The 54289-nt window shown below is 66.4% G+C and carries 57 protein-coding genes (2 of these 57 cut by a window edge); 37 read left to right on the top strand and 20 right to left on the bottom strand.

Going from position 1 to position 54289, the window contains the following annotated elements:
• The 3 genes from rplU to GQY20_RS06025 form a co-directional block, all read left to right on the top strand.
• Positions 1-222, top strand: the 3' portion of a protein-coding gene (gene rplU, locus GQY20_RS06035; RefSeq protein ID WP_157216066.1) for a 50S ribosomal protein L21. Its footprint begins 78 nt before the window's first position; only the last 222 of its 300 coding nucleotides appear in the window; its start codon lies beyond the left edge, outside the window; the stop codon is at positions 220-222.
• Between the two features lie 23 nt (positions 223-245).
• On the top strand, positions 246-515 hold the full coding sequence (gene rpmA, locus GQY20_RS06030; protein ID WP_157216065.1) for a 50S ribosomal protein L27: 270 nt from the start codon (positions 246-248) through the stop codon (positions 513-515).
• Between the two features lie 195 nt (positions 516-710).
• Complete coding sequence (locus GQY20_RS06025; RefSeq protein ID WP_157216064.1) at positions 711-1253, top strand: GNAT family N-acetyltransferase; 543 nt, start codon at positions 711-713, stop codon at positions 1251-1253.
• Positions 1254-1281: 28 nt separating this feature from the next.
• Here the strand turns inward: GQY20_RS06025 and queG are convergent, their stop codons facing one another.
• A complete protein-coding gene (gene queG / locus GQY20_RS06020; RefSeq protein ID WP_157216063.1) occupies positions 1282-2403 on the bottom strand; it encodes a tRNA epoxyqueuosine(34) reductase QueG in 1122 nt (373 codons plus the stop codon).
• Positions 2404-2452: 49 nt separating this feature from the next.
• On the opposite strand from queG, the gene GQY20_RS06015 reads away from it, so the two are divergent.
• Genes GQY20_RS06015 through GQY20_RS06000 form a run of 4 tightly spaced genes read left to right on the top strand, consistent with a single transcriptional unit; the run spans position 2453 to position 5227 of the window.
• A complete protein-coding gene (locus GQY20_RS06015; protein WP_157216195.1) occupies positions 2453-3391 on the top strand; it encodes an ABC transporter ATP-binding protein in 939 nt (312 codons plus the stop codon).
• Positions 3388-4617 carry an ABC transporter permease gene (locus GQY20_RS06010; protein ID WP_157216062.1) on the top strand — a complete coding sequence of 410 codons (1230 nt, stop codon included), beginning with the start codon at positions 3388-3390 and terminating at the stop codon, positions 4615-4617. Before GQY20_RS06015 ends, GQY20_RS06010 begins: the two co-directional genes overlap by 4 nt.
• A complete protein-coding gene (locus tag GQY20_RS06005) occupies positions 4614-4937 on the top strand; it encodes a heavy metal-binding domain-containing protein (protein WP_157216061.1) in 324 nt (107 codons plus the stop codon). The genes GQY20_RS06010 and GQY20_RS06005 overlap by 4 nt, the downstream gene beginning before the upstream one ends.
• Positions 4934-5227: a hypothetical protein gene (locus GQY20_RS06000; RefSeq protein ID WP_157216060.1), complete on the top strand. Its 294-nt coding sequence runs from the start codon at positions 4934-4936 to the stop codon at positions 5225-5227. The genes GQY20_RS06005 and GQY20_RS06000 overlap by 4 nt, the downstream gene beginning before the upstream one ends.
• A 56-nt stretch (positions 5228-5283) precedes the next feature.
• Here GQY20_RS06000 and GQY20_RS05995 read toward each other — a convergent pair whose 3' ends face one another.
• Genes GQY20_RS05995 through GQY20_RS05985 form a run of 3 tightly spaced genes read right to left on the bottom strand, consistent with a single transcriptional unit; the run spans position 5284 to position 7873 of the window.
• On the bottom strand, positions 5284-6084 hold the full coding sequence (locus GQY20_RS05995) for a LytR/AlgR family response regulator transcription factor (protein ID WP_157216059.1): 801 nt from the start codon (positions 6082-6084) through the stop codon (positions 5284-5286).
• Complete coding sequence (locus GQY20_RS05990) at positions 6081-7175, bottom strand: sensor histidine kinase (protein ID WP_157216058.1); 1095 nt, start codon at positions 7173-7175, stop codon at positions 6081-6083. Before GQY20_RS05990 ends, GQY20_RS05995 begins: the two co-directional genes overlap by 4 nt.
• A 47-nt stretch (positions 7176-7222) precedes the next feature.
• Entirely contained in the window at positions 7223-7873 is a 651-nt protein-coding gene (locus GQY20_RS05985) for a hypothetical protein (RefSeq protein WP_157216057.1), read from the bottom strand.
• 194 nt (positions 7874-8067) lie between these two features.
• Here GQY20_RS05985 and GQY20_RS05980 point away from each other — a divergent pair, with 194 nt between their 5' ends.
• The 8 genes from GQY20_RS05980 (at position 8068) to GQY20_RS05945 (ending at position 14244) form a co-directional block, all read left to right on the top strand.
• A complete protein-coding gene (locus GQY20_RS05980; protein ID WP_332836077.1) occupies positions 8068-8760 on the top strand; it encodes a Crp/Fnr family transcriptional regulator in 693 nt (230 codons plus the stop codon).
• Between the two features lie 149 nt (positions 8761-8909).
• Positions 8910-9035, top strand: a complete 126-nt coding sequence (ykgO, locus tag GQY20_RS05975; protein WP_004210176.1) for a type B 50S ribosomal protein L36 — start codon at positions 8910-8912, stop codon at positions 9033-9035.
• Positions 9035-9646, top strand: coding sequence for an HAD family hydrolase (locus GQY20_RS05970; RefSeq protein WP_157216193.1), 612 nt, complete (start codon positions 9035-9037; stop codon positions 9644-9646). The genes ykgO and GQY20_RS05970 overlap by 1 nt, the downstream gene beginning before the upstream one ends.
• 243 nt (positions 9647-9889) lie before the next feature.
• Positions 9890-11755: a PAS domain-containing sensor histidine kinase gene (locus GQY20_RS05965; RefSeq protein ID WP_157216056.1), complete on the top strand. Its 1866-nt coding sequence runs from the start codon at positions 9890-9892 to the stop codon at positions 11753-11755.
• On the top strand, positions 11745-12359 hold the full coding sequence (locus GQY20_RS05960) for a response regulator transcription factor (RefSeq protein WP_157216055.1): 615 nt from the start codon (positions 11745-11747) through the stop codon (positions 12357-12359). Before GQY20_RS05965 ends, GQY20_RS05960 begins: the two co-directional genes overlap by 11 nt.
• Before the next feature lie 95 nt (positions 12360-12454).
• Entirely contained in the window at positions 12455-12862 is a 408-nt protein-coding gene (locus GQY20_RS05955) for a response regulator (protein ID WP_157216054.1), read from the top strand.
• Positions 12863-13045: 183 nt separating this feature from the next.
• Positions 13046-13192 (top strand): hypothetical protein, encoded by a 147-nt coding sequence (locus GQY20_RS05950; RefSeq protein WP_157216053.1) that lies wholly within the window; start codon positions 13046-13048, stop codon positions 13190-13192.
• A gap of 26 nt (positions 13193-13218) precedes the next feature.
• A complete protein-coding gene (locus tag GQY20_RS05945) occupies positions 13219-14244 on the top strand; it encodes a zinc-dependent alcohol dehydrogenase (protein ID WP_157216192.1) in 1026 nt (341 codons plus the stop codon).
• A gap of 586 nt (positions 14245-14830) precedes the next feature.
• Here GQY20_RS05945 and GQY20_RS05940 read toward each other — a convergent pair.
• Both GQY20_RS05940 and GQY20_RS05935 read right to left on the bottom strand, forming a co-directional pair.
• Positions 14831-15229 carry a globin domain-containing protein gene (locus GQY20_RS05940; RefSeq protein WP_157216052.1) on the bottom strand — a complete coding sequence of 133 codons (399 nt, stop codon included), beginning with the start codon at positions 15227-15229 and terminating at the stop codon, positions 14831-14833.
• A gap of 119 nt (positions 15230-15348) precedes the next feature.
• On the bottom strand, positions 15349-16107 hold the full coding sequence (locus GQY20_RS05935) for an HAD family hydrolase (RefSeq protein ID WP_157216051.1): 759 nt from the start codon (positions 16105-16107) through the stop codon (positions 15349-15351).
• A 291-nt stretch (positions 16108-16398) separates the two neighbouring features.
• On the opposite strand from GQY20_RS05935, the gene GQY20_RS05930 reads away from it, so the two are divergent.
• The 4 genes from GQY20_RS05930 (at position 16399) to GQY20_RS05915 (ending at position 20296) form a co-directional block, all read left to right on the top strand.
• The gene (locus GQY20_RS05930) at positions 16399-17073 is read left to right on the top strand and encodes a response regulator transcription factor (RefSeq protein ID WP_157216050.1); all 675 of its coding nucleotides are present in this window, start codon (positions 16399-16401) and stop codon (positions 17071-17073) included.
• A 61-nt stretch (positions 17074-17134) separates the two neighbouring features.
• Complete coding sequence (gene ubiA, locus GQY20_RS05925) at positions 17135-18076, top strand: 4-hydroxybenzoate octaprenyltransferase (protein ID WP_157216049.1); 942 nt, start codon at positions 17135-17137, stop codon at positions 18074-18076.
• A gap of 101 nt (positions 18077-18177) precedes the next feature.
• Entirely contained in the window at positions 18178-19524 is a 1347-nt protein-coding gene (locus GQY20_RS05920; RefSeq protein ID WP_157216048.1) for a TldD/PmbA family protein, read from the top strand.
• Positions 19517-20296, top strand: a complete 780-nt coding sequence (locus tag GQY20_RS05915; RefSeq protein ID WP_157216047.1) for a 3'(2'),5'-bisphosphate nucleotidase CysQ — start codon at positions 19517-19519, stop codon at positions 20294-20296. Before GQY20_RS05920 ends, GQY20_RS05915 begins: the two co-directional genes overlap by 8 nt.
• Before the next feature lie 48 nt (positions 20297-20344).
• Here GQY20_RS05915 and GQY20_RS05910 read toward each other — a convergent pair whose 3' ends face one another.
• The gene (locus tag GQY20_RS05910; RefSeq protein ID WP_157216046.1) at positions 20345-21223 is read right to left on the bottom strand and encodes an AraC family transcriptional regulator; all 879 of its coding nucleotides are present in this window, start codon (positions 21221-21223) and stop codon (positions 20345-20347) included.
• 296 nt (positions 21224-21519) lie between these two features.
• Between GQY20_RS05910 and GQY20_RS05905 the strand changes: the two genes are divergently transcribed.
• From GQY20_RS05905 to GQY20_RS05895, 3 genes are all read left to right on the top strand, one after another.
• A complete protein-coding gene (locus tag GQY20_RS05905) occupies positions 21520-22554 on the top strand; it encodes a quinone-dependent dihydroorotate dehydrogenase (RefSeq protein WP_157216045.1) in 1035 nt (344 codons plus the stop codon).
• A gap of 74 nt (positions 22555-22628) precedes the next feature.
• Positions 22629-24302 (top strand): gamma-glutamyltransferase, encoded by a 1674-nt coding sequence (gene ggt, locus GQY20_RS05900; protein ID WP_157216044.1) that lies wholly within the window; start codon positions 22629-22631, stop codon positions 24300-24302.
• Positions 24303-24337: 35 nt separating this feature from the next.
• Complete coding sequence (locus GQY20_RS05895; RefSeq protein WP_157216043.1) at positions 24338-26113, top strand: AMP-dependent synthetase/ligase; 1776 nt, start codon at positions 24338-24340, stop codon at positions 26111-26113.
• Between the two features lie 18 nt (positions 26114-26131).
• On the opposite strand, the gene GQY20_RS05890 is transcribed toward GQY20_RS05895, so the two are convergent.
• Positions 26132-26539: a hypothetical protein gene (locus tag GQY20_RS05890; protein WP_408641048.1), complete on the bottom strand. Its 408-nt coding sequence runs from the start codon at positions 26537-26539 to the stop codon at positions 26132-26134.
• 86 nt (positions 26540-26625) lie between these two features.
• Positions 26626-27354, bottom strand: coding sequence for a hydroxyacylglutathione hydrolase (gloB, locus tag GQY20_RS05885; protein ID WP_157216190.1), 729 nt, complete (start codon positions 27352-27354; stop codon positions 26626-26628).
• A gap of 168 nt (positions 27355-27522) precedes the next feature.
• Between gloB and GQY20_RS05880 the strand changes: the two genes are divergently transcribed.
• Complete coding sequence (locus GQY20_RS05880) at positions 27523-27873, top strand: hypothetical protein (RefSeq protein ID WP_157216042.1); 351 nt, start codon at positions 27523-27525, stop codon at positions 27871-27873.
• A gap of 16 nt (positions 27874-27889) precedes the next feature.
• Here the strand turns inward: GQY20_RS05880 and GQY20_RS05875 are convergent, their stop codons facing one another.
• The 6 genes from GQY20_RS05875 to GQY20_RS05850 all read right to left on the bottom strand — a co-directional run bounded on the left by GQY20_RS05875 (position 27890) and on the right by GQY20_RS05850 (position 33288).
• Positions 27890-28960, bottom strand: a complete 1071-nt coding sequence (locus tag GQY20_RS05875) for an NAD(P)H-dependent flavin oxidoreductase (RefSeq protein ID WP_157216041.1) — start codon at positions 28958-28960, stop codon at positions 27890-27892.
• A complete protein-coding gene (locus tag GQY20_RS05870) occupies positions 28960-29376 on the bottom strand; it encodes a VOC family protein (RefSeq protein ID WP_157216189.1) in 417 nt (138 codons plus the stop codon). Before GQY20_RS05870 ends, GQY20_RS05875 begins: the two co-directional genes overlap by 1 nt.
• Positions 29377-29415: 39 nt before the next feature.
• The gene (locus tag GQY20_RS05865) at positions 29416-30249 is read right to left on the bottom strand and encodes a tetratricopeptide repeat protein (protein WP_198350841.1); all 834 of its coding nucleotides are present in this window, start codon (positions 30247-30249) and stop codon (positions 29416-29418) included.
• A complete protein-coding gene (locus tag GQY20_RS05860) occupies positions 30246-30995 on the bottom strand; it encodes an alpha/beta fold hydrolase (protein ID WP_157216040.1) in 750 nt (249 codons plus the stop codon). The genes GQY20_RS05865 and GQY20_RS05860 overlap by 4 nt, the downstream gene beginning before the upstream one ends.
• Before the next feature lie 173 nt (positions 30996-31168).
• The gene (locus GQY20_RS05855; RefSeq protein WP_157216039.1) at positions 31169-32200 is read right to left on the bottom strand and encodes a M48 family metallopeptidase; all 1032 of its coding nucleotides are present in this window, start codon (positions 32198-32200) and stop codon (positions 31169-31171) included.
• A complete protein-coding gene (locus GQY20_RS05850) occupies positions 32200-33288 on the bottom strand; it encodes a YjgN family protein (RefSeq protein WP_157216038.1) in 1089 nt (362 codons plus the stop codon). The genes GQY20_RS05855 and GQY20_RS05850 overlap by 1 nt, the downstream gene beginning before the upstream one ends.
• A gap of 77 nt (positions 33289-33365) precedes the next feature.
• On the opposite strand from GQY20_RS05850, the gene GQY20_RS05845 reads away from it, so the two are divergent.
• Both GQY20_RS05845 and GQY20_RS05840 read left to right on the top strand, forming a co-directional pair.
• On the top strand, positions 33366-34655 hold the full coding sequence (locus tag GQY20_RS05845; protein WP_157216037.1) for a dicarboxylate/amino acid:cation symporter: 1290 nt from the start codon (positions 33366-33368) through the stop codon (positions 34653-34655).
• Positions 34656-34769: 114 nt separating this feature from the next.
• The gene (locus tag GQY20_RS05840) at positions 34770-36077 is read left to right on the top strand and encodes a dicarboxylate/amino acid:cation symporter (RefSeq protein WP_157216036.1); all 1308 of its coding nucleotides are present in this window, start codon (positions 34770-34772) and stop codon (positions 36075-36077) included.
• A gap of 45 nt (positions 36078-36122) precedes the next feature.
• On the opposite strand, the gene GQY20_RS05835 is transcribed toward GQY20_RS05840, so the two are convergent.
• Positions 36123-36587, bottom strand: a complete 465-nt coding sequence (locus GQY20_RS05835; protein ID WP_157216035.1) for a nuclear transport factor 2 family protein — start codon at positions 36585-36587, stop codon at positions 36123-36125.
• 253 nt (positions 36588-36840) lie between these two features.
• Here GQY20_RS05835 and thrS point away from each other — a divergent pair, with 253 nt between their 5' ends.
• The 3 genes from thrS to GQY20_RS05820 all read left to right on the top strand — a co-directional run bounded on the left by thrS (position 36841) and on the right by GQY20_RS05820 (position 40605).
• Positions 36841-38844 (top strand): threonine--tRNA ligase, encoded by a 2004-nt coding sequence (thrS, locus tag GQY20_RS05830; RefSeq protein WP_157216034.1) that lies wholly within the window; start codon positions 36841-36843, stop codon positions 38842-38844.
• Positions 38845-39020: 176 nt separating this feature from the next.
• A complete protein-coding gene (gene infC / locus GQY20_RS05825; protein WP_157216033.1) occupies positions 39021-39560 on the top strand; it encodes a translation initiation factor IF-3 in 540 nt (179 codons plus the stop codon).
• Positions 39561-39648: 88 nt separating this feature from the next.
• Entirely contained in the window at positions 39649-40605 is a 957-nt protein-coding gene (locus tag GQY20_RS05820) for an L-threonylcarbamoyladenylate synthase (RefSeq protein ID WP_157216032.1), read from the top strand.
• A 56-nt stretch (positions 40606-40661) separates the two neighbouring features.
• On the opposite strand, the gene GQY20_RS05815 is transcribed toward GQY20_RS05820, so the two are convergent.
• Positions 40662-41450: a metallophosphoesterase family protein gene (locus tag GQY20_RS05815; RefSeq protein WP_232475898.1), complete on the bottom strand. Its 789-nt coding sequence runs from the start codon at positions 41448-41450 to the stop codon at positions 40662-40664.
• A gap of 601 nt (positions 41451-42051) precedes the next feature.
• Between GQY20_RS05815 and GQY20_RS05810 the strand changes: the two genes are divergently transcribed.
• The 3 genes from GQY20_RS05810 (at position 42052) to GQY20_RS05800 (ending at position 45188) form a co-directional block, all read left to right on the top strand.
• On the top strand, positions 42052-43326 hold the full coding sequence (locus GQY20_RS05810) for a sugar transferase (protein ID WP_157216030.1): 1275 nt from the start codon (positions 42052-42054) through the stop codon (positions 43324-43326).
• Positions 43327-43715: 389 nt separating this feature from the next.
• Complete coding sequence (locus GQY20_RS05805; protein ID WP_157216029.1) at positions 43716-44012, top strand: hypothetical protein; 297 nt, start codon at positions 43716-43718, stop codon at positions 44010-44012.
• Positions 44013-44129: 117 nt separating this feature from the next.
• Positions 44130-45188, top strand: coding sequence for a M48 family metallopeptidase (locus tag GQY20_RS05800; RefSeq protein WP_157216028.1), 1059 nt, complete (start codon positions 44130-44132; stop codon positions 45186-45188).
• 101 nt (positions 45189-45289) lie between these two features.
• Here GQY20_RS05800 and GQY20_RS05795 read toward each other — a convergent pair whose 3' ends face one another.
• The 3 genes from GQY20_RS05795 to GQY20_RS05785 all read right to left on the bottom strand — a co-directional run bounded on the left by GQY20_RS05795 (position 45290) and on the right by GQY20_RS05785 (position 49045).
• Complete coding sequence (locus tag GQY20_RS05795; RefSeq protein WP_198350854.1) at positions 45290-46357, bottom strand: mannose-1-phosphate guanylyltransferase/mannose-6-phosphate isomerase; 1068 nt, start codon at positions 46355-46357, stop codon at positions 45290-45292.
• A 92-nt stretch (positions 46358-46449) separates the two neighbouring features.
• Positions 46450-47490 carry a UDP-glucose 4-epimerase GalE gene (galE, locus tag GQY20_RS05790; RefSeq protein WP_157216026.1) on the bottom strand — a complete coding sequence of 347 codons (1041 nt, stop codon included), beginning with the start codon at positions 47488-47490 and terminating at the stop codon, positions 46450-46452.
• A gap of 244 nt (positions 47491-47734) precedes the next feature.
• Complete coding sequence (locus GQY20_RS05785; protein ID WP_157216025.1) at positions 47735-49045, bottom strand: UDP-glucose dehydrogenase family protein; 1311 nt, start codon at positions 49043-49045, stop codon at positions 47735-47737.
• A 171-nt stretch (positions 49046-49216) separates the two neighbouring features.
• On the opposite strand from GQY20_RS05785, the gene GQY20_RS05780 reads away from it, so the two are divergent.
• The 6 genes from GQY20_RS05780 to GQY20_RS05755 all read left to right on the top strand — a co-directional run.
• Complete coding sequence (locus tag GQY20_RS05780; RefSeq protein ID WP_157216024.1) at positions 49217-50164, top strand: endonuclease/exonuclease/phosphatase family protein; 948 nt, start codon at positions 49217-49219, stop codon at positions 50162-50164.
• A gap of 136 nt (positions 50165-50300) precedes the next feature.
• Positions 50301-50867 (top strand): dTDP-4-dehydrorhamnose 3,5-epimerase, encoded by a 567-nt coding sequence (gene rfbC / locus GQY20_RS05775; protein WP_157216023.1) that lies wholly within the window; start codon positions 50301-50303, stop codon positions 50865-50867.
• 17 nt (positions 50868-50884) lie between these two features.
• Positions 50885-51961: a dTDP-glucose 4,6-dehydratase gene (gene rfbB, locus GQY20_RS05770; RefSeq protein WP_198350840.1), complete on the top strand. Its 1077-nt coding sequence runs from the start codon at positions 50885-50887 to the stop codon at positions 51959-51961.
• A gap of 5 nt (positions 51962-51966) precedes the next feature.
• Positions 51967-52839 (top strand): dTDP-4-dehydrorhamnose reductase, encoded by an 873-nt coding sequence (gene rfbD, locus GQY20_RS05765; protein WP_157216022.1) that lies wholly within the window; start codon positions 51967-51969, stop codon positions 52837-52839.
• 35 nt (positions 52840-52874) lie between these two features.
• A complete protein-coding gene (gene rfbA / locus GQY20_RS05760; RefSeq protein WP_157216021.1) occupies positions 52875-53747 on the top strand; it encodes a glucose-1-phosphate thymidylyltransferase RfbA in 873 nt (290 codons plus the stop codon).
• An 84-nt stretch (positions 53748-53831) separates the two neighbouring features.
• Positions 53832-54289, top strand: the 5' portion of a protein-coding gene (locus tag GQY20_RS05755) for a nucleotide sugar dehydrogenase (RefSeq protein ID WP_157216020.1). Its footprint extends 814 nt past the window's final position; only the first 458 of its 1272 coding nucleotides appear in the window; its start codon is at positions 53832-53834; its stop codon lies off the right edge, out of view.

Raw genomic sequence — 54289 nt, 5'->3', positions numbered from 1 at the left:
GGCGAAGCGGGTGAGACCGTGTCGCTGGGCGACGTGCTGCTCGCAGGCGAAGGCGCCGAGCTGAAGCCGGTCGATGGCCTCGTCGTTTCTGCTGAAATCATCGCGCAGGCGAAGGCCGAGAAGGTCATCGTCTTCAAGAAGCGCCGTCGGCACAATTATCGTCGCCGCAACGGCCATCGCCAGCAGCACACGATCCTGAAGATCGTGTCGATCGGCGCCTGAGCGCAACGCAAGGAGTATAGGCAATGGCACATAAGAAAGCAGGCGGCTCCTCGCGCAACGGTCGCGATTCGGCCGGCCGCCGCCTCGGCGTGAAGAAGTTCGGCGGTCAGGAAGTGATCGGCGGCAACATCATCATCCGCCAGCGCGGCACCAAGGTCTATCCGGGCCGCAACGTCGGCATGGGCAAGGATCACACGCTGTTCGCGCTCACCGAGGGCCGCGTGACCTTCCACGAAGGCAAGCTCGGCCGCAAATATGTGAGCGTCGACGTGCTGGCCGAAGCGGCCGAATAACGGACGGACCGATATGCGGGTCGTCCGGTGGGCGACCCGAAGATCTGCTGCGGCGGATCGAGAGGGAGACGGGGTCGCACCGCCTCCCTTTTTGCTGTCTCCCTTACCATCTTCGCCGTGCGCGAAATTTTTGTCGCACCCATGTAACCCTTTCGGTGCAGGGGCGTTGCACGCGGCGAGAGGGAGGGTTTTTCCATGTTCGCTCGTACCGATCGGCTGCTCCTGCGGCCGGGCTGGTTGGAAGATGCGCCCGCGCTGGCGGCTGCGATCGGCGATGAAGCCGTCGCGAGCAAGCTTGCGCGCGTCCCCCTGCCCTACGGCCTGGCCGAGGCGGAAGCCTATCTGTCGCGGCAGCAAGATCCGTTGCTGCCCGATTTCCTGATCTTCACCCGCACCCGCGGCGCGCCACGCCTGGTGGGCGGCATCGGCCTCTTCCGGGATATCGCCGGCGAGGCCGAGCTCGGTTACTGGATCGCGCGCGATTATTGGGGCCTGGGCTTCGCCACCGAGGCGGGCCGGGCGGTGATCGATCTCGCACGGGACAGCCTGCGCCTGCCGCGCGTCGTCTCAGGCCATTTCATCGACAATCCCGCCTCCGGACGGGTGCTGCGCAAGCTCGGCTTCCGTCCCGTCGGCCGCTATGCCTCGCGTCATAATCTGGCGCGGGACACCATCCTGCCCTGCGCGCTCTATGCGCTCGACACGATGGAGACGGAGGCCAGCCCGCTCGCGGCATAGGGCCTGCGCTGAAAGGCTGGGAAGCCGGTCAGGCCAGCTGCCATTCGTCGCGAACGGTCTCGTCCGGTTCGGCGGCGAAGCGGGCCGGCCTCTCCCGCGCAAAGCGATCGCCATCCAGCCGCGCCAGGGCCCAGATCGCCGCGCCCCGCACCAGCGGCGCGGCGTCGTCAAGGAGGCTCACCAAAGGTTCCACCAGTTCGGCGCGGCCGCTATTGCCCGCCGCAATCGCGGCGTTGCGCACCATCCGGTCGCGACCGATGCGCTTGATCGGCGATCCGGAGAAGATCTGGCGGAAGGCAGCATCGTCGAGCCGCAGCAGATCGTCCAGCCACGGCACGGCAAGCTCGGCGCGCGGCAGGAAGGCGCGGTTTGCGGCGGCGCTGGCAGCGAACTTGTTCCAAGGGCACACCGCCAGGCAATCGTCGCAGCCATAGATGCGGTTGCCGATCGCACCGCGGAATTCGCGCGGGATCGGCCCCTTCAGCTCGATCGTGAGATAGGAGATGCAGCGCCGCGCATCGAGCCGATAGGGCCCTGGAAAGGCTGCGGTCGGGCAAGCCCGCTGACAGGCGTCGCACGATCCGCAGCGGTCCCCGCCGGGCGAATCGGGCTCCAGCGCCAGCGTCGTGTAGATCGCGCCGAGCAACAGCCAACTGCCATGCGCGCGGCTCACCACATTGGTGTGCTTGCCTTGCCAGCCGAGCCCCGCCGCTGCGGCGAGCGGCTTTTCCATCACCGGCGCAGTATCGACGAACACCTTTACGCCGACATCCTCCGCCTGATCGACCAGCCAGCGCGCCAGCGTCTTCAGATTGCGCTTCACGACGTCATGATAGTCGGCACCTTGCGCGTATACGGAGACACGGCCGACGTCACTCGCCCCGGCAAGCCTCATCGGATCCTCCGCGGGCGCATAGCTCATCCCCAGCATGATCACCGATCGCACGTCCGGCCAGAGCGCCTTCGGCGATACGCGCCGGTCCGCCTTTTCCTCCATCCACAACATGTCGCCATGCGCGCCATCGGCGAGCCAGGCGCGCAGCCGGTCGCCCGCAAGGGGAACCGAGTCGGCGCCGGCTATGCCGCAAGCGACGAAACCAAGCGCCGCGGCCTGCGTCTTCAAATCTGTCGTCAACGAGTTGTTGGCCATTATCCGGCTATGGATAGCACAGGATGAACGCCATGGGGTTCGCGCAGTGATGCACGCTTTTGCGATCGAGGCACGGGGGCTGGTGAAGGATTTCGCCGGCAAGCGCGCGGTCGACGGCATCGATCTCGCCGTTCCGGGCGGTGCCATCTACGGCGTGCTTGGCCCCAATGGCGCGGGCAAGACGACCACACTGCGCATGCTGCTCGGCATCATCGATCCCGATGCAGGCACACGCACGCTGCTCGACGAGACGGAGCCGCTGAAGGCGGCACGGCTGGTCGGCTATCTGCCCGAGGAACGCGGCCTCTATCCGGCCATGGCCGCGCGCGAGGCGATCGCGTTCATGGGCGCGCTGCGCGGCCTGCCGCTCGCTGAGGGGCGCCGCCGCGCGGGGGAGCTGCTGGAGGCGCATGGTCTCGGCGATGCCGCAGGCCGCGCCATCCGGACCCTTTCCAAGGGCATGGCGCAGACCGTGCAGCTGCTCGGCACGTTGGTTCACAAACCGCGCCTGATCGTGCTCGACGAGCCCTTTTCCGGCCTCGACGCGCTCAACCAGGGGCGGCTGGAGACACTGATCCGCGCACAGGCGGCGGAAGGCGTGACCGTGCTCTTTTCCACCCACGTCATCGCCCATGCCGAGCGACTGTGCGAGCGGATCGCGATCATCGCCGACGGGCGGGTGCGTTTCGAGGGCGGCGTGCAGGAGGCGCGGGACCGGCTGCGCCCGCAGGTCCGGCTCGGCACCCGCGCCGAAAGCGGGCCCTGGCGCAGCGCGCTGCCGCCGCAGGCGGCGTGCGGCAGCGACGGGCTCTGGCATTTCGAGCTGCCCGATAGCGGCATCGAGCCGCTGCTCAAGGCGCTGATCGACGGCGGCGCCGGCATCGAGACGCTGTCGATCGAACGGCCCGGCCTGCACGACGCCTTCGTCGCGATCGCCGGCGAGGCCGTGGCTGCGAGAATGGACGAGCCGGGGGCGCTGGCCGCATGAATGAACTCATTCGCGCCGCGCTGGTCATCGCCCGGCGGGACTATACCGCCACCGTCTTTTCCAAGACCTTCCTGCTGTTCCTGATCGGGCCGCTATTCCCGATCATCTTCGGCTTCGTCTTCGGATCGATCGGCGCCAATGTCGACAAGACGGCGCGCCCCGTCGTCGCGGTGATCGCGACCGACGGCGAGCGCACCGCGTTGACCGCGGCGCGCAATCGCCTGGCCGATCGGCTCGGCGACGGATCGCTTCCCCTCTTCCGTTTCGTCGCTCCGCAGCGTGACGCCGCTGCGCAGGTACGACACCTGCTCCAGAATGAGGATGACGCGACCGTCGCCGTATTGTCCGGCGGCCTCGACGAACCGGTGCTGGCGGGCCCGCGTGGGGCGATCAACGATCTGGGCGGCGACGTTTCGCTCATACTCGACGATGCGCGCCAGCACCGCCTGCTCGGCAAGGCGGCGCCCGCGCCGGTCGAACTGGCTACGAGGCCGGTGGACCGATCCGCCGGCGACGCCGCGCAGGGCCGCATCCTCACCGCCCGTGTCGGCCAGCTCGTGCTGCTGATGCTCACCATGATCCTGGCGGGCATGCTGCTGTCAAACCTGATCGAGGAAAAATCGAACAAGGTGATCGAGGTGCTGGCTGCCGCTGTGCCAATCGATGCGATCTTCCTCGGCAAGCTGATCGCCATGCTCGGCATGTCGCTGACCGGCATCGCGGTGTGGGGCGGCGTTGCGGCGCTCGGCGCGCTGGCGATCCTGCCCCCCGGTGCGAGCCTGCCCCTGCCCGCGATCGGCTGGCCTATGTTCGTGCTGCTGGGCGTCGTCTATTTCACGGCCAGCTATCTGTTGCTCGGCGCGCTCTTCCTTGGAATCGGCGCGCAGGCGTCCACGGTGCGCGAGGTGCAGACGCTGTCCATGCCCGTCACCATGGGCCAGCTCGTCGTCTTTGCCTTCGCCTCGTCGGCAGTCGGCAATCCGAACAGCCCGATGGCGCTCGCCGCGACGGTCTTCCCCTGGAGCTCGCCTCTCGTGATGCTGGCGCGCGCCGCGCAGTCCGCCATGCTCTGGCCGCATTTGCTGGCGATCCTCTGGCAGGCGCTCTGGGTGGCCGTCATCATCCGGGTGGCCTCGAGGCGATTCCGTGTGAGCGTACTGAAATCGCGGGGCGCGCGGCGGAGCTGGTTCCGCCGCCGCGAATCCGCCCGAGAGGAACGGACATGATCGTCACCACGACCGAGAATATCGTCGGTTACAGGGTGCGCGAAGTGAAGGGGCAATGTTTCGGCGTGGTCGTGCGCAGCCGAGGCCTCGCCGGCAACATCCTCGCCTCGCTGCGCACCATCATCGGCGGCGAGATCAAGGAATATAGCTCTCTGCTGGAGGAAGCCCGCCGCCACGCGATCGACCGGCTCACCGCCAATGCGCGGCTGATGGGCGGCAATGCGGTGGTCATGATGCGCTTCGATTCGTCCGAAATCGGCACGGTGATGACCGAGATCGTGGCTTATGGCACCGCCGTCTGGGTCGAGCCGCTCGAATGATGCTGCGCGTCGCCGCGATCAGCGTCGCCGCGGTGCTTCTCGCTTTCGTCGCGATTCTCTGCGCCATGGGATCGCCGCTGTACGGCCTGCTGATCATGCTCGCGGCGGTCACGCTGCTGCTCGTCTACGAGCGCCGCCGTTACAAGCCGCTCGCAGATCGCCCGCCGTCCGGCTGGCGCCCGACGGGCGAGCGCTTCGTCGATCCGGAAACCAATCAGCCGGTCGAGGTGTGGAACGACCCGGTGACGGGCGAGCGCAGCTATGTGGTGAAGGAACCGGACAAGGGCTGACCGCCGGCCTTCAGGCCGGCGATGCCATGAAACTAGCCGCTCGCTCGCGCCGCATCTCAGTGGACGAAGCGTGCCACCACGTCGCGATAGCTGCGGCTCACCTTCACCTGCGCGCCGGAATCGAGCACCAGGAAGCATTCGCCATTGGTATGCGGCTTCACCTGCTTGACCAGATCGAGGTTGACGATCGTCGAACGGTGGACGCGCTGGAAACGACGCGGATCGAGCCGCTTCTCGAGATCCTTCATCGTCTCGCGCAGGATCAGCGTGTTGTCGCCGGTGTAGATGCACATATAGTCGCCGGCCGCATCGATCCGCTCGATCGTATCGACGTCGACGCGAAAGATCTGACCGCGATCCTTGATGTTGATCAGCTTCTCGAAACGGTTGGCGGCCGGCGCGTCGTCGCCGTCGGGCAGCGAGCCCGCCGCTTCCGGTGCCACTTCGGCGAGCACTTCCTTGAGCCGATTGGCCTCGCCGACGCCGCGCTTCTCGGACAGGCGCTGGCGGACGCGGTCGATCGTGTCGGCCAGCCGGCCCTCGTCGACCGGCTTCATCAGATAGTCCATCGCCTGGGCCTCGAAGGCGCGAATGGCATGATCCTGATAGGCGGTCACGAACACGAACAACGGCGGCTCGACCTCCATCAGACCCTGGATGACCGAGAAGCCGTCGAAGCCGGGCATCTGGATATCGAGGAAGACGAGATCCGGCTTGTGTGTCTTGATGGAACGGATGGCCTCCCGGCCGTTGAGACAGGTATCGATGATTTCGACATCCTCATAAGGCTCGAGGCGGAGCTGCAGACCCTGAATGGCGAGCGGCTCGTCGTCGACGAGGATGGTTCTGATTGTCATGCGGCTTCCCTGGGCTGTTCGGTCTGAAACGGTATTTCGATCATGACGCCGAACCCGCCCCCGCGGTCCGACTGGATTTCGAACCTATGGTCCCCGCCATAGGCCTGGCTGAGCCGGTCCCGTATGTTGGCGAGGCCGACGCCAGTCGAATAATTGGGCCGTACCGGCCCATCGTTCAAGCCCGGGCCGGTATCGGACACGGTGATCTGCACCCGCCCTCCGGCCAACCGCGCCTCTACGGTGATTTCGGCGCCCTCCTCCTTGGGCGTGACGGCATATTTGATCGCATTCTCGACCAGCGGCTGCAGCAGCAGCGAGGGCAGCCGCGCCTGCGATACGGCCGGATCGACCGAAAAGCGCGGCCGCAGCCGATCCTCGAAACGCATCTTCTCGATCTCGAGATACAGCTTCAGCGTCTCCACCTCCTGTGCCAGCGTCACCTGCGCGGTGGGTTCGTTGACCAGAGTATAGCGCAAAAACGACGACAGACGAGAGAGCATCGCATTGGCGCGATCGGTCTGCTTCAGCAGCACCAGCGTCGAGATCGAATTGAGCGTGTTGAACAGGAAGTGCGGATTGAGCTGATAGCGCAGCATCGCGAGCTGCGCGGAGCTCGCCTGGTTCTCTAGCCGCGAAAGCGTGTCGGTCTGCTCCTCCAGCATGAGATAGAAATTTATGCCGTAATAAAGCGCGGACCAGGCAGCCAGCAGCGCGAAATCGAGCAGGATGGCACCGAAGAACTCGATCCCGGACGGCATCGAGCCGGGCCGGTAGAAAGTGGCATGCGCCCACACCTCGATCGTCGAGAAGCCCGCCGATGCCAGCACCAATATCACGATCGAGACGCCCCAGGTGACGACCGGCTTCTGCCGGATCAACCTGCGGAAGGCCGCGGCCATCAGCAGCGTCATCGAATAACCCGTCGCGGTGGTGAGCGCGGTCGGCACGACGTAGAGCAGGCCCATCGCGTTCGCGAGGCCGCCCAGCGTCCGCAGGACGAAATAGCCGCTCCACCCCGCGGACTGAAGGATCCAGAAGGCGCGGTTCTTGTCCGCAAAGAAAGGTTGCGCGCGAGGGCCGACGGTTGCCATGCCCGCAGGTCTAGAGGATTTCATCGCCGCGATGAAGCGCCCCCGGCCTATTCGGCATCCGCGGGGTGATAGGTGAGCGCGATGCCCCAGCGATCGAGCACCAGCGCGCCGTCCCGGATACGCACCGGCTCCGCCTTGAAATCGGCGCGGCCAAGATCGTTGGGCTCGAACCGGAACAGCATGAGATTACCCTTTGCCAAGTCCACTGGAAAGGCCTCGGACGCGACGCCGAACACCCGGATACCCAACTTCACCGACTGCGACCTGGTTCCCGGCTTGGCGAACAGGGCATAGCCATTCTCGTCGGTCGCCGTCGCCTGCACCGTCCCGTCAGCCGCGGTCAGTGCCACGTCGACGCGCCCGATCGGCTTGCCGTCGGGCCCCGCGACGCGGATCTTCAACGCCTTTTCGGGATCGGGCACGGCTGCGTCGAGCGAAAAGCGCGGTGGCGTCACCACAGGCTCGGTGGTCAGCAGCACCGTATCGCCCTGCCGCTTCCAACTCCCCGTCGCATTCTCGTCCAGCGCGCCATAACTCAGATACCATTGGAAACGGCCGTCCGGCTTCAGCATCAGCTCGGACGCGACCTCCGGCTGCGACGTGAAATAGCCGCCGGCTATGTCGGATGGCGTCTCGGCGAGCGCCGGTGCCGCCAGCAGCAATTGCAGCCCCGCAAGACAGGAAGAGAAGCGTCTCATGGCAGGACCATGCCCGCAGGTTCCGCAGCCCGCAATTGCGCGGCGCGAAATTATCCATTTGTCGCCTCCGCGATTCTCGGTGAAGCTGTGTCCGCGATCACAGGAGGCCGCGCCAGGGGGAGATAGAGAATAGGCCTCCGCGTCGTCGTGTAGCGTTGGATGGCGCGGAGACTTTCGTCAAATGGGGAACTGACATGGCGATGAACGCCGCCGAACTGGCAACGCTGCTTCCTGCGAACTCCGTATTCGCGGCCTGCGACATGAAGGAACTGGAAGACCTGCTGGCTCATGGCAGCGTCCATCCTATCCGGGCGCGCGAGACCATCCTGCGCCAGGGAGAGGATGGCGATGCGCTCGTGATCCTGCTGGAAGGCATCGTCCGCATCTCGATGGTGGCCGCGAACGGCCGCGAGATCATCCTCGATTATGCCGAGCCGGGCGCAGTGCTGGGCGAGATCGCGCTGCTCGACGGGCTGCCGCGCACCGCGTCGGCGACCGCGCTGTGGAACGGCCGCATGCTCCGCCTCAGCCGCCCGGCGTTCGAGCAGTTTCTGGAGCGCCACCCCAAGATGGCGCTGCGCATGATGCGCGAGATGGCGCGCCGCCTGCGCGAGACCGACGCGACGATCGAGAGCGACCGCGCCTTCGCGACCGGACCACGCCTCGCGCGCTACATCAAGCGGCTGACCGAAACCAAGGCGGAGGGCGAAAAGCTGACCCACGGGATCAGCCAGAGCGAGCTCGGCAGCTTCGTCGGCATCAGCCGTGAGCATATCAACCGGCAGCTCTCCGCCTGGGCGGGCGCCGGGGTGATCGCGCTGGAACAGGGCCGGATCCGGATCCTGGACAGCGACTATCTAAACCAGATCGCCGAGAGCGCCGACTGAACGACTATCGAGCGGCGACGGGCAAAAAGCGTCGATCGGAACGGATCGTGGCGGATTTCTCCCTTCCGGCTTGACTCGGGAGCACGCCCCGCATAGGGGCACCGCTTCCAACGAAACAGCATTAACAGACAAGGCAGGCGTCCGAAGCCATGAAGATCCGCAACTCGCTCAAGTCGCTCAAGGGGCGCCATCGCGACAACCGCGTGATCCGTCGGCGCGGCCGCACCTATGTGATCAACAAGACGAACCGCCGCTTCAAGGCGCGCCAGGGCTGATCCAGCCGTTGCGCGCCGTCGTCTTCGACGTCGGCAACGTCCTGTATGACTGGGATCCGCGCTATCTCTATGCGCCCCTGATCCCGGATCGATCCTCGCTCGACCGCTTCCTGGCGACCGTGGTCACCAAGGAATGGCATTTCCAGCACGATGCTGGGCGGCCGTTCGCGGAGACGAGCGCCGAGCTGTCCGCGCTTCATCCCGAGCATCGCGACCTGATCGCGCTGTGGGGCCCGCGATTTGCCGATACCATCGGCGGGCCGCTGCCCGGCATGGTCGAGATCGTCGAGGCGCTGGATGCAGCGGGCGTGCCGTTATACGCGATCACGAATTTCTCCGAGGAATTCTGGACGCCGTTCCGCGCGAACGAGGCGGCAATGTTCGACCGCTTCCGCGACATCGTCGTTTCGGGCACCGAGCGCATGGTGAAGCCGGACGCGGCGATCTTCGATCTTGCCATGCGCCGCTTCGGTCTCGGCGCCGGCGAAGCGCTGTTCATCGACGATCGGCAGGACAATGTCGAAGCGGCCGAGCGCGCGGGCCTCGTCGGCCATCATTTCCAGGACGCGCCGACCCTGCGCCGCACCCTGGAACGCGCCGGCCTGCTCTGAACGCCGCCTCGCGCCCAAACCAGGTCACGCCTGCCGCTCATCCCGACATCCGTAGAATCCCTTATGACCGCCGATGCTCCGGACGCGTAGAGACGGCGCATCTACGCAATTCTCCTTACGCGCGAGGAGTCCGGGATTTTACAGCATAAGGGAAATGGCTATCGTACCGCTCGAATGACGGCCGGCCCCGCTCAGCGCGGGACGAAGCCGGCAGGCTGGAGGGCGTCAGCCTTGGACAGGGATATGACGCGGCCCTTGGCGGCCGCGATCGGCATGGCAGTCGCGCTCGTGCTGCTCACCGCGGGTCTCCGCCTGGCGCTCGCGCCGCTGCTCGGCACGCACGCCGCCTTCTCCCCTTTCACCCTCGCCATCCTCGCGGCCGCGGTGTGGAACGGCACGCCAGCCGCGCTGGCCGCGACGCTGGTCGCGCTGCTGGCAGGATCCTGGTTCGCCGGCATTCGCGACGCCACACCCTCGGCGCTGCTCGAGGGCGGCATCTTCCTCGCCACCTGCGGCGCCATCATGCTGGTCGGCCATAGCGTCCGCCGATCGCGTCTCGCAATGGAAGCCAGCGATCGCGGTGCCGCACTGCGCGCCGCGTCGGCCGACCAGATCGCCGAGGAACTGAACCTGCTGATCGACGGCACTCAGGGCCACGCCATCTATCTGCTCGATCCCACCGGCCATGTGACCATCTGGAACAAGGGGGCCGAACGGCTGAAGGGTTGGCGCGAGGAAGAAGTGATCGGGCGCCACGCCGCATTATTCTATCCGGCGGACGCCGTTACGGCAGGCAAGCCGCAGGCGGATCTGGCCCGCGCCGCGGCCGAGGGCCGGCTGGAGGAAGAGGATTGGCGGCTGCGCAAGGACGGCTCCGAATTCCTTGCCAGCATCGCGATCACGGCGTTGCGCGATTCCGAGGGCGGGCTGCGCGGCTTTGCCAAGATCGTCTCCGACATCACCGACCGGCGCGCCGCCGAGGATGCGCTTCGGGCGAGCGAAAGTCATTTGCGCTCGATCCTGTCCACCGTGCCGGACGCGATGATCGTGATCGACGAAGAGGGAGTCATCCTGTCGTTCAGCGCCGCAGCGGAGCGGCTTTTCGGCTACCGGGCGGCGGAGATACGCGGCCGCAACGTCAGCGCCCTGATGCCCTCGCCCGATCGCGAGCGCCACGACGGTTATATTCGCCGCTATCTGGAGACCGGCGAGAAACGGATCATCGGCATCGGCCGGGTGGTGTTCGCGGCGCGCAAGGACGGCACGACCTTTCCCATGGAGCTTTCGATCGGCGAAGCCACCGGCGGCGGGCAGCGCGTCTTCACCGGCTTCATCCGCGACATCACCGAGCGCCAGCGGACCGAAAGGCGGCTGGAGACGCTGCAATCGGAGCTGATCCACGTCTCCCGCCTCAGCGCGATGGGCACCATGGCCTCCACCCTCGCCCATGAACTCAACCAGCCGATCACTGCCGTCACCAACTATGTCGAGGCCGTACGCGACCTCCTCGGCGCGCCCGATCCCGATGATCTGCCGATGATCCGCGAAGCGCTGGACGATACCGCGAAAGAAGCGCTGCGGGCGGGCCATATCGTGCGCCGGCTGCGCGATTTCGTCGCGCGGGGCGAGGTCGAAAAGACGATCGAGAAGCTGCCGGCGCTGGTCAACGAGGCGGCGGTGCTCGGCCTGCTCGGCGCTCGGGAAAAGGGCGTCGAGCCGGTCTTCGATCTCGATCCCTATGCATCGCCGGTGCTGGTCGATCGGGTGCAGATCCAGCAGGTGCTGATCAACCTGATCCGCAACGCGGTGGAAGCGATGGCGAACAGCGAGAAACGCAAGCTGCTCGTCGCGACGCAGCCGGATGCGCCAGGCTATGTGCGTGTAACCGTCGCCGACACGGGCGCCGGCGTCGCGCCCGAACTCGCCTCACAACTCTTCAGCGCCTTCGTGAGCAGCAAATCCGAAGGCATGGGCCTTGGCCTCTCGATCTGCCGCACGATCGTCGAGGCGCATGGCGGCCGCATCTGGACGGAGCCGCGGCCGGGCGGCGGCACGCAATTTCATTTTACCCTCGTTCGCGCGGAGGCGGAGAGCAGCCATGACGACTAAGCGACTGATCCACATCGTCGACGACGAAGAAGCGATCCGTCGCTCGGCAAGCTTCATGCTGAAGACGTCGGGCTTTGCGGTGGAGACCTGGCCTTCGGGCACCGCCTTTCTGAAGGAGGCGCGCAGCGCGGAGCCGGGCTGCGTGCTGCTCGATATCCGCATGCCGGAGATGGACGGGCTGGAGGTGCAGCAGGCCATGGCGGAACGCGGCGTCGCCCTGCCGGTCATCATCCTCACCGGCCATGGCGACGTCGGGATCGCGGTACGCGCGATGAAGGCGGGCGCCGTCGATTTCCTCGAGAAACCGTTCGAGAAGGCGCAACTGCTCGCTGCCATCGATGCCGCATTCGATCGACTGCAGGCAGCGGACAAGCAGGCGGCCCGGGCTGCCGATGCGACCGTGCTCCTCGGCGCGCTTACACCGCGCGAGCGCGACGTGCTGGACGGGCTCGCCCGCGGCCTGCCGAACAAGACGATCGCCTATGATCTCGGCATCTCGCCCCGCACCGTGGAAGTGCATCGCGCCAATCTGATGCAGAAGCTGGAGGTGCGCAGTCTTTCGGACGCGCTGCGCATCGCCTTCGCAGCCGGGCTGGGTGCCTGATGGTGCCGGATTCATCGGGATGTTTACGTAGCGACAGCCAGGGCCGTCACTGCCAGAAACCCTGCCTTGACCATCGCGGCTGAAATCAACCGACCATGAACAACGCACAAGGCACGCCCCTCGCCAGTGGCACGCGGCCGAAGCTATTGCTCGTCGAGGACGATCCCGCGGTGCGGCGCTCGCTGCAATTGCTCTTACAGGCGCGCGGCTTCGATGTGCGCTCCTATGCGGCCGGCGCGTCGTTGCTGGCCGACGCCAACGCCCTGGATGCCGCCTGCTTCATTACCGATTATCGAATCGACGATCTCGACGGCCTCGCTCTGCTGCGCAGCCTGCGCGATCGCGGCTGGACGGGCCCGGCGATCCTGATCACCGCCTTTCCCTCGCCCCAGCTTGCCGCGCAGGCGGAGGCCGTGGGCTTCCAGGCCGTGATCGACAAGCCTTTCCGCGAACATCTGATCTCGGACACGGTGCTGCAGGCGATCGCCGCCGCGACAGCCTGACACCAAGGCTTGCCGAGACTGGTCCATCGAGCCTTGATATGCGCCCGCGTGGCGGCTGAGCGAAATCAGTCCGGATGCCTCAGCATATTCGAGATTGCGTATGAGCATCCGTATTAGTGCGGATGGAGGGCATCGCCCCTCACGCCTAGACCGGCAATATTGTCGATGAAGGGAGATGCCGCCATGCCGATTTTTGTCGGACAACCGGGCCTGCCAGTCCGCGCCACCAACGGCCGTCTCGGCCAAGGCGGGATCGACCGTGCGGCGATCGGCCTGTGCGGCCTGGCCATCATCGCCATCGCCTCGTTCCTCTATCCGCTGATCGGCTGAGCGCCCGGCCGTTACGACAGGAGACGATCATGACGACGATGCGTGCTGCCGTGCTTCGTGCCTTCGGCGCTCCGCTTGCCATCGAGGAGCGCCCCATCCCCGTGCCCGGGCCAGGCGAAGTGCTCGTCCGCGTGGTGGCGAGCGGCGTGTGCCACACCGATCTGCACGCGGTGAACGGCGATTGGCCGGTGAAGCCCGCATTGCCGCTGGTGCCCGGCCATGAGGCGGTCGGCCATGTCGCGGCGCTGGGCAGCGGCGTGACGACGCTCAAGGAAGGCGACCCCGTGGGCGTGCCGTGGCTGCACGATGCCTGCGGCGGCTGCGAATATTGTGAGACCGGCTGGGAAACGCTGTGCGATCATCAGCATAATACGGGCTACGGGGTCGACGGCGGCTATGCCGATTATGTGCTGGCGCCCGCCGCCTATGTCGGCCGCCTGCCGGAACGGCCGGATTTCGTCGCCATGGCACCGATCCTCTGCGCCGGCGTGACCACCTATAAGGGCCTCAAGGAAACCGAGGCCCGACCGGGCGAATGGGTGGCGATTTCGGGCATCGGCGGGCTCGGCCACGTCGCGATTCAATATGCGAAGGCGATGGGCCTGCACGTCGCCGCGATCGACGTCGCCGAGGACAAGCTCGCACTTGCCCGGCAGCTCGGCGCGGACGTCGCGATCGACGCCCGCGAAGCCGACGCGGCCGAGCGCGTGCGACGCGAGACCGGCGGCGGCGCGCACGGCGTGCTCGTCACCGCCCCATCCCCGCCCGCTTTCCAGCAGGCTATCGGGATGGTCCGCAAGCGCGGCACCGTCGCGCTCGTCGGCCTGCCGGCAGGCAGCTTCCCGCTGCCGATCTTCGACATCGTGCTGAAGCGGATCACGGTGCGCGGATCGATCGTCGGCACGCGCCGCGATCTCGACGAGGCGCTCGCCTTCGCGGCCGAGGGCCACATCCGTACCCAGGTGACGACCGCACCGCTGGAGAATGTGAACGCCGTGCTGCAACTCCTGGCCGATGGTCGGGTGGAAGGCCGCGTCGTATTGTCGCTCTGAGCCAAGGCGATCGCCCGACGCGGCGGCAAGGATTGCGGGTCGGTTTGCCGGCTCGCTTTTTCATGCGTCGGTGAGATGCCCCTCCCGGCAGGCTACCGGATCGACACATCGGTTCGGTCACGTTTTTCCGGCGTCCTGCCAGCGAAGGCTGGCATGACTTTCGAAGGGCAGTCGGGTGGCGGTGCAGCGCGACCCTAGCCTCCGCCAGCGTGCCGCAGAAAGAACGAGCTCCAAATCGACGATGTGAGCCCCCAAAAAAAGGGGAGCCTGGCCTAAGGGGTAAGCCAGGCTCCCGAGGAGCGGAGGCCACCTGCCGGAGAGGAGCCAAGGCAGATAGCAAGCCTTTTGTGCATCTACCGGAAAAAAGTATCTATTGGGGAAATCCCGTATCCCGCTCAATAAGATTCATTGGTAGCCAAAAATAAATTCCCAAGCATATAATTATTATTTCGCTCGCTATCTATTAATATATCGAGAATGATATCAACGATGATTGGAATATATCTTCAATATTGAAGAGCACGCCGATTATTCTGCCCAGCTGGGCAACATTTTCTCTCGCTCGTAACGACAAGAAAAATGCGGATCAGGCGGGGACCGTCGCCGGCCGATTGACCATCGCACCTGCCATCGCCCGCAATCGGGCTATCATCTCGGCGCCGAGCTCGGCATCGATCGCCGCCTCGGCTGACAGGGCATGTTCCATCGCCTCGACCCACAGGCCGGCCGTTTCCGGCGAGATCGCAAGTCGGCGATGCAGGGAGAGGATGCAGGGCGTGCGCGCCTGCTCGAACCAGTCGGCGGGGCCGCCCATCCAGGCAGCAAGATAGGCGGCGAGCGATCGGCGGACGGGATCGAGGTCGCTCTCGTGCAGCGCACGCAGCGGCGCGAAACGGGCATCCTGTTCGATCCGGTCATAGAAGCGATCGGCGAGGCGAGCGAGCGTGGCACCGCCGCCGGCACGATCGAAAGGCGTGATTGGCATTCATGGTCTCCGCGGCGGCACGCCGGCGATGGCATGCCGCTCGGCAGCCATGGTCGCAGCGTCACGCGCAGACATCCTTGACGCCGGTCAATGCATTCGGCGCTAAACAGCGCCGGCCGTCAGGCCCATTGCAGGGTTGGCCAGCCCCGCAGATGCGCGATGGCGCGCAGCTTGCTGGTCGGGTTGACCGCGATCGGCTCGTCCACGCTTTCGAACAGCGGCAGATCCGATGCATCGTCGGAATAGAAGCGGATGTGTATGCGGCTGCGATCAAGCCCCTGCGCGGCGAGATAGGCCAGCACCCGATCGCGCTTCGCCTTGCCGTAACAATTTTCGCCTGACAGCTTCGGCCGCAGGCAATCGCCGGTCCAGTCGCTTTCGGTGCCGACCACATCGTCCACGCCCAGCCGGGCCGCGATGGCACGGAGATAGAAGCAGTTGGCGGCGCTCGCCACGATCACGCGCGCGCCGCGCGCCTGTTCCCGCCGGATCTGCGTCAGCGCATCGGCGCGCACCTCCTTCGCAACGACACGGTCGGCGAAATCGTCCGAGAGGCGCTGCACCGCGGCACGGTCCAGCGTTCCGCCGATCATGCAGTGATGCATGAACTGCTTGAGCCCTTGCCGTGACAGCAGCCCCAGCTTGTAGCCTCCCATTGCGCCGATCACGGCCGGCACCATCAGCAGGCGCCAGGGCGCGCGCTTGCGGGCAGCGGCTATGAGGAAGGGAGACCAGGTCCCTCGCCGGGTTATCGTCCGGTCGAGATCGAAGACGGCGACGGAGACTGGCGCGGGGGCAGCGCACAGGGCCGGCGTCTCTTCGAAGAAGCGCGTATCCGCTTCCTCGCAATGCAGGACATAACTGCCATCGTCGACCATATCGTCTCCCTCCCGCTGTCCTGACGTCAGGACAGCTGTCGGACCGCAGTCGTCGTTCAACATTTTTGTGACGCTTCCGGATGCATCGGCGAGGATTCTTTTCGGCAGGACGCCCTTTTCGACTGTGGTGCCGCATCGGCGGTGCCGTCTCTGTGCCGCCCGTCGCGAGAATGCGGGCGGTCGGGGGGTTATGGCGGCTTCATCGCTGATCTGCGCAACTTGGTTCGGCCGGGCACGCATCCGAAAGATGGCCGCAGGCTGCCCCGACGGCGTGTACCGGAGCAGAACGGCATGAATGTGCTGCTGCTGGAAGACGATGCCCGCCAGGCGGGCTTCATCGCTTCCGGGCTGCGCGAGCTCGGCCATATCGTGCACCGCACCGATCGCGGCGACGAGGCGCTCGCGCTGCTCACCGCCAAGCATTTCGACGTCGCCATCCTTGATCGCATGGTGCCCGGGATCGACGGGCTGACCGTGCTGCGCAACGCGCGCGCGGCCGGCTGCGAGACCCCGGTCATGCTGATCTCGGCGCTTGCCGCCGTGGCAGATCGGGTGGACGGGCTGGAAGCCGGCGCCGACGATTATCTCGGCAAACCCTTCGCTTTTTCCGAACTTGCGGCGCGGGTGAACGCCCTCTTCCGGCGCCCGGCGCGGGCCACCCTGCCCGAGCAGCTGGTCGTCGGCGAGATGGAGATGGACCTCAGGCGGCGCACCGTCGCGCGCGGCGGCCGCCCAATCGGCCTGCAGCCACGCGAGTTCCAGATATTGGAGTTGCTGATGCGCAATCCTCACCGCACGGTGGGCCGGGCGCTGTTGCTGCAGGAGATATGGGACCAGCGCAGCGAGCCGCAGACCAACATCGTCGAGACGCACATGTGCCGGCTGCGCTCCAAGCTCAACGACGGCTTCTCCACCGATGCGATCCGCACCGTCCGCGGATCGGGCTATGTGCTGGCGGGCGGGTGACACGCGGCGGAAGGCGGCGGAAGGGATGGCAGCGTAGCGATTCCGCCGCTAGGTGAGGCGCATGGCCGAACCCGTCATCGTTCCGGACAGCGAACAGCGCGGCATCGTGGCGTCGCTGCCGCCGGGCCTGCGCGATCTGGTGCAGCTCGCCCGCTTCGACCGGCCGATCGGCGCGTGGCTGCTCTACTGGCCCGGCGCCTGGGCAATCGCGCTGGCGGGCGCGGCGACGCGATCCTGGCCGCTCTTCCTGTGGTTCGCGCTCGGCGCCGTCGCGATGCGCGGCGCAGGCTGCGTCTATAACGACATCGTCGACCGCGACCTGGACCGCAAGGTGGAGCGCACCCGCAGCCGCCCGCTCGCCAGCGGGCGCGTCTCGCTGAAGGCTGCCTGGGGCTGGCTCGTCGCGCTCTGCCTCGTCGGGCTGATGGTGCTCGTCAACCTCGGCAGCCTGGTCGCGGCGATCGTCGCGTTGTTCAGCCTCGTGCTGGTCGCCGCCTATCCCTTCATGAAGCGGATCACCTGGTGGCCGCAGGCATGGCTCGGCCTGGTCTTCTCCTGGGCGGCGCCGGTCGGCTGGTGCGCAGCGCGGAGTGCCGATTTCGCGGTCCTGCCCTGGCTCGACGTCGCATGGCCCGGCCTCTGCCTCTATGCCGGATCGATCTTCTGGGTGATCGGCTATGACACCATCTATGCCCTGCAGGATATCGAGGACGACGCGCTGGCCGGCGTAAAATCCTCCGCACGCGCGCTCGGCCGGCATGCGCGCAGCGGGATCGCCGCCTGCTACGCCGCCGCGCTGGCGGGATGGTCGCTCGCCATCTGGTCAGTGCGCCCCGATCCGCTGGCGCTGGCGGCGCTGCTGCCGATCGCGGCCCATCTCGTTTGGCAGGTATTGGCGCTCCACGTCGCCGACGCATCGGATGCGCTCGCCAAGTTCCGGTCGAATCGCTTTGCCGGGCTACTGCTGTTTCTCGCCTGCCTGTCGGTCGGCATGGCCGGCTGATCAGCGCCCGGCATCGGGCGTCGCAGCGTCAAATCGGACATCGGCGCGTTAAGGACGCAAAGCGCTTCCACCGGGCCCGTTCAGGCTCTAAGGCCGCGGCCATGCTCAGCGTATCCGAAGCCGAATCCCGCGTCTCCGATCTCATCGCCGCCGCCCGCAAGGCCGGCGCCGACGCTGCCGACGCCATCTATGTTGGCGACGGTTCCACCCAGGTGCAGGTTCGCCTCGGCGCGCTGGAGGATGTCGAGCGATCGGAGGGCGAGGAAATCGGCCTGCGTCTGTTCGTCGGCCGCCGTTCAGCCAGCGTCTCCTCCTCCGATCTCTCCGCAGACGCGCTTGCCGCGCTGGTCGAGCGGGCCGTCGCGATGGCGCGCGAGGCGCCGGAGGATCCCTGGGCCGGGCTCGCCCCCGAGGATCGGCTGCTGCGCGGCCCCAGCCCGGACATCGACTCGGATGACGGTGCCAATCCTTCCCCCGCCGATCTGCGCGCCCGTGCCGAGCAGGCCGAGGAAGCAGCGCGCGCCGTCCCAGGCATCACCAACAGCGAGGGTGCAAGCGCCAGCGCGGTCCGCACCGTGGTCGCCATCGCGACCAGCCATGGCTTCGCCCGCGGCTATTCGACCAGCGGCTATGGCTGCTCCGCCAGCGTGATCGGCGGCGAGGGCGGCGGCATGCAGCGCGACTATGCCTATCACAGCGCACGCCACCTCGGCGATCTGGAAGCCGCCGCGACGATCGGCCGCCGCGCCGGGGAGCGCACTGTCGCACGGCTCAATCCGGGCCGCCTCTCCAGCGGGGCGATGCCGATCCTGTTCGATCCGCGGGTCAGCTCGAGCATGCTCGGCCACCTGGCCGGCGCGATCACCGGCGCGGCCGTCGCGCGCCGCACCAGCTTCCTGCTCGGAAGCCTGGGCCAGCCGGTGTTCGGCAAGGGCATCACGATACGCGACGACCCGCATCGCCACCGTGGTCTGCGCTCCAAGCCGTTCGATGGCGAAGGCCTGCCTACCGCCCCGCTCGATCTGATTGCCGACGGCGTGCTCACCAGCTGGCTCCTGGATTCGGCTTCCGCCCGGCAGCTCGGCGCCGCGCCGACCGGCCATGCCACGCGCGGCGTCGGCGGGCCTCCGGGCGCGGGCACGACCAATCTCTACATGGAAGCCGGCAACCTCTCGCCCGAGGCGCTGATGGCGGACGTCACGCTCGGCCTGTTCGTCACCGAGCTGATCGGGCATGGTGTCAATCCGGTGACGGGCGACTATAGTCGCGGCGCTTCCGGTTTCGTGGTCCGCAACGGCGCGATTGCCGAGCCGGTTGCCGAGATCACGATTGCCGGCAATCTGAAGGACATGTTCCTGCACCTCACCCCCGCCAACGATCTGGAATTTCGCCGCGCGGTGGACGCGCCCACGATTCGTATCGAAGGGATGACCGTCGCCGGTGCCTGAACGGCTTCTCGATGCGGTGAGCGCGGTCGCGGCAGAGGTCGGCCAGATGGCGCACGCACGCTGGGGGCAGGAATTCAGGCGGTGGGAGAAGGCGCCGGACCATCCGGTCTGCGAGGTCGATATCGAGGCCGACGCTCTTTTGCGCAAGCGGCTGAGCGCGATCGATCCCGAGGCAGGCTGGCTCTCCGAAGAAACCGCCGACAGTGCGGAACGCCTGACACGGGTGAGGGTCTGGGTGGTCGATCCGATCGACGGCACGCGCGACTATCTGCGCGGCCGCCCGGGCTGGGCGGTCTCGATCGCGCTCGTCGAGGGCGGCCGGCCGCTGATCGGCGTGCTCGACGCGCCCGCCCGGGGCGAACATTGGCGGGCCGGCGCCGGCCTGGGCGCGACCCGCAACGGCGAACCTATCCATGTCAGCGGGCGTAGCACGATCGAGGGTGCGCGCGTGCCGGCGGACGTGCTGCCGCGCAGCGACGGCGATCTCGTGCCGGTCTTCAAGCCAAACTCGATCGCCCTGCGCATCGCCATGGTCGCGGCGGGGGAAGCCGATCTGCTGGCCACGCTGCGCTGGGGCCATGAGTGGGACATCGCCGCGGCCGCCCTGATCGCACAGGAAGCCGGCGCCACCGTCACCGACGCGCTCGGCCACCCGCTGCGCTACAATTCGACGCGCGGCGAGGCATTCGGCGTGCTGGCGACGACGCCCGGCATCCATGCGCTGGCGGTGGAAAGGCTGCGGTCGCGGGCGGAGAAAGCCTCCGTTCGGTAATTCCGGCCCGCCCACTTTGGACTATCGGCTTTACGCCAACGCCGCCGCTCAGCTCAGCGCCGACAACTCGTGCAATTTGCCCGCAAGGCGACGACGGCCGATGGTGAGGCGCATCACCGGGGGCGGATCGATCTGGAACTGCTTCGGCGTCAGCCCGGTGAACTGCTTGAACTCGCGGATAAAGTGGGACTGGTCGTAGAAGGCGTCATCCCACGCGCTCGGCCATTCGCTGTTGGCCGCGATCATCGATGCGGTGCGCAGCGCGCGATATTTGCGCGCCAGCATCTTGGGCGGCGCACCATAGATGCGCCGTGCCAACCGCTCGATCTGGCGCGAGGACATGCCCGAGTCCGCGATCAACGCATCCACCTGCGGCGAAATCTCGCTGGTCAGCCAGCTATCCGCCAGCCGCGTGAACCAGAAGGGCGGCTCCTGCGCACGGGCAAGCAGCGCGCGCATCGTGGCATTGGCGATCGAGACCATCAGTTGCGGGCTGAGCGCGCAGCGCATCGCATCCAGCGCATCGTTGAGCAACGAGCCGAGCACGTCCACCGCATCCACAGAATTGTCGCGCAGCCGGCTGGCATCGTCGCGTATCAGCGCGGCCCAGCCTGCCGGCAGGATGCTCACTCCGAAGACGTGCAGCGGCCCTTTCACCGCGAAATGGGTAGCGCCCATCGTGGGGCCGAGCAGGCAGATCTCGTGGCTGTGCGCGGACCGCCCGGTATCGAAGCCGTAGAGCCCCTGGCCGGAAAGCATGAAACGGAGCTGCGCCAGATCGGCGCGCAGCATGTCGTCCAGAAAGGGGACATCGGCCCGAAAGAGGTAGAAGGAGGCGATAAACGGCTTGAGATCGGGTGCAGGCTCGAAATAGCGCAGCGCGAACGGCGCCACGCCATCGACCGGCGGCTCACTCACCCGACGCATACAGGCCCCCTGTTCGTCGACGCTCGCCCCACGCGAGGTGCCGACCTTGTATAGGGCCATGCATAGTGTGACTACCGCAAAAAAGCGGCCCGGCCGAAAAATCGGCCAGGCCGCAAGGAAAAGGTCTCTCCGACAGCATGCCGGGAGTCCTTCGGGTCGCGGCATCCCTTTAGCGGTAAGCTTATGGAACGCGATTGGATGGAATCGACATTTCCAAAAAAATTCGCATTGCCATCTGTGCCAAAGGCTGGCTCCGCGCTTTTGACGCCCGCCGCGCGCGCTGCCATAGCCCGCCCATGTCCCTCTACTCCCTTTTGCGCCCGCTGCTGTTCACGCTCGACGCGGAACGCGCCCATGGCATGACCGTCGCCGCGCTGAAGCGTCTGCCGCTGAAAGGCCCGGGCACGGCCGATCCGCGCCTTGCCATACGCGTCGCCGGACTGGACCTGCCCAATCCGATCGGGCTCGCCCCCGGCTTCGACAAGAATGCCGAAGTGCCGGATGCGATGCTGGCGCTGGGTTTCGGCTTCGTCGAGGTGGGCACGCTCACCCCGCGCCCGCAGGTGGGCAATCCCCGTCCGCGGCTGTTCCGGCTGGTGGAGGACCGCGCGGTGATCAATCGCATGGGCTTCAACAATGACGGCATGGCGATCGGCTTGGAACGGCTACGCGCACGCTGGGGCCGGCCCGGCGTGGTCGGCGTCAACATCGGCGCCAACAAGGATTCGCCTGACCGCATCGCCGACTATGTCACCTGCGTGCAGGGCATGGGGCCGGTGACCGACTATATCACCGTCAACATCTCCTCCCCCAACACGCCGGGTCTGCGCGCCTTGCAGGACAAAGGCGCGCTCGACGGACTGCTGGCGGCGGTGATGGACGCGCGCGGCGACGGCCGGCGCCCCGTCTTCCTCAAGGTCGCGCCCGATCTCGAGCCGGCCGACATCGACGATATCGCCGACGTGTCGATGGCGCGCGGCATCGACGCTCTGATCGTGACCAACACGACCATCTCGCGCCCTCCGCTCCAATCGCCGCTGAAGGGCGAATCGGGCGGACTTTCCGGCCAGCCGCTGCACCAGATGGCGCTCGCGCGGCTGCGCGCCTTCCGCAGCGCGACTGGCGGCGCGATGCCGCTGATCGGCGTCGGCGGCATCGCCAGTGCGGAGCATGCCTATGAGCGGATCCGCGCGGGCGCGAGCCTGATCCAGCTCTACAGCGCGCTCGTCTATGAAGGGCCCTGGCTGGCCCGCCGCATCGCGCGCGGCCTTTCCGCCCTGCTCGCGCGCGACGGTTTCGCCAATGTCCGCGACGCGATCGGCACCGAGTGAGCGGCACACCGCCTCTCGGTGAATTTCCGGCCAGGCGATTTCCTGTGCTGCAGAAACGGATTAGGGTCCCCGCTATGTCGCGTCGTTTCCTGCTTCCCCTCCTCGCCCTCCTTCTCACCCCCGTCACCGCCCACGCCGCCGGCGGCGTCGTCTCCGCTGCGGATCCGCGCGCGGCCGAGGCCGGCCGTTCCATCCTACGCGAAGGCGGCAGCGCCGCCGATGCCGAGATCGCGATGATGCTGGCGCTGACCGTGGTGGAGCCGCAATCCTCCGGCATCGGCGGCGGCGGCTATTTCGTCTATCACGACGCGAAGACCGGCCGGATCGAAACCATCGACGGCCGCGAGACGGCGCCGGCCAGCGCCGGCCCGAACCGCTTCCTCGACGCCGCGGGCCAGCCGCTGCCCTTCGTCCAGGCCTTCCCTGGCGGCTATTCGGTGGGCGTGCCCGGCAATATCCGCCTCGCCGCCCGCGCGCACCAGCGCTGGGGCAAGCTGCCCTGGGCAAAGCTGTTCGATCCGGCGATCAAGCTCGCCGAGGATGGCTACACGATCAGCAAGACGACCAACCGGGCACTCGGCATGGTTGCCCCGCTCTGGCGCGATTTCCCGGACGCCCAGGCTCTCTACTGGCAGGACGGAAAACCCAAGGCGGCCGGCACGCTGAACCGCAACCCGGCGCTCGCCGCGCTGCTGCGCAAGATCGCCGCCGAGGGCCCTGACGCTTTCTACAAGGGCGAGAATGCCGCCGCCATCACGCGTGCCGTCGCTCAGGCGAAGCATAATCCCACCGCACTCACCGAAGCGGATCTCGCCGCCTATCAGGCCAAGGAGCAACCGGCGATCTGCGGCCGGTATCGCGGCTATCGTATCTGCGGAATGGGGCCGTCCTCGTCGGGCGCGGTCACCATCCTGCAAATGCTTGGCATGATCGAGCGGTTCGACTTGGCGAAGCTGGGCAAGGACAGCCCGGTCGCCTGGCATCTGATCGGCGAGGCGATGCGTCTGGCCTATGCCGATCGCGAAGAATATCTCGGTGACACCGCCTTCGTGCCGGTGCCGGTTGCCGGCATGATCGACCCGGCCTATCTCGCCGTGCGATCGAAGCTGATCTCCACTTCCGCCACGCTCGGCAAATATGAGGCCGGCACCCCGCCGGGCGCCGCGCCGCGCACCGCGGCGATATCGGGAGAAGTTCCGGCAACCACCCATTTCGTCGCGGCCGACGGGATGGGCGACGTCGCCACGATGACCTCCACCGTCGAAGGGCCGTTCGGCAGCCAGCTGGTCGTGAACGGCATGGTGCTGAACAACGAGCTGACCGATTTCACCTTCGCGCCGGAGAAGGACGGCGCGCCCGTTGCGAACCGTGTCGAAGCGGGCAAGCGCCCGCTCTCCTCCATGTCGCCGACGATCGTCTACGGGCCGGATGGCAAGGTAGCGCTGGCGGTCGGATCGGCCGGCGGCAAGCGGATCATCATGCATGTGATGAAGGCGCTGGTCGGTTATATCGACTGGAAGCTGCCTGCGCAGGATGCGATCGCGCTGCCCAATATCTTCTTCAACAAGAATGGGTTGATGGTGGAGCAGGGCACCGCGCTGGATGCGATGCGCCCTGCCCTCGCCAAGCTGGGCGAGACCGCGGTCGCGGCCGATTTGCCCTCCAAACTCAATGCGATCGAAAGCACTCCGCACGGGTGGCGCGGCGCCGCCGATCCCCGTAGCGAGGGTGTAGCCTTGGCCGAATAGGGATGACGCGGCAAAGCCGCGCGTCGGGAGAGGATATGCGCCAACTCGAACATTTTCCCAATCTCGTCACCCTGTTCTTCACCCGTGCCGCGCAGAAGGGTGACGCGCCATTCCTGTGGGCCAAGCGCGACGGTGCGTGGCGCGCGATCAGCTGGACGGAGGCGGCGCGCACCGTCGCCGCGCTGGCCGCCGCGCTGCGGCGGCTCGGCCTCGGCCGGGGCGACCGGGTAGCGCTGGTTTCCGAGAACCGGCCGGAATGGTGTCTCGCCGATCTGGCCATCATGGCGGCCGGCTGCGTGACCGTGCCGACCTATACGACCAACACCGAGCGCGATCATTTCCACATATTGGAGAATAGCGGCGCGCGCGCCGTCTTCGTCTCCAACCAGAAGCTGGTGAAGGCGCTGATGCCGGCGGCGATGCGCTCCACCCTGTGCCGCAACGTGATCGGGATGGAGCCGCTGCGCATCGCCCAGACAGGTGACGTAGCCGTGCACGACTGGCAGCCGCTGATCGACGGCGAGACGCCGGATGTCGCCTCCTGCGCCGCCGCGGCCAATTTCGGGCGCGAGGATCTCGCCTGCATCATCTATACCAGCGGCACGGGCGGCGCGCCGCGCGGAGTGATGCAGCATCATGGCGCGATCCTGCACAACGTGGCCGGCTGCGCCGCGATCATCGCCGAGGATTTCGGGTGGGAGGACGAGATATTCCTCTCCTTCCTTCCGCTCAGCCACGCCTATGAGCATAGCGGCGGCCAGCATCTGCCGATCGGGCTAGGTGGCCAGATCTATTATTCCGAGGGGCTGGAGAAGCTTGCTTCCAACATCGAGGAGGTGCGCCCCACGATCATGGTCGTGGTGCCGCGCCTGTTCGAGGTGCTGCGCACGCGCATCCTCAAATCGGTCGAGAAGCAGGGTGGGCTGGGCCTCAGGCTGATGCGCCGGGCGATCGCGATGGGGCCGGATCGCACGCTCACCAACTGGCCGATGCAGCTCCTGCTCGATGCCACGCTGCGGCCCAAGATCGCAAAGCGCTTCGGCGGCCGGCTGAAGGCGATGGTCTCGGGCGGCGCCCCGCTGAATCCGGAGGTCGGCCAGTTCTTCCAGTCGGTCGGCCTCACCATGCTGCAGGGCTATGGCCAGACCGAGGCTGCACCGGTGATCTCCTGCAACCGCCCGAAGACCGGCATCAAGCTGGATACGGTCGGCACGCCACTGAAGGACACCGAGGTGCGCATCGCCGACGACGGCGAGATCGTGGTCCGCGGCGAGCTGGTGATGCGCGGCTACTGGCACAATCCCGAAGAGACGGCGCGGGTGCTGAAGGATGGCTGGCTGCACACCGGCGACATCGGCCATCTCGACCCTAAGGGCCGCCTGGTGATCACCGATCGCAAGAAGGATCTGATCATCAACGACAAGGGCGACAACATCGCCCCACAGCGCGTCGAAGGCATGCTGACGCTGGAGCCGGAGATATTGCAGGCGATGGTCTATGGCGACCGGCGCCCGCATATCGTCGGCCTGATCGTTCCCGATCCGGAATGGAGCCGCGAATGGGCGGACGCCAATGGCATCGTCTATGATCCGGCCCGGCTGCAAGAGAATGACGCCTATCGCCGCGCACTCTCCGCGGCGGTCGATCGGGTCAATGCCGGCCTGTCGGTGATCGAGAAGGTCCGCCGCTTCCTGATCGCGGACGAACCCTTCTCGATCGAGAACGAGATGCTGACGCCCTCGCTCAAGATCCGCCGCCACATCATCCGTCGTGTCTACGCCGAGCGGCTGGAGGCGCTGTACCGGGCATAGATGAGAAGCGCGGGCGTCTCAGCTCGGCTTGCGATACGGCACGAAGTCCCCGAGACCCACGAAGCCCTGGTAGAAGTGTGACGAGCGGTCGATCAGCTTCACGGTGTCGATGCTGCACAGCTGCGAGCTGTGCGTGTCGGTCACCAGGATCGGATCCCAGCGCAGCGAATCGGCGCCGATCTTGGGGCGGTTCACATAGGTGGTGCTGCCCACCTTGTAGAGGATCGCCGTGCCGTCGATGATCTCGCTTGAATCGATGTCGCGCAGATTGATGCAGCTGACGGGCTTGCCCGCCACGCGGCCTTGCAGCGCCTTGGCGAGCTTCGCCTCGCCGGCCGCGGCACGATCGGCGGCGGATTGGCCGGCCATTGCGGTCGCGGAGAGCGCAAGCAGCGAGGCGGCGAGGAGCGGTTTCAGGATAGGCATGACACTCTGGTCCTTTCGGGTCACTTCCCCTGTCACTACCCCTGCATGACGTATATAGCGGCAGCCTGCCTTGATTTTAAGGCGCCCTATCCCCGAAAAACATCCTTTGCCGATCGCCTCGCGGCCAGTTCGGCGACGCTGCCGGCGCGCAGGAAGGGGTTGGTCGCGCGTTCCAGCGCGATGGTGGTCGGTACCGTCGCCTCGCCCACCGCGCGGGCCGCGTCGACTTCCGCCATGCGGGCCTGCAGCGCGCGGTTGTCGGGCTCGGCGACCAGCGCATAGCGGCCGTTCGACTGGGTATATTCATGCGCGCAATAGACGCCGGTATCGTCCGGCAGCGCCTCGAAGCGGCGCATATTTCCATACATCTGCTCGGCGGTGCCCTCGAACAGGCGGCCGCAGCCCATGGCGAACAGCGTATCTCCGACGAAGGCGACATGCTCGCCGGGCAGATGATAGGCGATATGGCCCGCCGTATGCGCCGGCACCTCCATCACCACCGCCTCCACCGGGCCCAGCGTCACCCGATCGCCCTCGCCCACCAGCCGATCCAGCGTCGGAATGCGCTCGACCTCGGCCGCGGGGCCGGTGACGATGCAGCCCGTCGCTGCCTTGATCGCCTCATTGCCGCCGGTGTGATCGGGGTGCCAGTGGGTGTTCCAGATCTGCGTGATCCGCCAACGCCGCTTTTCGGCCTCCACCAGAATTTCATCCGATACGGAGGGGTCGACGACCGCGGTCTCGCCACTCGACGCCTCATGCACCAGCCAGACATAATTATCCGAAAGAACGGGAATGCGGGCGATCTGGATCATCTTCATGGGAGCGGGCCTCGTTCAGCAACAACTATACCGGATAGGCGCGGGCGCTTTGCTTGACCGCCGCTTGGCCAGGACATTAACCTTCACGCAATCACTGGTGCGGAGTCTATCGCAAGGCGTGCGAGACGCACCGCCATCCAGTTTCGTGGGGAGAGAATAGCCGTGGCACGCAATGGTGGGGCGCTGAGCCAGCTTCGCAACGCTTCTGCCGAGCCCCGCGCGCCCGCGCACGATCTCCAGCCCTTTGCCGAGTTGCTCAGCCTTCCGCAGCCGGGCCTCGGCCAGCCCGCGAGCGACGGCGATGCTCGGCCGACGGTGAAAGATCGTATCGAGGCAATCCTCGATACGGGCGACACCGGGGGCCAGGCCACCGGCTGGGCCGAACAGATCCAGGACATGCTCCAGGCCCGCAAGGATCTGATCGCGAGCGACGGAGGTGCCGATGGCGGTCATCTCCCGCTTTTCCATCTCGCCGCCTGGGCCGAGCCCCTGCACGGCGGCTTCCTCTTCTGAAAGCCGCGCCGCCGGTTCATGGCAGCAGCGCCAACGCCTCGGCCGCCAGCTTTTCGGTGAGTTCCCGCGCCGGCAGAGCCGGGGCGAGCCGCGCGGCCTGGCCCGACCACATCGGGCCGAAACCCATGTCCCCTTTCGCTTCGGCCGCCCTGCGCAGATCGGCGAGCGCGTTCGACGCATAAGGAAAGGGCGGCGCAGCGGCATTGATCGGCCCGACTTCCTCGATCAGCCGGTTGGGAATGCCGCGTGCCAGGCCGCCGCTGAACAGGTTGGTGAAGACGGTGCGCTCCGCCCCCTCGCCCTCCAGCGCGGCACGATGCGCCTGTCCGGCGAGGCTTTCCGGACATTTGAGATAGGCCGTACCGATTTGCACCGCCGAAGCGCCGAGCAGCAGCGCGGCAGCGATGCCGCGCGCATCGCCAATACCTCCGGCGGCAATCACCGGCACGTCCACCGCGTCGGCGATCTGCGGCAATAACGCGAACAAGCCCATCTGCGCGGCCGGATCGGCGGGCAGGAAGCGCCCGGCATGGCCACCCGCCTCCCATCCCTGCGCGATGATCGCGTCGCAGCCGCGCTCCGCCAGGATGCGAGCCTCGGCCAGGCTGGTCGCGCTGGCGATGATCCGCGCGCCGCTGGCCCGCACGCGATCGGACAGCGCCGGATCGGGCAGGCCGAAATGGAAGCTCACCACCTCCGGCCGCACCTCCTCGACGAGGGCGCACATCTCCTCGGAGAAAGGCCGGCGCAGCGGCGGCGGCATGGCCGGCGCGCCGACGCCATATTCGGCATAGTAAGGGGCGAGCACCCCACGCCACGCGGCATCGTCGTTCGACGCCGGAAGCCGATGGCAGAAAAAGTTGAGATTGATCGGCCCGGATGCGCGCTGCCGCACGACGCCGACATCGGCACGGGCGCGCTCGGGGGTCAGCAGCGCGCAGGGCAAGGAACCCAGCGCGCCGCCCGCAATCGCCTCGGCGGCAAGATCTGGGCCGCCGGACCCCGCCATCGGCGCCTGGACGATGGGGACCCGCAACCCGAACAGGTCGAGCAGGCGACGATCCCGCCAGCCGCCCGACCCGGCCATCACCACACTCCCGTATTCGGCATGGAGGCCCAGGGCTCCGCCGGTTCCAGCACGCCATCGGCCTGGAGCAGCTCGACCGAGATGTTGTCCGGCGTGCGCACGAAGGCCATGTGGCCGTCGCGTGGCGGACGGTTGATGGTGACGCCGGCGTCCATCAGCCGCTGGCAGGTCTCGTAGATATTCTCCACGGCATAGGCGAGATGGCCGAAGTTGCGGCCGCCGGCATAGCCCTTTTCGTCCCAATTATGGGTAAGCTCCACCTGCGCCGCCTCGTCGCCGGGAGCCGCGAGGAAGATCAGGGTGAACCGCCCCGTCTCATTCTCCTGACGCCGCACCTCGCGCAGACCGAGCAGGGTGAAGAAGCGGATGGTCTCCTCGGGATCGGAGACGCGGATCATGGTGTGGAGATATTTCATGGCGCCCATCTAGGCGATGCAGGCGCCGATTTGAACCGGTCAGCGGCCCGTGTCGGTACTTTTTGCCGCCGCCGGTGCAGGTGCGGCAGGCACCTGGAACGGCCGGGCCGGCGCAGCGGCCGGAGCCTGGGCCAAAGCGGCGCGCGCGGCGTCGCCCACCGGACCGCTCGGATCCGCCGCCGATGCCTGCTGCCAGGCGACGCGGGCGGCCTCGGCGGCGCCCTGAATCGCTGCAATATTGCCTGCTTCCAGCGCCACCGAGGGATCTTCCGGCGCCAGGCGCAGCGCTTCCTCGATATCGGCGGCGGCACGGCTGGTGTCGTTCATTCGCCGCGCGAGCGTGGCCGACAACAGCCAGGCGAGCCCATCCTGCGGCACCAGCTTCAGCGCCTCGTTGATGTCTCCCCGCGCCGAGGCCGTGTCGTTCAGCGCCACCCCGGCCCGCGCGCGATCGAGATGCGCTTCGCCCAGCATCTGCGACGACATGCCACCCGCTATGCCGATCGCCGCGGTGAGATCATCTCGCGCCTTGGCCGGATCGTCCCCGGCCAGCGCGGCATTGCCAGCCTGCGCCCAGAGAGTCGCCGCCCGCCCATCGCGCTGGCTCTGCGCCTCGCGCGCCGCCTGCTCGAACGCGATCGCCGCGGCCGACCACTGGCCCTGCGCGACATAGGCGAGGCCGAGGCATTGGCGCGCATGGAGGCCGCCGCCGGCGATCCGCCAGGCATCCGCTTCCGTCGCCGCCTGCCTCGGATCCTCCTTCACCCGGCGGACACAGGCGTCGTAGCGCGTCTGCTCAGGCGTCTGCTTTACGATGGCCGCCGCGCCGGCCGCTGCGGGCGCATCCGCGAGAAACAGCAGAAAGGGGATCACATGCTCTCCAGCAGCCCAGCCACGGTCGCGATCAACAGGGCGATGTCCCGTGGCCGCGAAAGGCGATGATCGCCTTCCTTGACCAGCGTCACCTGCACGTCGCCTGAACGGAGGCGGCCGGCTATGCGCGGCGCGAGATCCCACGGCACGTCTGCATCGTCGAGGCCGTGCAGCAGTCTCACCGGGCAATCGATCGCGATCTCTCCCTCCAGCAACCGGTTCACCTGGCCGTCCTCCCAGAAGGCGAGGGTAGTGACATAGGGCTCGTCCGAATAGGGCGTCGGATCCTCGATCCGCCCGTCGCGGCGCAGCTCCGCACGGCGATCCTCGGAAAAGCTCCACTCGGTGAAGTCCGGCGCGGCGGCGATGCCGACCAGCGCCGCCACCCGCCCCGGCCGGTCCCGCGCGATCAGCAGCGAGAGCCAGCCGCCCATCGACGATCCGACGAGCAGCACCGGACCGGGCGCCAGCGCGTCGATCAGCGCAAGCGCATCGTTCCGCCAGACGCTGATCGTTCCGTCGGCGAAGTCCCCTTCGCTGGCGCCGCAGCCCGAATAGTCGAACAGCAGCGCCGCCCTGCCCCGGCTCTCCGCCCAGGCGAACAGCGCGCCCGCCTTGTCGCCGGTCATGTCCGAGGCGTAGCCGGGCAGGAAGACGATCGTCGGCCCGCGACCCGCCGCATGGCGATAGGCGAGCCGCAAGCCGTCCGGCCGGGGGAGATAGGCGACGGTCGTCGAGGAAGACATCGGGCGATCCTTTTAAGAGCCTTCTCCCGCAAGCGGGCTGTCGGACTCATACCAAAGGTAGCATGCCGATCTTCCCGTCATGCTGAAACAAGTTCGATATGACGAAGAAGCAGCACATCCGCGAGGAGCGAATGCCGTAGCGCAAGCGGAACAGAGAGCCCCACGCGGCGCCCTCACCGCGCCATGCACATTGTCTTCACCGCCACCCACTGCGCATCGTCGAGCCCGCTCTGGTAGAAATGATCGCGCCGCACCGCGCCTTGGAACATCGCACGGCGGTCGGCATTCAGGGGGTGCGTGGACATGTAGCTGAAGGCGCGGCTGATGCCGGGGAAGCGTTTCTCGACCTCGCTCAACCTGTCGAACAGCTTCACCATGGCGGCGGGCGATATGTCGGCACGCGCGAGGCTGTCCATCGCCGCCTGGTCCGCCGCCTGCTCCGCCTCGCGGCTGTAGCGGCTCGACAGCAGCGATTGGGCGAAGGCGCCGGCATCGCCGCTGCCCACGATCAGGCTCAGCCCGAAATCGCGCAGCAGGCCGCTCATCGCGTCGCGATGCTCGACATGGCCGATTTCGTGGCCCAGCACGCCCGCAACTTCCTCGGGCGTGTCGGCTGCATCGATCAGGCCGCTGAACAGCAGGATCTGCCGCCCCGGCAGCGTCACCGCATTGACAATCGGCTTGTCTATCACCCGTACCTGCACCGGCCGGCGATCGGTGGTCAGCCGCGCGGCAAGCTGGTCCAGCGCCCGCTGACCGGCGACGCCGGTGCACGCCTTGCCGCCGAAATCGTCGCCGGTGATCGCCTTGCCGAAGGCGACCTCCCAGCGCTCCGGCACCGCCCGCGCCGCTGCACCGGCGGCATGAGCGAGCAGATAGACGCCGAGCGCCGACAGCAGCAGCGCACCGAGCACCGCCGGAATCACGCCGATACGATCCAATATGCCGCCAAAACGCTCCTGCCGCGGCAACAGCGCCGCCCAGTCCTCCGGCGGCGGATCGAAGAAGCCGATCTGCCAGCCGTCGTGCCCGGCACGGGCGTAGAGCGGCGCATCGCGCTCGCCGGCCGCGCGCAGATCGGCGAAGGCGACGCGATCGCCATTGCCGAGATCGAGCGTATCGCCCTCGCGCCGCACGTCCAGTTGGTGGCGGATCGCAGACTGCCCGTCATAGTGCCAGGCGGTGAGAGTGTCGGCAGCGCGCATCACAATGCTCCCACGTCGAAGGCGTCGATGAAGCCCTCCGCCTCGCGTGGCGCCCGTGTCGTGGATTGGCCGAGGGCTGCGTCGTCCACCGGGCCGTGCGCTTCGAGATGGCGGATGAAGAAGGACCAGTGGCGATAGCCGATGAAGGCGAAGCCGAGGCCCAGCGTGCCGATCACGATCACGGCATCGCCCAGCAGCAGCGAGACCCAGTCGTCCGTCCGCGCAGAGAAGGAGAAGCGCATGTCGCCCCAGGACAGCCCCGCCACCGCTTCCCGGAAATAGGCGGAATAATAAGCGACGCCGATCATTCCGATCAGCAGGTAGATCGAAGTCGTCACGGCCAGGAACAGCAGCAGCTTCACCCAGAAGGGCGCCTCCGTGTAGACGATCACCCCCGCGCCGAGCAGACCGCCCGTAGTGGCCAGCTGGAAGAAGGAGAGCGCCACCAGAAGGAAGGGCGCCATGTAGAAGAGCAGGTATCGGCCGAACAGCGGCCGCGATGCCGCATCGGCCTCGAACCGCTGGCGCCCGAAGCTCATCGCCCGCCAGCGCTGGTTCCACAGCGCGACCATCGACCAGGGGACGAGCAGCGCCAGCGGCGCATAGCCTGCCGCCGTCTTCCAGACATGGGCCCAGGCATAATGGCTGCCCGAATCCTCGCTGCCGCCGCGGATGCCGTGCCAGTAGGTGCGGCTCAGCCGATAGCGCAGCCCGCGGAAACGGGCGATGCCGCGCAGCAGGGTGAGAAAGGCGTAGACCAGCGCCAGGAGGATGCCGGCCGCCACGCCATGCCCGCGCATCACCATCGCCTGAAAGCCGAAATTGAGGAAGATCAGCGCCGGCGAGACGATCAGCATGACGATCAGGAAGCCGACGAACATCTCCCGGCCGGTGCCCGCCCATTCCAGCCGATCGTCCAGGAACCAGGTGTGGCGCCACAGATAGCGCCGCTCGCGCGCCTTGCCCCAGAAACGGTAGACGCCCAGCGTGGCGATGGTGAGCGCCAGATTGCCGAGCGCGATCGGCAGATAGCCGCGCCACGTGCCGGTGAACGCGAACGCGTCCTCCCCGCCCCCTTCGAGCTGCATGTTTGATGCCCCCTAGTCATGTCCCCGTGCACACATCACTATGACGCCCTGACAAGGTCAATGGGGGAAGGATCCAAATGGAAGCGACCGGCGGCCGCCCTTTCTATCGCACGCTCTATTTCTGGGTGCTGGTCGGCATCGCCCTGGGCGTGCTGTTCGGATGGGCCTTCCCGACGCAGGGGGCCAGCCTGAAGCCGCTCGGCGACGCGTTCATCAAGCTCGTCAAGATGATCATCACCCCGGTGATCTTCCTGACCGTAGTCGCCGGCATCGCCGGCATGTCCGATCTCAAGAGCTTCGGGCGCATCGGCCTCAAGGCGATGGGCTATTTCCTGTTCTTCTCTACGCTGGCGCTGATCATCGGCCTGATCGTCGCCAACCTGCTCCAGCCCGGCCACGGGCTGAACATCGATCCGCGCACGCTGGATCACGGCAAGATCAGCGAATATATCACCAAAGCCCATGACCAGACGGTCGTCGGCTTCCTGATGCACATCATCCCGACGACGCCTTTCAGCGCCTTTGCCGAAGGCGACGTGCTGCAGGTGCTGTTCTTCGCCATCCTGTTCGGCGTCGCGCTGGCCATGCTGGGCGAGCGCGGGGCGCGGCTCACTACCGCGCTCAAGTCGCTCGGCGAGGTGGTGTTCCGCATCGTCCATATCCTTATGTATGCCGCGCCGTTTGGCGCCTTCGGCGCGATGGCCTTCACCGTCGGCAGCTACGGCATCGGCGCGCTCGCCAATCTCGCCGCTCTGATCGCCTGCTTCTACCTGACGGCGATCCTGTTCGTGCTGATCGTGCTCGGCGCCGTCGCGCGGCTGACCGGTTTCTCGATCCTGCGCCTCTTGCGCTACATCCGAGCGGAGCTGCTGCTCGTGCTCGGCACCTCCTCGTCCGAAAGCGCGATGCCGCTGCTCATCGAGAAGCTGGAGCGCGCCGGCTGCCCCAAGACGATCGTCGGCCTGGTCGTGCCCGCCGGCTATTCCTTCAATCTCGACGGCACCAACATCTACATGACCATGGCCGCCCTGTTCATCGCGCAAGCGACCAACACGCCGCTGACGCTGGGCCAGGAGATCCTGCTGCTGCTCGTCGCGATGCTGAGCTCGAAGGGCGCGGCGGGCGTCACCGGATCGGGCTTCGTCACCCTCGCCGCGACGCTCTCGGTGGTGCCGACCGTGCCCGTCGCCGGCATGGCGCTGATCCTCGGCGTCGACCGGTTCATGAGCGAATGCCGCGCGTTGACCAATTTCATCGGCAATGCAGTGGCGACCTTCGTCGTCTCGCGCTGGGAGGGGCAACTCGACGATGCGAAAATGCAGGCGGCGCTGGGCGGGGCGCAGCCGCAATCCTTGCACGCGGCCTGACGCCGCCAGGGCAAAGCGCGCGCCGCGCTTTGATCAAATTTGTTCTCTTCCCCTGCAGGCTCGCTCCGGCGACCCTCCCCCTCCGGGCGCCGATATCGCCCGGGGGAACAGACCATGCACCATGCCGCATCGAAGACCGGCGGGAAGGCGGCGCAGCCGCAGGCCGGCAACGGCGCGCGCGGGCCGCTGCTCGCGCTCGCCGCCGGGCTCGCGACCGGTTTCGCGATCCGCGGGTCCGGCGAACCCGCCCTGCTGGCCCTCGCCGCGGCGGTGAAGCCGCTCGGCACGCTGTGGCTGAACGCGCTGCGCATGACGCTCGTCCCGCTGATCTTCAGCCTGGTGGCGAGCGCGATCGGCCGCCTCGCCGCGCTCGAGACGCGCGCACGCGCGGCCGGCCTCATCGCCGCGTTGTTCGCGGCGATGCTGCTGATCGGCACGACCTATGGGCTGGCAGCCGCCCACTTCCTGCTGGCGCTGTGGCCGACACCGCCGATCGCGCTGACCGAGCTCGCCGGAACGTCGCCCGCAGCGGCACAGGCGTCCGTGCCGCTCGTCGACCAGCTGATCGCGCTGCTGCCGGTCAACCCGGTCGGCGCCGCGGCGGAGGGGCAGATGGCGCCGCTGGTGATCTTCGCCGTGATCTTCGGCATCGCCGCCACGCGGATCGCGCCCGACCGGCGCTCGCTGCTCGTCGCGACGATCGAGGCCGTCGCGGATACGATGATGGCGATCGTCCACGGCGTGCTGAAGCTGGCGCCGGCCGGCATCTTCCTGCTCGCGCTCGAGATCGCGCTGCAGGCCGGCTTCGCGATCGCGACCATGCTCGGCCAGATGGTGATCATGACGTGCATCGTCGTGCTGGGCGGCATCGCCTTCTGCCATCTCGTCGCGCGCGTCGCCGGGGGTATCGGCTGGCGGCATTTCGCGATCGCCGCAGCCGGTCCGCAGGCGGTGGCGGCGGGCACCTGCTCGTCCCTGGCGACGCTGCCCGCGATGATCGAGGCGGCGGAGGGCGGGCTGGGCCTCGATCCCGTCATCGCCTCGACCACGCTGCCGCTGGCGGCGAGCAGCTTTCGGTTCGCCACGGCGATGACCGGCTGCATGGAATGCCTGTTCGCCGCCCACGCCGCCGGAATATCGCTGGCGCCGGGCCAATATGTCGTGATCGTCGCGATCAGCCTGCTCACCAATATCGGCGTGGTCGGCCTGCCCGGCGCTGCGGTCATCTACGCGGCGGACGCGCCGCTCTTCCAGGCGGCCGGCGCGCCGCTCGGCTTCCTGCCGCTGTGGATCGCGGTCTTCGCCATCCCGGATATCTTCGTCACGATGGGCAACGTCACCGCCGATCTGGCAGTGACGACGGTGGTGGCCCGCCTGCTGCGACGCGGCGCGGCCGCCGAGGCGATGCCGCTCCCCGCCTGACCGTCACGAACCGCGCGGGGCCCGGGCCCGTTCTGCACCATGCCGTCAAGCCGGCATCTCCAGCTGCTGGAGCAGATGGGCCGACAGGTCGCCGGCCAGGGATACCTGCTCGCGCCGCTCGGTGAACGCCCAGGCCCCGCCGACTTTCCCGAAGCGATACCAGTAATAGCCGATGATGATCGGCTGCAGCGGCAGCTCGGGCGTCTGCTGGAAGACGGTGTAGCTTGCCCGGGCACGGGCGTGGCTGTCGTCGTCGAAGTCGATGATGTGGTTAGTGCATACGTGCCGGGTGCGCGGCGTGCCGGTCTCGGGATAGAGTCGCGTCCAGGCACGGAAGACGTCGCCATAATTGTCGGTGCCCGCCCGCACGACGGGCACGTCGGGATCGGATCCGTAAACGTCTGCATGGGCGAACAGCATGCCGATGCCGTCATAATCGCCCGCATCGATCAGTTCGCAATAGCGGTGCATCAGGTTGAGCAGCGCGAAATAGTCGCTCGCCTCGGCCATGCCTCTCTCTCCTCGGATCGCCTCGTGCCGGCTTCGGCGCGGGCCGGCTTACGGGCATAGTGCAGCCGGACCGCCGGAATGCAAGCCGGCCATGCCCCGCTCCACGCCACCCTTTCCTAATTCCGACACCGCCCTATGTTGGGCATGGGCGACCTGCCCGATCGGCCGCGGCGCAGCGCGCTTGCCCTCATGCCGGGTAAGCGGGCATAAGCCGCGCCGTTTTTACCCTCCAACCGAGTGAAACGACCGCCCGATGTCAGATCTTTATGCGATCACGCTTCCCGATGGCTCCGTCCGCGAAGTGCCCGCCGGCACCACGCCCGGCGACATCGCGGCGGCGATCGGGCCTGGCCTCGCCAAGGCGGCGCTCGCCGCGCGCGTGAATGGCGAGCTGCGCGATCTCAATCGCCCGTTGGAAGGTGATTCGGCGCTCGCGCTCGTCACCGCGCGCGACGAGGCGGATGCGCTGGAGCTGGTACGGCACGACTATGCCCATGTGCTGGCCGAGGCGGTGCAGGCGCTGTTCCCCGGCACGCAGATCACCTTCGGCCCTTCGACCGACGACGGCTTCTATTACGACTTCGCGCCGAAGGACCGGCCCTTCACCGAGGAGGACCTGCCGGCGATCGAGGCGGAGATGCGGCGCATCATCGCGGCGGACAAGCCGCTCGTTCGCGAGGTCTGGCCGCGCGAGCAGCTGATCGCGCGCTGGCGAGCCGCGGGCGAGACCTTCAAGGCGGAATGGGCGGCGGAGCTGCCCGAGGGCGAGGAGCTGACCGTCTATCGATCGGGCCACGACTGGCTCGACATGTGCCGCGGGCCCCATCTCGCCTCCACCGGCAAGCTCGATCCGCAGGCGTTCAAGCTGACCCGCGTGTCCGGCGCCTATTGGCGCGGCGACCAGAAGAATGCGATGCTCTCGCGCATCTACGGCACCGGCTGGCTCACCAAGAAGCAGCTCGACGCGCATCTCTTCCGCCTGGAGGAGGCGGCGAAGCGCGACCATCGCAAGATCGGGCAGGAGATGGACCTGTTCCACCTGCAGAGCGAGGCGCAGGGCAGCGTCTTCTGGCATCCCAAGGGCTTCGTCCTGTGGCGCCAGCTGGAGGCCTATATGCGCCGCCGGCTGGATGCGGCGGGCTATGAGGAAGTCAAGACGCCGCAGCTCATGGATGCCCGCCAGTGGGAACAGTCGGGCCACTGGGGCAAATATCGCGAGAATATGTTCGTCGTGCCGGACGAGATCCCCTCGACCGAGGAGGAGGGGCCGATCCTCTCCGGCAAGGCCGAGCTGATGGCGCTCAAGCCGATGAACTGCCCCGCGCACATCCTGATCTTCAAGCAGGGTATCAAGAGCTATCGCGACCTGCCGATCCGCATGGCCGAGTTCGGCTGCTGCCACCGCAACGAGCCGCACGGCGCGTTGCACGGCATCATGCGGGTGCGCCAGTTCACCCAGGACGACGCGCATATCTTCGTGCGCGAGGACCAGCTGATCGAGGAGATCAAGGCGTTCTGCGACCTGCTCGACAGTGTCTATCGCGACCTCGGCTTCGAGCAGTACGCGATCAAGCTGGCGCTCCGGCCGGAGAAGCGCTTCGGCTCCGAGGAGATGTGGGACAAGGCCGAGCAGACCCTGCGCGACGCCGTCGCCGCGGCGGGCCGCGCGACCGAAGCTTATGGCTGGGAGGAGCTACCCGGCGAAGGCGCCTTCTATGCGCCGAAGCTGGAATTCCACCTGACCGATGCGATCGGCCGCACCTGGCAGGTCGGCACCATCCAGGCGGACACGGTGCTGCCCGAGCGGCTCGACGCCTCCTATGTCGGCGAGGACGGCCAGCGCCACCGCCCGGTGATGCTGCATCGCGCGATCCTCGGCACGTTCGAACGATTCATCGGCATCCTGATCGAGCATCATGCCGGCCGCTTCCCGGCCTGGCTGGCGCCGGTACAGGCGGTAGTGGCGACGATCGTGTCCGATGCGGACGATTATGCCCTGTCGGTGGTCGAGAAGTTGAGAGCGGCCGGCATCCGCGCCGAGGCGGACCTGCGCAACGAGAAGATCAACTTCAAGGTGCGCGAGCATAGCGTGGCCAAGGTGCCCAACCTGCTCGTGATCGGCAAGCGCGAGGCGGAGGAAGGCACCGTCGCGCTGCGCCCGCTCGGTGCCGATGCGCGCCAGGAGGTCCTTGCCCTCGACGCGGCGATCGCGCGCCTCGTGCGCGAAGGCACGCCGCCGGATCTGGCACGCGCCTGACATCGCCTCATCTTCCCCGCAGGCGGAGGATCAAAAGAGCCGCACCATGGCCGGCAGGCCACAATGATGTGCAAATCGTACCATCCTGCCGCGCAGACATCTTCCAAATGGGGCCGATGCATATTACATCGCGCCCCTGCGAATGAACCATAGGAGATAGCGTTATACGTCCGCCAATGATGAGGCGCCCACTCGGGGCTCCGCCGATGCCGCTCAATGGTCCTCGTTTCAACGAGTTTATCAACGTGCCCAAGGTGCGTGTGATCGACGAGAATGGCGATAATCTGGGGGTCATGTATACGCGCGAGGCGATCGAGCAGGCGGCAGAGTCCGGCCTCGATCTTGTCGAGGTTTCTCCCAATGCAGACCCGCCGGTCTGCAAGTTCCTCGACGTCGGCAAGTTCAAGTACGAGGCTCAGAAAAAGGCCAACCTCGCCCGTAAGAGTCAGAAGACGCAGGAGATCAAAGAGATCAAGATGCGTCCGAACATCGACGATCATGATTATGATACGAAGATGAAGAAGATTCACGAGTTCATCGACGAGGGCGACAAGGTCAAGGTCACGCTGCGCTTCCGCGGCCGTGAGCTGGCGCATGGCCAGCTCGGCATGCAGGTGCTCCAGCGCGTTCAGGCCGAAATGGCCGAGACCGCCAAGGTGGAGCAGTTTCCACGCATGGAAGGCCGCCAGATGCTGATGGTCCTCGCGCCGAAATAAGCTGCGTGGTACGTGCGGACGCGCCGCAAGCGCGTCCGGCGGCGGCTTTTCTCTTTCGGCTCGCTTGAGGGCCTGCCACAAGGCCTCGATGCCCGATCCGTTCGACACCGAGACCCTGCCGGCCGACGCGCACGGCATCGCACGCGCGGCCGAATGGATCGCCGCCGGCCAGCCCGTCGCCATCCCCACCGAGACCGTCTACGGCCTCGCCGCGGATGCGACGATGGGCGAAGCCGTCGCGCGCATCTATGCCGCCAAGGGCCGCCCCTCCTTCAATCCGCTGATCGTCCATGTGCCCGACCTTGCGGCGGCTGAGGCGATTGCGCGGTTCGACGAAAGCGCCCGCCGGCTCGCCGCCCGCTTCTGGCCCGGTCCCCTCACCCTCGTCCTGCCGCTTCGGCCGGAAGCGGGGATCGCCGGGATCGTCACCGCCGGGTTGCCGACGGTCGCGCTACGCATGCCTTCGCACCCCGTCATGCGGGCGGTGCTGGCAAAGAGCGGCCGCCCCCTCGCGGCGCCATCCGCCAATGCCAGCGGCACGATCAGTCCCAGCCGTGCCGGCCATGTCGCGCGCACGCTCGGCGGCCGCATTCCGTTGATTCTCGATGCAGGTGCCACCGCCCACGGGCTGGAATCGACGATCGTCGCGGTCGAGCATGATCGTCTGCGCCTGCTTCGGCCGGGCCCGGTCGACCTCACCCGGCTCACCGAGGCAGCCGGGCTGCCGCTGACCGCAGCGACGGCCGGCCGGATCGAGGCGCCAGGGCAGCTTGCCAGCCATTATGCGCCGTCCAAGCCGCTTCGGCTGGATGCGGCCGCTGCGAAGCCGGGCGAATGGATGATCGGATTCGGCGCCGTAGCGGGCGATGCCACGCTGTCCGTGGCCGGCGATCTGGTGGAAGCCGCAGCGCAGCTGTTTGAACTGCTGCATGCAGCGGACGCGTCCGATGCTGCAGCAATTGCGGTAGCCCCGGTGCCGCAGCATGGCCTCGGCGAGGCGATCAACGACCGCCTTCGCCGCGCTGCTGCACCGCGGCAAAATTAGCGTCCCCCGAAACGCATCTCGTTACCATGTAGTAACGAAATGCGTCATATGCGGTCTCAGGCGACGTCGTTGGCGAGCGTCACGAGATCCAGGTCCGACGTTTCGACGCCGATCGCCGGGGACAGGCGCCCGGTGTTTCGGGTCAGCATCGGGCAGGTCGAGACCGTCCAGCGATCCGTGCCCTGCAGACCCAGCGCGGTCAGCCTTCCGCTCTTATAGGCACCCGTGTCTATGCCGATCCGGTTGGTCCGCCGATCGACTGCATCGGTAACGCTGTGGCCGTGCACGACGATCATTCCATGATCGCGGTCATCCTCTAGGAATTCCTTGCGAATCCACAATAAATCATGGGTAGCCTGACGATCGAGCGCCACGCCCGGGCGGATGCCCGCATGGACGAACAAATAGCTGCCGAGCTGGATATGCGGCTCGAACGATTCGATGAAATCGATATGCCGGCGGGGGACCTTGTGGTTCAGCTCGTCGAACAGAATCAGGCCCCGTTGCGCGATCGCATTCGAGGAGACGCCATAGCTTTTCAGCGTATCGACACCGCCGAAACGGAACCAGGCGACGTTCGCGGTTTCGTTGCGCCCAGCCAGCACGTCGAGAAAAGCCTCCTCGTGATTGCCGGCAATATAGCGCACCGATGCAAAGTTGATCGCATCCGATAGAAGATACTCGATCACCTGCGCCGAATTGGGGCCGCGGTCGACCAGATCTCCGAGAAAGATGATCTGTGTGTCCGCTGGGCCACGCCCTTCATTATCTTCGCGTAGTGCCTCGATCAGAACTTCGAGCAAATCCAGCCGGCCGTGCACATCGCCGATCGCATAAACCCGCATACCTTCCGGTATGGAGGGCATCGCCCTCGACGCTGCCCATCGCCGCTTCAGATATTTCAGCACCGGTTCACCCTCTTACGCAACACAGTTCGCCGCTTTTCCGCTCTGCCCTGGCTTGACGTCCGACCGCTGCGACTCGAAAGCCGCCACCGCCGGTTCGGAAGTGCCAAGCCCTTGCAAATTGGCTGTTCTCGCTCGCAGAAACAGCCAAGGCGCATCGCGCTTGTCGCCGATCCTAAACGACTCGCCGCAATTCATTTCTTGCACCCGACTTTTTGTAATTTCTGTGCGCTGCATCACAACGAGGGGTCGATCACATCGCTATCCCGTACTGGTTGCCGACGGTGAGCCGAGGGTAGCGCCAAGATTTGTGCAGTGCAAAATATTTCTTGCGTAAACGGCTCGGGTGATATTGTAATAGCGTACGCGGTGCGTCATTAGCCGGTCCTTCGATGTCAGATGAGGTGATTGCGTGAATATCCACTATGGATATGTCCGACAGGCTCAGACCGACTTCGACGCGCGAAGTGTCGTTTCTACGCCTCGATCCAAGGAGATGCTGCGGCTCCGGCTGTACTTCGCGCTCCTGATCTGTGATACGATGTCGCTCGTCCTTGGCTTTCTTTTCGGCAATCAGGTTCGCTTCAACGATGTGCTCGACCAGCAGGGCTACAATATGCTCGTGGTCGTGCTGCCGGTTTATCTGGGCACCGCGCTGAACAGTCGAGCCTATACGATCGACGTGCTCACCAATTCCCGCCTCGGCATCTACCGTGCGGCGCTGGGCCTCATGTTCACGATCGGCGTGGTCCTCGGAATGGCCTTCTATCTGAAAGCCGGCGCGGACTTCTCCCGCCTCGCCTTCAGCGTCGGCATCGGCACGAGCGCGCTGTTCATCGTCGCGGGCCGCACCGTGCTGGGCAAGCTGATCCCCCGCTGGCTAGGTCAGAGCCCGCTGAGCGAGATCATCATCTGCGACGGGGTGGATATAGATGGTCCGGAGGATGCCTTCATTCTCCATGCCGAACAGGCGGGCATCAAGCCTTCGGTCAACGATCCCTGGATGCTCGACCGGCTGGGCCATTTCCTGCGTAACGTCGATCGCGTGGTCGTCGCCTGTCCGCCGGAGCGCCGCCGCGCCTGGGCGATGGCGCTGAAGGGCGCGGACGTCTCCGCCGAGATATTGGCGCCCGAGCTCGACGATATCGGTTCGCTCGGCACCGGCCGCTTCGTGCGGCAGAGCACGCTGGTCGTCGCGGTGGGACCGCTGGGCCTGCGCGACCGGGCGCTGAAGCGCCTGCTCGATCTTTCCATCCTCGCCGTGCTGGCGCCTGTCGTGGTGCCGGTGATGGCGGTGGTGGGTATCGCGGTGAAGTTGGACAGCAGCGGACCCGTTTTCTTCAAGCAGAAGCGGATCGGTCGCGGCAACCGGATGTTCTCCATGTACAAATTCCGCAGCATGCGGACGGAGACGCTGGACGGCGAAGGCCGCCGTTCCACAGGCCGGGACGACGATCGCATCACCCGCGTCGGCCGCTTCATCCGTCGCACGAGCCTCGACGAGCTGCCGCAGTTGCTGAACGTGCTGGTGGGCGACATGAGCGTCGCGGGGCCTCGCCCCCACGCCCTCGCCTCTACGGCGGACGATGCGCTCTTCTGGGAGATCGACACCCGCTACTGGGATCGGCACGCGGTGAAGCCCGGCATGACCGGCCTCGCCCAGATCCGCGGCTTTCGCGGGGCGACGCTGTGCCGCGAGGATCTCTCCAACCGGCTGCAGGCGGACCTCGAATATCTGTCTGGCTGGACGATCTGGCGCGACATCTCGATCATCCTGTCGACTTTCCGGGTGATCGTGCACCGCAACGCCTTCTGACGCGCCGCGAGCCCCAAATCCGTCGTCCTGCTTTTTTCACGCCCGGTCGATACGACCGGGCGCAGCTATTTCTCGCTCGTCCAATAGACCCGCGTCGAATCATAGGCGGTGAGGCGAAAATACCACACCCGCCACCGCGTCTATGATTCGCCGGCATCGGAGCGAATCAATTCATCGGATAAGGCTCGGTTTTACTTGCAGCGACTGTAGATCGTCTCGAATGCGATTCGCCGTCGCCACGACATGCCTGGCAAGTCGCGTCGGGTTGGAAGCAGCGGCCCGTTTTACTGACGCGAATTCATCCGAACGCCTCTTGTCATGGTTGACGGCACCCCCTCTTTGTGGCAATGCAGCATGTGTCCAACGCGTGTACATGTAGTGGAGGACTTATGAAGAAGCTCGGAACTCTCTCGGTGGTGGCGCTCGCCACGGTCCTCTCGGCGGCCTCCGCCCAGGCGGCCACGGCGGTTCGTCCTAACACTGCGGTCTGGGGCTCGACTTCGCTCTTGGCGTCTGACGCTCGCGTCACGTCGACCAAGTCGAAGAAGGTCAGCCGCATGTTTGACGACAGCGGCAAATATGTTGCTGGCGCTGCGGCTCTTGGCGCTACCGGTCTGCTCATCTGGGCGCTGACCGACAAGCACCACGACCATTGCGAAAGCCCTGGCGGCAGCTGCAACAACTGAACTCAAATTCAGTTGTGGCCGCGAGGCTAAGTTAAGAAACGGCGAGGTAGCATAGCTACCTCGCCGTTTTCCTTTCTACGGTCCCGCCGCGGACAAGGTGCAACTCGCCTGATTTCCATGCCCAGAAAGACTCGCGCGCACCCCTTGCTTCCGTTCCACCTTTTCATCGCCTTTCACATGGCCCTCGCCGGGCTGCTCGCTGCCGACATCGCGCCGACCGCGGCGGTTCGCGCCGATACCGACACGAGCGACGATTCGGCTTCGGAGCTCGACCGCAATTTCGCCGCGCTCCGACTTCAGCAAAGCCACCTGGCCGAGATCAACTTCCGCCTGGCGACCGCCAACGATGCGCTATGCGACACGCATCTGCCGCAAAGCGGCCTCGTCATGCAGGAAAAATCCCAGTTCAGCGCCAATATCCGCGATGCGGCCGCCCGCTTCTTCCATCTCGACGACGGACCATCGGTGATGGTGGTGGTGCCTGGCAGCCCCGCCGATACGGCCGGGCTCCAGCCGGACGATGTGGTGAAAGCGATTAATGGCATCGCTCTGCCGCTGGACGGCGTCACCTCGGGTCGGCGCGGCAGCGTCACCGCCATCTCCGGGCTTACCAATCTGATCGAACGCGAGCTCGGCCGGGGAGCCGCCACACTCTCCATCCTGCGCCACGGCCAGCCGCTGAGCGTGACGCTCGGCTCGGTCTCCGGCTGCCGGTCCCGCGCGGATCTTTCGCTGTCGCGGGAAATGAATTCCTATGCGGACGGGCTGACCGCCACCATCACCACCGCCGTGGTCGGCTATACGCGCAGCGACGACGAGCTCGCCGTGGTGCTCGGCCATGAGATGAGCCACAACGTCCAACATGACCGCGATCCCTCGGGCCATGGCGGCCGGATCGACGACAAGGTCGTCAGCGTGCGCCAGTCCGAAGCGGAAGCGGATTATGTCGGCGTCTATCTGATGGCGCGGGCAGGTTATGATTATCGCCAGGCGCCGCTTTTCTGGGAACGTTCGCGCAATTATGGCGGCAGCGGCGGAGGCAGCCATCCGAGCTGGCCCAAGCGCGTCGCGCTGACGGAGACAGCGATCCACGAGATAGACCGCAAACGGGCCCAGGGTCAGCCGCTGATCCCGGAGCTGCCATTCTTCACCAATCGCCTGAAACCCGCGGCATAGAGCAGCTTGCCTCCAAGCCTTGTGGTCGCATCCTTTGCGCGGAAAACCGGTTCCCATTTTCCGCACGATGCTCCGCCCGCGTCGGAGGCGCAGACAGCGCCTCAGCAGGGCCGGTCGAGCGAGATATGCCCCTGCTGCTTCAACGCCTCGACCGCGCGCTTGACCTCCTGGCTGGAGCCGCGCGGAAGGATCAGGACGGCGTCGCCGGTCGCGATCACGATCAGGTCCTGCACGCCCACCGCGGCCACCAGCGGCCCTTCGGTACGGATCAGGCAATTGGTCGTGTCGATCGCCAGCACTTCGCCATGGCCGTGATTGCCACGCCCGTCCTTCTCGGCCAGAGCGTGCAGCGCATCCCAGCTGCCGACGTCGGACCAGCCCATCGCCACCGGCGTCACGATCACCCGGTCGCTCTTTTCCATGACGGCATAGTCGATCGAATCCGACGGCGAGGCGCCGAAGGCCGCCTTGTCCGGATAGACACGTGCGCCGTCCTGGCGAGCAGACGCCATGGCGGCTCGCGCAGCCTCGATCATTGCCGGCGAATGCTGCTCCAGCGCGGCCAGATAGGCATCGGCACGGAACAGGAAAATGCCGCCGTTCCACACATATTCGCCCGAGGCGAGATAGGATTCCGCCGTCGCAAGATCCGGTTTCTCGACGAAGCGCTGCGCGCGATGCACGCCCGCCGCCAGCTTTGCCCCGAGCTGGATATAGCCATAGCCCGTCTCGGGCAGGTCCGGCGAAATGCCGAAGGTGGCTAGCCAGCCCTCGCGCACTAGCGGCGTCGCCGCCTCGATCGCCAGCCGGAACGCAGCGACGTCGTTGATCACATGATCGCTCGGCATGACGAGCAGCACATCATCGGGCTTGGCCGCCAGCGCGGCAAGCGCGATGGCCGGTGCGGTATTGCGGGCCAGCGGCTCGAGGATGAGGGAGAAGCGGTCGACCCCGATCAGGCCCAGCTGCTCCTCTATCATGTCGGCATGAACCGCGTTGGCCACCACGATGGGCGCTGAAAAGCGCGCGGGATCGTCCACTCGGCGGATGGTGAGCTGCAGCATCGTCTCGGCGTGCGTGAGGCTCAGCAACTGCTTGGGGCGCTGTGTCCGGGAGAGCGGCCACAGGCGCGTGCCTGATCCGCCGGAAAGAATGACGGGCACGATCATATCGGACACATTTTGCTCCAAGGATAACGGACACCGGACAGCCGCCCGAACAGACTGAAGATCGGTCCGCTACGAACGTCTGCAAAACCAGCTCAGCGCCCGGCTGTTCCGTGGTGCGCCAAGAGATCAGCAAGCCCCCTTTCCCAATTGATCGCGTCCGCTACCATAGCATCGAGCTCGGCGAAACGCGGTCTCCACGGCAATTGCGCGATTATCGCGGAATTGTCTGCAATCATTTCTGCCGAATCGCCCATGCGCCTCGGTTCCAGCCGACGGGTGATGCGCACGCCGGCCACCCGCTCGACGCTTTCGAGCACGTCGAGCACGGTGAAGCCCTGCCCGTAACCGCAATTGAGCACATAGCTGCGCTCCGGCGCCGCGATCAGCGCCTCCAGCGCATCGATATGCGCGCTGACCAAATCGCTGACATGGATGAAATCCCGCACCCCGGTGCCGTCGCGGGTCGGATAGTCGGTGCCGAACACGGCGACATGATCGCGCTTGCCGAGTGCGGCTTCGACCGCGACCTTGATGAGATGCGTCGCGCCGAGGGTCGACTGGCCGGTACGCCCCGCCCGGTCCGCGCCCGCCACGTTGAAGTAACGCAGCGCACAATAGTTGATCGGATGCGCGGACGCCACGTCCCGCAGCATATGCTCGGTCATCAGCTTCGAGCGGCCATAAGGGTTGATCGGCATCGGCGGCGTCGATTCGGTCACCGGCATCTCCTCCGGTACTCCATAGATCGCCGCCGTTGACGAGAAGATGAAATGCGGCACGCCGGCTGAAATCGCCTCGGCGACCAGCGACGCGCTGTTGGCGGTGTTATTGCGATAATATTTAAGCGGATTCGCCACCGATTCGGGCACGATCACGGATCCTGCGAAATGCATGATCGCGCCGATGCCGTGATCGCGCAGCACGCGGGCGACGAGCGCGGCATCGCCGACGTCGCCCTGGATGAAGGTCGCCTGCGGCGGTACCGCCCAGCGAAAGCCGGTCGACAGATTGTCCAGCACGACCAGCGGCCAACCGGCATCGACCAGCGCGAGGCAAGCGTGGCTGCCGATATAGCCCGCACCGCCGGTCACCAGCACCGGCGTCCTGTTCCGTTTGGCCGCATTGGTGGCCATCCATTATCCCCCAAAAAGGTTTCGGCTCCAGATCGAAACGCTCGACCATCCGAAACTCGCATCAGCATCGGAAAGACGAGAGCCCGCTTCCAACCCGCTACGCCCCAACCGCTTACGAAAAGGTAACCGAATCGTTCAGCAATTTTGAGCAACGCCCGCCGCGGCCGCGCGGCCGGATCCGATCGCATCGGGCCGCCGGCTCTCATCCTCTTCGAGGCCGCAATTTCCGAATCGCCAGGCCGCTTCAGGCGACGCGGCCCACGCTACTGTAGCTGAAGCCGTGGCGGAGCACCTCATAGGGCTGGTAGACGTTGCGCAGATCGACGAGGATGGGCGAGGCCATCCGCTCCTTGAGGCGAGCCAGATCGAGCGCGCGGAACGCGTCCCATTCGGTGACGATGACGATCGCTGCGGCATCGTCGGCGACGTCGTAGGCGCTGGCGACATAGGTCACCTTCTCGTCCAGCACCGCCCGGGCGGCCGCCATCCCCTCGGGATCATAGGCGCGCACGGCGGCGCCCGCATCGATCAGCGCCTGCACGATCGAAATGGAGGGCGCCTCGCGCATGTCGTCCGTATTTGGCTTGAAGGTGAGGCCGAGCAGGCCGATCGTCTTGCCCCGCACGTCGCCGCCGCATGCCGTGATCACCTTGCGCGCCATCGCGCGCTTGCGCTGGTCGTTCACCGCGATCGTCGTCTCGACCAGCCGTATCGGGCTGTCATAGTCCTGCGCGGTCTTGACCAGCGCCACCGTGTCCTTGGGAAAGCAGGAGCCGCCATAGCCGGGGCCGGCATGGAGGAATTTCGGTCCGATCCGCTTGTCGAGGCCGACGCCGCGCGAGACCTCCTGCACGTTGGCGCCCACCTTCTCGCACAGATCGGCGATTTCGTTGATGAACGTCACCTTCACCGCCAGGAACGCATTGGCGGCATATTTGATCAGCTCGCTGGTCCGCCGCTCGGTGAACATCACCGGCGCCTGGTTGAGATTGAGCGGACGATAGACTTCCGACATCACCTGTCGCGCACGCTCGTCCTCGATGCCGACGACGACCCGGTCGGGCCGCTTGAAATCGGCGATAGCGGCGCCTTCGCGGAGGAATTCCGGATTGGAGACGACCGCGACGTCGGCCTCGTGGTTGGTCTCGCGGATGATGCGCTCCACCTCGTCGCCGGTGCCGACCGGCACGGTGGACTTGGTGACCACCACGGTGAAGCCGTCCACTGCCCGGGCGATATCGCGGGCCGCGGCGTGGATGTAGGAAAGATCGGCATGGCCGTCGCCGCGGCGCGACGGCGTGCCGACCGCGATGAACACCACCTGCGCGCCGGCCACCGCGCTGGCGAGATCGGTGGTGAAGAACAGGCGGCCGGCGGCGACGTTGCCGGCGACGAGCTGGTCGAGCCCCGGCTCGTAGATCGGCATCTCGCCGCGATTGAGCGCGTCGATCTTGCCCTGGTCGAGATCGACGCAGGTGACGCTGTGGCCGAAGTCTGCAAAGCAGCTGCCTGAAACCAGACCCACATAGCCGGATCCGATCATCGCAATCTTCATGCTGTCTCCTCAGCCTCGCGTCGTTGCCAACGCTGTCCCCCGGCCCCCTTGGCCGACGGGGAGAGGCGAGGCGCTGTCGCTCTGCACGCTCGCCCCTTTGCCAGCAAGAGGATTGGTCGGGCGCCGCGATCGATCCGCCTCAAAGCCACCGACCGCGCGGACCGACGGACGATGCTGAACGGGATCGCCACCCCGGCCCGGCTGGCCATCGCCGCGACATGGCTCTGGCTCGCGCTTTGGCTATCGCTCGGCGACGGGCCGCCTTTCTTCGGCTACATCAATGCGCTCGGCTTCTTCTGGGGGCTGGCCGCCGGCATCGCGGCGCTGGACCTCGCGCTGCAGCGCAGCACGATCTGGGCGGCGACAGGCGCTGCCGCCGCCGCGCTGGCGCTTTGCCATGGCCAATGGCCCGTCCTCGCCGCTGCCGATACCGCACCCTCTTCCGCGCAGCCACTGCGCGTGGTTACCGCATCATTCAGAACCTATAATCGCGACATGGCGAGCGCCGCCCAGCTGCTCGCCGGCTATCGCCCGGACATTCTGGTCGCGCAGGAGGTATCGGACGTCCCAGCCTTTCTCACCCGGCTGGAGCAGGAGAGCGGCCGGCGCTGGCAGGCGGCGCGGCGCGGCAACGAGATCGTCGCCTCCCCCTGGCCCATCCGCGATACCCTTCCGAATCGGGCCTTCCTGCGCGCCACCGTCGCCACGCCGGACGGCCCGGTGACGGTGTGGAACGTCCACGCCGTGAAAAGCTATGCAAACGCCATAGCCATCCGGCTGCAGATCGCGGCGCTGACCGAGGATGTCGCAGCGCATTGCGGCCCGCGTATCGTCGCCGGCGATTTCAACGCGACGCCCTGGAACGACAGCTATCGTACGCTTTCGGAACGGCTGACCGATGCCTTCCGCGTCGCGGGAAGCGGCCCCGGCTTTACCTTTCCGACGCGAGCCCGCCGGATCGGATTCGCCTTTCCCTACCTGCGCATCGATCACATCTTCGTCGATGCCATGCTGCAGCCGGTCGCGGCGTGGACCGGCGATGCCAGCCCCGGTGCGGATCATCGGCCGGTGATTGCCGATCTCGTCCGCAGCCCGAACTTGCGGCAAGCCGCGCGGTAGAAAAAGATGTGGCAGCGCGAAGCCGAGTTGGGTTATGCTGCGTTGCAGAAACCGGAAGGAAAGCGCCTCGATCACAGAGTAAGCCGTATCGATCGACCCTGCATTCCATCTCCTCCCGCAGAAAACGGAAAGAGCCTTGCCTGTAGTCCTGATCAAAGCGCGACGTTTCGAAGACGACCGGGGCTGGTTTACCGAAACCTACAATCAGAGGGCCTTTCACGATTTGGGCGTGGATGTGTCTTTCTGTCAGGACAACCATTCGCTGTCCCGTCCCGTGGGCACGTTGCGAGGCCTTCATTTCCAGACGCCGCCGCACGCCCAGGCCAAGCTGGTGCGATGCATCCGCGGCAGCATCTGGGACGTGGCGGTGGATGTGCGCAAGGGCTCGCCGACCTATGGCGAATGGACCGCGGCGACGCTCTCGGCCGAGAATGGCCACCAGCTGTTCGTGCCGGCCGGCTTCCTGCACGGCTTCGTGACGCTCGAGCCGGATACCGAGGTGACCTACAAGGTCTCGGATTTCTACGCGCCCGAATGCGACGGCGGCATCGCCTGGAACGATCCCGACCTCGCCTTGCCCTGGCCGCTGCCGGAGGGCGGGCCAAGCCTGTCGCCCAAGGACGGCAAGCTGCCGCGCCTCGCCGAATTCGACAGCCCCTTCCCCTATGACGGCCGCCCGCTGACTCCCGTGTCGGCTTCGTGAAGAAAGGGACCCGAACGATGGCGAACACGAAACCCCTGCGCGTCCTGGTCACCGGCGGCGCCGGCTTCATCGGGTCGGCGCTCGTCCGCCACCTGATCGGCGAGACCGAGCATGTCGTGCTCAATGTCGACGCGCTCACCTATGCGGGCAATCTGAGCTCGCTGGAGAGCGTCGAGCATGATCCGCGCTATCGCTTCGCCAAGGCCGACATCTGCGACGCTGCCGCGATGAACCGGCTGATCGGCGAATTCCGGCCGGACGTGATCACCCATCTCGCCGCCGAATCGCATGTCGACCGCTCGATCGACGGGCCGGCTGCCTTCGTGCAGACCAACCTCGTCGGCACCTTTACCTTGCTCGCCGCCGCGCTCGACTACTGGCGCGGGCTCGACGCCGAAGCGCAGAAGAGCTTCCGCTTCCACCACATCTCCACCGACGAGGTGTTCGGATCGCTGAGCGACGAGGGATTCTTCACTGAAGAGACCGCCTATGATCCGCGCTCGCCCTACTCCGCGTCGAAGGCCGGATCGGATCATCTCGTCCGTGCCTGGCATCACACCTACGGGCTGCCGATCCTGCTAACCAACTGCTCGAACAATTACGGCCCCTATCATTTCCCGGAGAAGCTCATTCCGCTGATGATCATCAAGTGCCTCGCGGGCGAGAAGCTGCCTGTCTACGGACAGGGGCTGAACGTGCGCGACTGGCTCTATGTCGAGGATCATGTGCGCGCGCTGACCCGGGTTTTCGAGGCAGGCGTGCCGGGCGAGAGCTACATCATCGGTGGCCGGTCCGAACGGCGCAACATCGACGTGGTGACCACCATCTGCGAGACGCTCGACCGGGTGCGTCCGCGCGCCGACGGCAAGAGTTATGCCGAGCAGATCAGCTATGTCGCCGATCGGCCCGGCCATGATCATCGCTATGCGATCGATCCCAGCCGCCTCGACCGCGAGCTCGGCTGGCGCGCGCAGGAAAGCTTCGAGAGCGGCATCGAGAAGACGATCCGCTGGTATCTCGACAATGAGGGCTGGTGGCGCGCCATCCAGTCCGGCGCCTATGCCGGCGAGCGCCTGGGCCTCAAGACCGCGTGACCGGCATGAGGGGGGATCCCATTCTCGTCCTCGGCCTGGGCGGCCAGGTCGGCACCGAATTGCTGCGCCAGGGCGGCGACGGGCTCGTAGCACCCTCGATCGCGGAGTTCGACATCACCGATCCGGCGAGCATCGCCGCCGGCCTCGCGGCGCGCCCGTGGAAGGCGGTGATCAACGCTGCTGCCTACACCGCGGTCGACAAGGCCGAGACGGACGTCGCGCCCTGCTGGGCGATCAACGCTTATGGCCCGGCAGTGCTGGCCGCCGAGACGGCGAAGGCCGGCATCCCGATCATCCACATCTCGACCGACTATGTCTTCGACGGCACTGGCGAGGGCTATTATCTCGAGGATGATCCCGTTCGCCCGATCGGCGTCTACGGCGCATCCAAGGAAGGCGGCGAGCAGGCGGTGCGCACCGCCAATCCGCGCCACGCCATCCTGCGCACGGCCTGGCTGGTCAGCGCGCATGGCGGCAATTTCGTGAAGACGATGCTGCGCGTCGGTGCCGAGCGGCCGCAGCTGCGCGTCGTCGACGATCAACGCGGCTGCCCGACCAGCGCCGCGGATCTCGCCGGCGCACTCTTGACCGTCACGCATCGCCTGATCGACGATGCCGACGCGCCCACGGGCACCTTCCATTTCGTCAATTCGGGCGAGGCCACATGGTGCGAGTTCGCGCGCGCGATCTTCGCCGACGGCGCCGCGCGGGGCGGCCCCTCGCCGGAGGTGGAGGCGATAAGCACCGCCGACTATCCGACGCCGGCCCGCCGGCCCGCCAATTCGCGCCTGTCGACCGTCGGCCTCACCGCCGCCTACGGCATCGTGCCGCGGCCGTGGCGCGAGGCGCTCGGCGACATATTGGACGAACTTCTCTAGCCGCACCGGCGCTGTCTGTTTTTGGGGGAATGACGATGAAGGGTATCATCCTCGCCGGAGGATCGGGCACGCGGCTGCATCCCGCGACGCTGGCGATCAACAAGCAGCTGCTGCCGATCTACGACAAGCCGATGATCTATTTCCCGATGTCGGTGCTGCTGCTGGCCGGCATCCGCGAGATACTGATCATCTCGTCACCCGACTATATCGACAATTACAAGCGTCTGTTCGGCACCGGCGAGCAGTTCGGCCTCGCCATCTCCTATGCCGTCCAGCCGAGCCCGGACGGCCTCGCCCAGGCCTTCCTGATCGGCCGCGAGTTCATCGGCGACGACGCGGCCGCGCTCGTGCTCGGCGACAACATCTTCTTCGGCGCCGGCATGAGCGAGCTTCTGCGCTCCGCCACCGCACGCACCGAGGGCGCGACCGTCTTCGCCTATCAGGTGGAGCATGCCGAGGCCTATGGCGTCGTCGAGCTCGATGGAACCGGCCGGGCGATCAGCCTGGAGGAAAAGCCCGCCAAGCCCAAATCCAACTTCGCGGTGACCGGCCTCTATTTCTACGACAATCGCGTCGTCGATCTGGTGACGCAGATCAAGCCCTCCCCGCGCGGCGAGCTGGAAATCACCGATCTCAACCGGCTCTACATGGAGATGGGCGAGCTCTATGTCGAAAAGCTCTCGCGCGGCTATGCCTGGCTCGACACCGGCACGCACGACAGCCTGATCGAAGCATCGGAATTCGTCCGCGTGATCCAGAAGCGGCAGGGCATCCAGATCGCCTGTCTGGAGGAGATCGCCTTCATCAACGGCTTCATCGACCGCGACCAGCTTCGCGAGCGCGGCAAGCTGTTCGCGAAGACCGGCTATGGCCGTTACCTGCTGGATCTCGCAGATCATGCTGCATGATTAATGCAATTGCGTCTGGTTCTTTTCGCAGTTGCAGCATAACATCCTATTCAACCCGAAACGCTCACCAGTGAGGGACATGGCGTGAAGATAGCGATTTTTGGTGTCGGCTATGTGGGGCTTACATCTGCCGCCTGCCTGATCAACGACGGCCACAGCGTGATCGGCGTGGATGTGAGCGAGAGCAAGGTCCGCATGATCAACGAGGGCAAGAGCCCGATCTTCGAGCCGGGCCTCGAAGAGCTGCTCACCCTCGGCGTCCAGGAAGGCCGGCTCGTCGCCTATCAGGAGATCGGCGATCGCCTGGCGGATTGCGACATCGCGATCGTCTGCGTCGGCACGCCCAGCGCGGTCGATGGCTCGCACAATATGGGCTATATCGCCGAGGTCTCGCGCCAGATCGCCGTCGCCTCGGTCAGCCTGCCGGAGCGCGCGCGGCCGCTGACCGTGATGTATCGCTCGACCATGCGGCCGGGCTCGATCGACAAGCTGATCGCGCCGATCTTCCGCGGCTTCCATGGGCCCACGCTGAGCAAGGTCGA

Source organism: Flavisphingomonas formosensis, from assembly GCF_009755815.1.
GTDB classification, from domain to species: domain Bacteria; phylum Pseudomonadota; class Alphaproteobacteria; order Sphingomonadales; family Sphingomonadaceae; genus Flavisphingomonas; species Flavisphingomonas formosensis.
This window is presented reverse-complemented; position numbering and strand designations above follow the sequence as displayed.

Excerpts from the sequence above, each read along its gene's own strand:
- GQY20_RS05990 (WP_157216058.1), bottom strand. The coding sequence starts at position 7,175 with ATGGCAACCGTCGGCCCTCGCGCGCAACCTTTCTTTGCGGACAAGAAC.
- GQY20_RS05960 (WP_157216055.1), top strand. The coding sequence starts at position 11,745 with ATGACGACTAAGCGACTGATCCACATCGTCGACGACGAAGAAGCGATC.
- galE (WP_157216026.1), bottom strand. The coding sequence starts at position 47,490 with ATGGCCACCAATGCGGCCAAACGGAACAGGACGCCGGTGCTGGTGACC.
- GQY20_RS05910 (WP_157216046.1), bottom strand. The coding sequence starts at position 21,223 with ATGCGTCGGGTGAGTGAGCCGCCGGTCGATGGCGTGGCGCCGTTCGCG.
- ggt (WP_157216044.1), top strand. The coding sequence starts at position 22,629 with ATGTCGCGTCGTTTCCTGCTTCCCCTCCTCGCCCTCCTTCTCACCCCC.
- queG (WP_157216063.1), bottom strand. The coding sequence starts at position 2,403 with ATGGCCAACAACTCGTTGACGACAGATTTGAAGACGCAGGCCGCGGCG.
- GQY20_RS05955 (WP_157216054.1), top strand. The coding sequence starts at position 12,455 with ATGAACAACGCACAAGGCACGCCCCTCGCCAGTGGCACGCGGCCGAAG.
- GQY20_RS05940 (WP_157216052.1), bottom strand. The coding sequence starts at position 15,229 with ATGCCAATCACGCCTTTCGATCGTGCCGGCGGCGGTGCCACGCTCGCT.
- GQY20_RS05855 (WP_157216039.1), bottom strand. The coding sequence starts at position 32,200 with ATGCGCGCTGCCGACACTCTCACCGCCTGGCACTATGACGGGCAGTCT.
- infC (WP_157216033.1), top strand. The coding sequence starts at position 39,021 with ATGATGAGGCGCCCACTCGGGGCTCCGCCGATGCCGCTCAATGGTCCT.
- GQY20_RS05920 (WP_157216048.1), top strand. The coding sequence starts at position 18,178 with ATGCTCAGCGTATCCGAAGCCGAATCCCGCGTCTCCGATCTCATCGCC.
- rfbA (WP_157216021.1), top strand. The coding sequence starts at position 52,875 with ATGAAGGGTATCATCCTCGCCGGAGGATCGGGCACGCGGCTGCATCCC.
- GQY20_RS06015 (WP_157216195.1), top strand. The coding sequence starts at position 2,453 with ATGCACGCTTTTGCGATCGAGGCACGGGGGCTGGTGAAGGATTTCGCC.
- GQY20_RS05875 (WP_157216041.1), bottom strand. The coding sequence starts at position 28,960 with ATGGCCGGGTCGGGCGGCTGGCGGGATCGTCGCCTGCTCGACCTGTTC.
- GQY20_RS05795 (WP_198350854.1), bottom strand. The coding sequence starts at position 46,357 with ATGATCGTGCCCGTCATTCTTTCCGGCGGATCAGGCACGCGCCTGTGG.
- rpmA (WP_157216065.1), top strand. The coding sequence starts at position 246 with ATGGCACATAAGAAAGCAGGCGGCTCCTCGCGCAACGGTCGCGATTCG.
- rfbD (WP_157216022.1), top strand. The coding sequence starts at position 51,967 with ATGAGGGGGGATCCCATTCTCGTCCTCGGCCTGGGCGGCCAGGTCGGC.
- rfbB (WP_198350840.1), top strand. The coding sequence starts at position 50,885 with ATGGCGAACACGAAACCCCTGCGCGTCCTGGTCACCGGCGGCGCCGGC.
- GQY20_RS05935 (WP_157216051.1), bottom strand. The coding sequence starts at position 16,107 with ATGGTCGACGATGGCAGTTATGTCCTGCATTGCGAGGAAGCGGATACG.
- GQY20_RS05800 (WP_157216028.1), top strand. The coding sequence starts at position 44,130 with ATGCCCAGAAAGACTCGCGCGCACCCCTTGCTTCCGTTCCACCTTTTC.
- GQY20_RS05780 (WP_157216024.1), top strand. The coding sequence starts at position 49,217 with ATGCTGAACGGGATCGCCACCCCGGCCCGGCTGGCCATCGCCGCGACA.
- GQY20_RS05895 (WP_157216043.1), top strand. The coding sequence starts at position 24,338 with ATGCGCCAACTCGAACATTTTCCCAATCTCGTCACCCTGTTCTTCACC.
- GQY20_RS06000 (WP_157216060.1), top strand. The coding sequence starts at position 4,934 with ATGATGCTGCGCGTCGCCGCGATCAGCGTCGCCGCGGTGCTTCTCGCT.
- GQY20_RS06010 (WP_157216062.1), top strand. The coding sequence starts at position 3,388 with ATGAATGAACTCATTCGCGCCGCGCTGGTCATCGCCCGGCGGGACTAT.
- ubiA (WP_157216049.1), top strand. The coding sequence starts at position 17,135 with ATGGCCGAACCCGTCATCGTTCCGGACAGCGAACAGCGCGGCATCGTG.
- GQY20_RS05840 (WP_157216036.1), top strand. The coding sequence starts at position 34,770 with ATGCACCATGCCGCATCGAAGACCGGCGGGAAGGCGGCGCAGCCGCAG.
- GQY20_RS05890 (WP_408641048.1), bottom strand. The coding sequence starts at position 26,539 with ATGCCTATCCTGAAACCGCTCCTCGCCGCCTCGCTGCTTGCGCTCTCC.
- GQY20_RS05930 (WP_157216050.1), top strand. The coding sequence starts at position 16,399 with ATGAATGTGCTGCTGCTGGAAGACGATGCCCGCCAGGCGGGCTTCATC.
- GQY20_RS05860 (WP_157216040.1), bottom strand. The coding sequence starts at position 30,995 with ATGTCTTCCTCGACGACCGTCGCCTATCTCCCCCGGCCGGACGGCTTG.
- GQY20_RS06005 (WP_157216061.1), top strand. The coding sequence starts at position 4,614 with ATGATCGTCACCACGACCGAGAATATCGTCGGTTACAGGGTGCGCGAA.
- GQY20_RS05965 (WP_157216056.1), top strand. The coding sequence starts at position 9,890 with ATGACGCGGCCCTTGGCGGCCGCGATCGGCATGGCAGTCGCGCTCGTG.
- GQY20_RS05985 (WP_157216057.1), bottom strand. The coding sequence starts at position 7,873 with ATGAGACGCTTCTCTTCCTGTCTTGCGGGGCTGCAATTGCTGCTGGCG.
- GQY20_RS06025 (WP_157216064.1), top strand. The coding sequence starts at position 711 with ATGTTCGCTCGTACCGATCGGCTGCTCCTGCGGCCGGGCTGGTTGGAA.
- GQY20_RS05870 (WP_157216189.1), bottom strand. The coding sequence starts at position 29,376 with ATGAAATATCTCCACACCATGATCCGCGTCTCCGATCCCGAGGAGACC.
- GQY20_RS05850 (WP_157216038.1), bottom strand. The coding sequence starts at position 33,288 with ATGCAGCTCGAAGGGGGCGGGGAGGACGCGTTCGCGTTCACCGGCACG.
- GQY20_RS05995 (WP_157216059.1), bottom strand. The coding sequence starts at position 6,084 with ATGACAATCAGAACCATCCTCGTCGACGACGAGCCGCTCGCCATTCAG.
- GQY20_RS05950 (WP_157216053.1), top strand. The coding sequence starts at position 13,046 with ATGCCGATTTTTGTCGGACAACCGGGCCTGCCAGTCCGCGCCACCAAC.
- ykgO (WP_004210176.1), top strand. The coding sequence starts at position 8,910 with ATGAAGATCCGCAACTCGCTCAAGTCGCTCAAGGGGCGCCATCGCGAC.
- thrS (WP_157216034.1), top strand. The coding sequence starts at position 36,841 with ATGTCAGATCTTTATGCGATCACGCTTCCCGATGGCTCCGTCCGCGAA.
- GQY20_RS05980 (WP_332836077.1), top strand. The coding sequence starts at position 8,068 with ATGGCGATGAACGCCGCCGAACTGGCAACGCTGCTTCCTGCGAACTCC.
- GQY20_RS05845 (WP_157216037.1), top strand. The coding sequence starts at position 33,366 with ATGGAAGCGACCGGCGGCCGCCCTTTCTATCGCACGCTCTATTTCTGG.
- GQY20_RS05810 (WP_157216030.1), top strand. The coding sequence starts at position 42,052 with ATGTCGCTCGTCCTTGGCTTTCTTTTCGGCAATCAGGTTCGCTTCAAC.
- GQY20_RS05820 (WP_157216032.1), top strand. The coding sequence starts at position 39,649 with ATGCCCGATCCGTTCGACACCGAGACCCTGCCGGCCGACGCGCACGGC.
- GQY20_RS05835 (WP_157216035.1), bottom strand. The coding sequence starts at position 36,587 with ATGGCCGAGGCGAGCGACTATTTCGCGCTGCTCAACCTGATGCACCGC.
- GQY20_RS05805 (WP_157216029.1), top strand. The coding sequence starts at position 43,716 with ATGAAGAAGCTCGGAACTCTCTCGGTGGTGGCGCTCGCCACGGTCCTC.
- GQY20_RS05815 (WP_232475898.1), bottom strand. The coding sequence starts at position 41,450 with ATGCGGGTTTATGCGATCGGCGATGTGCACGGCCGGCTGGATTTGCTC.
- GQY20_RS05785 (WP_157216025.1), bottom strand. The coding sequence starts at position 49,045 with ATGAAGATTGCGATGATCGGATCCGGCTATGTGGGTCTGGTTTCAGGC.
- gloB (WP_157216190.1), bottom strand. The coding sequence starts at position 27,354 with ATGATCCAGATCGCCCGCATTCCCGTTCTTTCGGATAATTATGTCTGG.
- GQY20_RS05905 (WP_157216045.1), top strand. The coding sequence starts at position 21,520 with ATGTCCCTCTACTCCCTTTTGCGCCCGCTGCTGTTCACGCTCGACGCG.